This window comes from Chromobacterium sp. S0633 (assembly GCF_024158805.1).
GTDB lineage: Bacteria > Pseudomonadota > Gammaproteobacteria > Burkholderiales > Chromobacteriaceae > Chromobacterium.
The window spans coordinates 111294-168473 of record NZ_JAMZGH010000007.1; the positions used below are offsets into that span (position 1 = coordinate 111294).

The following is a 57180-nucleotide window of genomic DNA, read 5'->3' on the forward strand; positions in this document are numbered from 1 at the left end:
TTGTCCGCACTGGGTCTGGGGCAGTAGGGCGTCTATCCTTTCGACGAGTGTGATCACGGGCATGCTGTGGGATTCCGCTTCAAAAACCGCTAATTATCGACGCTAGGGGCCGCGGCTTCAACTCCCGGCGCGGACTAGGCTTCGGGAGGTCCTTGCCGGCGCGCGCGCTTGAAGCGGGGAATCCGGCGTCGCCGGGGGCGCGGCGCGCGATTTTCGTAAAAAACAAAGCGGCGGGGCTTGGAGCGGCGCGCGGGTGCGCTATGGTGAAAATACTCACTTTTCCGGACCGCCCGCCATGAAAATCGCTCACAAAGCCGGCCTGATTTCCGCGCTGGTGCTGGCCGTGACCTTGTCGACCCTGTCCTGGATGCAATACCTGAGCGTTGCGGACAGCATACGCGCGGGCAAAGAGCAGGAAGTGACCCAGACCAGCCAGGTGCTGGCCGAGCAGATCGCCAATTGGCTGAACGGCAAGCTGGCTCAGATCCAGCTGATGTCGGAGACCATAGACGCCGGTTTCAGCAACGAGCGCATTTTGGAGGTTTTCCAGCGGCCCATGCTCAAGAACGAGTTCAAGCTGGTGTTCGGCGGCTTGGACAGCGACGGCAAGAGAATCTCCAACGATCCGTCCTGGAATCCCCCGCCCACCTGGGACGCCCGCAAGCGGCCATGGTATCCGGTGGCCAAGGCGGCCGCCGGCGTCGGCCTGACCGATCCCTATCCCGACGCCGCGTCCGGCGAGATCCTGATTTCGGCGGTGGCCAAGCTGACCGACAAGGGCGCGTTCAAAGGCGCTTTCGGCGGCGACCTCAGCCTGAAGTCGGTTTCGGACGCGCTGAACACCGCCACCTTCAACGGCGCGGGCTACGCCTTCCTGTTGTCCGCCGACGGCAAAATCATCAGCCACCCGGACGCCAAGCTGAACGGCAAGAGCGTTGCGGAGTTGTTCGGCGGGAAAGCGCCGGCCCTGGACGGCAAGGTGCAGGAGGTGGAGGTCAACGAGCAGCGCCTGATGGTGGCGTTTCAGCCGCTGTCGCATCTGCAGCCGGCCAAGTGGCTGGTGGGCGTGGTGCTGGACGAGGGCAAGGTGATGGCCGAGGCCAAGCAGATAGGCTGGCGCGGCTTTTGGGGCGCGGTGATAGGCGTGCTGCTGAGCATGGTCATCCTCAGCACCCTGATGCAGCAGATCCTGCGGCGCCCCTTGCAGCAGCTCAAGCAGTCGCTGACCGAGCTCAACAGCGGCAACGGCGATCTGACGCGGCGCATAGACGAAAGCTCCCGCGACGAATTCGGGGAGGTGGCGAAGGAGTTGAACCGCTTCATCGCTTATCTGCAGCGGCTGATCGGCGATATCCGTCAGATTTCCACGCGCGTCCACCATGGCGCCGAGCAAAGCGCGGAAGAGGCGCAGCAGAGCAGCGGCGAGGCCAGCCGTCTGCAAAGAGAGCTGGAGCAACTGGTGGCGTCCATCGGCCAGATGGCGGAGGCGTCCGGCGAAATGACGTCCAACGCCGGCGCGGTGGCCGAGGCCGCACGGCAGGCGCACGAGGAGACCGGCAGCCGGATGGCGCTGGTGACGCAGTCCAGCCAGGCGATACGGCGTTTGGCCGACACCCTGGAGCAGACCTCGCTGTCCATGAACGAACTGGCCGAATTCAGCAAGAACATCGAATCCATCGTCAGAGTGATCACTGGGGTGGCCGAGCAGACCAATCTGCTGGCGCTGAACGCCGCGATCGAAGCGGCGCGGGCGGGGGAAATGGGACGCGGCTTCGCCGTGGTGGCGGACGAGGTGCGCAAGCTGGCTTCGCAAACCCAGGAGGCGACGCAGGAAATCCGCAGCATGATTGAGCAACTGCAGCGCGGCGTGAACGAGGCCCGGGACAAGATGGATGAAAGCCGCGATTGCGCCAGCAACACGGTGAAGGACGCCGAGCAGATCAGCGAGATGCTGACGCGCATCCGGGACGTGATCTCCGACATCAACGCCAAGAACAGCGACATCGCCGGCGCGGTGAGCCGCCAAAGCCAGATGACGCGGGACATCAACGACAGCGCGGGCAGCATTCAGCACATCGGCCAGCGTGTAAGCGACGCGGCGCAAGTGCAGTTGCGGCATTGCCAGGGCACCGCCGCCGACGTGGCCGAACAGGACGAGATGATCTCGCGCTTCCGGCTGGAGTAGCGCTGGGACGGATAGGCGGGAGGCATGAAAAAGCCGGAGCCGCATGGCGGCCCCGGCGCGGCGAATCCGGCGTTTATAGCGGCTGTTGCAGCTGTTGCAGGATTTGCGGGTTTTCCAGCGTGGACACGTCCTGGGTGATTTCCTCGCCCTTGGCGATGGAACGCAGCAGGCGGCGCATGATCTTGCCGGAGCGGGTCTTGGGCAGGTTCTCGCCGAAACGGATATCGTCCGGCTGGGCGATCTTGCCGATTTCGTGCGCCACCCAGTTTTTCAGCTCGGCCGCCACTTTCTTGGCTTCCTCGCCCTGAGGGCGAGCGCCCTTGAGCACCACGAAGGCCACCACCGCCTCGCCCTTGACCTCGTGCGGCTTGCCGACCACGGCGGCCTCCGCCACCAGCGGATTGGCCACCAGCGCGGATTCTATCTCCATGGTGCCCAGGCGGTGGCCGGACACGTTCAGCACGTCGTCGATGCGGCCCATGATCCAGAAATAGCCGTTCTCGTCGCGGTTGGCGGAGTCGCCGGCCAGATAGTATTGGCCGTTGAACTCTTCCGGGAAATAGGTTTTCTTGAAGCGTTCCGGATCGTTCCAGATGGTGCGCACCAGGCTGGGGAAGGGCTTCTTGATCACCAGGAAGCCGCCGCGGCCCGGGTCCACCTGAGCGCCGGACTCATCGACGATGTCGGCCATGATGCCCGGCAGCGGCAGCGTGCACGAGCCGGGTTTGGTGGCCACCGCGCCCGGCAGCGGCGAGATCTGGATGGAGCCGGTCTCGGTCTGCCACCAGGTGTCGACAATCGGGCAGCGGCCGCCGCCCACGGTTTCGTGATACCAGATCCAGGCCTCGGGGTTGATCGGCTCGCCCACGGTGCCGAGCAGGCGCAGGCTGGACAGATCGTGCTGCTTGGGCAGGTCCGCGCCCAGCTTGATCAGCGAGCGGATGGCGGTGGGCGCGGTATAGAAAATGCTGACCTTGTGCTGTTCTATCATGCGCCAGAAGCGGGAGGCGTCCGGATAAGTGGGCACGCCCTCGAAGATGACCTGGGTGGCGCCGTTGGCCAGCGGGCCGTAGCAGATATAGCTGTGGCCGGTGATCCAGCCCACGTCGGCGGTGCACCAGAACACGTCGTTGGGCTTGTAGTCGAACACCCAGCGGAAACTGTTGGCCGCGCCCAGCAGATAGCCGGCGCTGCTGTGCTGGATGCCCTTGGGTTTGCCGGTGGAGCCGGAGGTGTAGAGGATGAACAGCGGATCCTCGGCGTTCATCCACTCCGGTTCGCATTGTTCCGGCTGGCCGCTGACCAATTGATGCCACCACACGTCGCGGCCCTCGCTCCAGGCCACCTCGTTCTGGGTGCGCTGGTAGGCGACCACGTGTTTGACGCTGTCGCAGCCGTCCATCGCCAGCGCTTCGTCCACCGTGGCCTTCAGCGGCACGCTCTTGCCGCCGCGCAGGCCTTCGTTGGCGGTGATCACCAGCTTGGCGCCGGCGTCCTGGACGCGGTCGCGCACCGCGCCGGCGGAAAAGCCGCCGAACACCACGGAGTGGATGGCGCCGATGCGGGCGCAGGCCTGCATCGCCACGACGGCCTCGATCACCATCGGCATGTAAATCACCACGCGATCGCCCTTGCTCACGCCCAGGCTCTTCAGGCCGTTGGCGAACTGGCAGACGCGGCGGTGCAGCTCGGCGTAAGTGACGCGGGTGACCGCGCCGTCGTCGGCTTCGAAAATCAGCGCGATGCGGTTGGCGTTGACCGCCAGGTGGCGGTCCAGGCAGTTGTAGGAAACATTGAGCACGCCGTCGTCGAACCACTTGAAGAACGGCGCCTGGCTATCGTCCAGCACGCGGGTGAACGGTTTTTTCCAGGAGATCTGATCGCGCGCCAGATCGCCCCAGAACGACAGGTAATCGGCGTCCGCCTGCTCGCACAGCGTGTGGTACGCCTCGATGCCGGAGATCGTCGCCTTTTGGCGGAAATCGTCGGAAGGCGGAAAGCTGCGGGTTTCCTTGAGGACGGATTCTAGCGTGGACATAAACTTCTCCTGGATTAACGGTGTAGCGATGCCGCCGCTCCGGAACCGCTGGAGCGGCGCGGTGGGTTGTAAAGGCAGGCCGACATCCTCGGCCCGGCCTTATGTCATTGTCAATGTTTGGAGGCGCCGGACGCGCCGATGCCGGTCATCGCGCGCACGAACTGGGCTTCGAACTTGGCTTTTTCCTCGTCGGCCTGGCGGGACTTGTCCAGCACCGAGATCAGCCAGGTGGAAACGAAGGCCAGAGTCATCGAGAAGATGGCCGGGTTCTTGTACGGGAACACCGCGTGCTCGTGCTTGAGCACCTCCACCCAGACCGTCGGGCCCAGCACGATCAGCACTACCGCCGACAACAGGCCGATGAAGCCGCCGATCACCGCGCCGCGCGTGGTCAGCCCCTTCCAGAACATGGAGAGGAACAGCACCGGGAAGTTGGCCGAGGCGGCGATGGAGAAGGCCAGGCCCACCATGAAGGCGATGTTCTGCTTTTCGAACACCAGACCCAGCACGATGGCCACCACGCCCAACACCACGGTGGTGATCTTGGACACGCGGATCTCGTCGGCCTCGTTGGCCTTGCCCTTCTTGATCACGCTGGCGTACAGATCGTGCGACACCGCCGACGCGCCGGACAGCGCCAGGCCGGCCACCACCGCCAGGATGGTGGCGAAGGCCACCGCGGAGATGAAGCCCAGGAACATGTCGCCGCCCACGGCCTCGGCCAGGTGCACCGCCGCCATATTGTTGCCGCCGATCAGCTGGGTGACGGATTTGCCGTTCTTGACCACGGTTTCCATCATGCCCGGCTGGTTCAGCACCAGCATGATGGCGCCGAAGCCGATGATGAAGGTGAGGATGTAGAAATAGCCGATGAAGCCGGTGGCGAAGAACACCGATTTGCGCGCTTCCTTGGCGTCGGACACGGTGAAGAAGCGCATCAGGATGTGCGGCAGGCCGGCGGTGCCGAACATCAGCGCCAGGCCCAGTGAAATGGAGTCGATCGGATCGGCCTTGCCCGGCGCCATGATGGCGACGCCCTTGCTATGCGCGGCCACCGCTTTTTCAAACATGACTTCCGGGCTGAAACCCACGGTGGCCAGCACCATGATGGCCATGAAGGTGGCGCCGGAGAGCAGCAGCACCGCCTTGATGATTTGCACCCAGGTGGTGGCCAGCATGCCGCCGAACAGCACGTAGCACACCATCAGCACGCCCACCATCAACACCGCCGAGCTATAGCTCATGCCGAACAAGAGCTGGATCAGCTTGCCGGCGCCCACCATCTGCGCAATCAGGTAGATGGCGACCACCACCAGGGTGGAGGTGGCGGCGAAGCTGCGCACCGGCGTCTGTTGCAAGCGGTAGGAGGCGACGTCGGCGAAAGTGTATTTGCCCAGATTGCGCAGGCGTTCCGCCACCAGGAACAGGATGACGGGCCAGCCCACCAGGAAGCCCATCGAATAGATCAGGCCGTCGTAGCCTTTTTCGAACACCATCGCGGAAATGCCGAGGAAGGACGCGGCGGACATATAGTCGCCGGCGATGGCGAGACCATTCTGGAAACCGGTGATGCCGCCGCCGGCCGCGTAAAAGTCGCTGGCGGACTTGGTGCGGCGCGCGGCCCAATACGTGACGCCCAGAGTGAAGGCCACGAAGAGCAGGAACATGATGATGGCGTGCCAGTTGGTGGCCTGTTGCTTGACATCGCCCTCAATGGCCCCGGCCGCCATGGCCAAGGAGGGCAGCAGAAGGCCGGAGACGCAGGCCAGTTGCAAGACGCGTTGCTTCATTGTTTGGACTCCTCGACGATTTGCTGGTTGAGCAGATCGAACTCGGTGTTGGCGCGGCGCACATAGATGCCGGTCAGCGCGAAGGCCGAGACGATGATCAGCACGCCGATGGGAATGCCCACCGTCATGGTGGCGCCCGCGCTGACGGGATGGCCCAGCGTGGCCGGCGAGAACGCCAGCACCAGGATGAAGCCGTAGTAGATGACCAGCATGACTAGGGTGAGCTGCCAACCCAGGCTGGTTTTCTTGTGCACCAGTTCCTTGAATTTGGGGTTGGACTGCACTTTCTTGAGTATGTCCTCGTTCATTGCATCCTCCTTTGTGGTCGCGACTTGGGTTGTCGCTGCTGAAAACATAAGGGAGGTGACGGAGGCGAATCTAATCGCTTTTTTTGATGCGGAAAATTATTCAGGCCGATGATGCGGTGCAAAAAACAAATAAAATCAATAACTTGAATTAGAATTTTTGCTCTTAATTCGGTAGCGAAATAGGGCTGATCGAACCAAAAAATCCAGGCCCGGACTGGGCGTCGCCGTCGCGGCGCGCCTTGCCGCAAATGCTTGGTGGGGCCGGCGGCGGGGCATAAAGCGCTTGTTATTTAGCCGGCATTGCGCCGAAAATGGCTCGCACAAGAGAAAACCATCATCGGCCGGGCTTAGCTCAGGCCGCCGCATCCGCCGCAGACCCGCCATCATGCCGCCCATGCCTGCCGCGTACGGCGATCCGGCCCGCCGCCAAGCATCCAAGTCAGGGGAGAACATGGAAATCTATCAGTTGCGCACCTTTGTCACCGTCGCCCAGCAAGGGCACCTGACACAGGCCGCCGAATTGCTGCACCTGTCGCAGCCGGCGGTCACCGCGCAAATCAAGGCCCTGGAAGAAGAAGTGGGCATGCAATTGTTCGAACGCAGCGCGGGCGGGGTGTCGCTGACCCGGACCGGCCAGGAATTGTTGCCGCAAGCGCAGGCGATACTGGGCGCGGCCAGTGGCATCATCAACCACGCGCGGCAATTGAAGGGCCAGTTGTCAGGCAAGGCGCGGATAGGCGTCACCCTGACGCCGGACACCTTGAAGATCGGACCCTGGGTGGCGGGCCTGGTGGAGCGTTATCCCTTGCTGGACATCCAATTGCGCCACGGCGTCACCGTGGACGTGCTAAACCTGGTGCGCAAGAAAGAACTGGACGCCGGCTTCTATCTGGGCAAAAACCCCTATGTGAACGTCTCCACCGTCAAGCTGGCGGAATTGCCGTTCCGCATCGTCCTGCCCGCCGGCTGGGCGTCGCGTTTGGCCGGCGGCGGCTTGAGGGAATTGGGCAAATTGCCGTGGATAGGCATTTCGCAGTTTTCCAGTCTTTCCAAAATCACCGCGGAGTTGTGGCGAGAACTCAACATTTCGCCTAAGAAGGTAGCGGAGTGCGATCATCTCGACGCCATCCTTGAATTGGTGGCCTCCGGGGTGGGGGTGGCGCTGGCGCGGGAAGAGGCGGCGCAGGCCTGGCAAGACGCCGGCAGGTTGACAGTGCTGCCGGATGTGCGCAAATTGGCCGAGTTGCAATTCGTCTACCCGGCGGACCGGGCGGGCGATCCCGTGTTGGAAACCTTGTTGCAAGAATTGCTGCAGGTGTGGCGTTTGCCCGCCGTTGCGGCTTAGAACCTGCTTGTGATCCGCTGCGCGTCTTCAGGGCCGCGGCGCCTTCCTTGCAAGCAGGCGCTTAGGGCGGCTGCCGCGAGACGAGGCGGCCCGCCGGGTTTGATCGAGGAGTGGCAATGACCCGTAGTTGGTTGATCGGCGCGATGGAGAGTTACCGCAGCGCAGTGGAGCGCGGCCAGCAGCGCATGCTGGACGCCCAGCACGAGGCCTGTATCGTCTGGTGGTCGGCTTTTGCGCCGGCGTATCCGATGTCCCAGGGCGATTTGGAGCGCAGGCTGGACGACACCCTGTTGGTGGGCGCCAATCTGGTGCAGGCGCAAGCGGATACTCAGCGCGATTGGATGTTGCTGACCGAGCGTTGGCTGTCCGAGATGAACCGCGACGTGCAGGCCAGGCTGGACGCCGCCAGCGACGACGCGCCCTCGCTGCACCCGCTGTGTCGCGCCTGGCAGGTGGGCAGCCTGTCCGGCACCGCCTTGTCCAAGGTTTCCCGCCAAGTGGGACATTTCGCCGCCACCAGCCTGTCGTCCACGCCCTTGCGCGCCGCTTGCGACGCCAGGCGGGTGTGGAAGCGACAACGCTCCTGATTCTCTTTCCCATAACACTAGCGCACGCCATGCCTCGATATTCATCGAGGCATTTTGTTTTTATATCGAGTGGGGCGCTGTCTGATTTGAAGCCGGGACTGCATGGAGTGCGTGGCCTGGCTGTATTTGGTTTGATTTTTAATATTAATTAGAGTTTTATTTAAGAATTTAATTTTTTAATTTATAGGACGTTTTGTTGGTTTATTGCTTTGTTTTTCAATTGAAAATTTAGAGCGGGTTTTCAGGTATATTCAAGCGGTATCAGTGGTGGAACCTGTTCAAAGCTTTGCGAAGCGCGGCAGACATTGAAACGCTTCGTGAAATTTGGGCGGCGCCGATTTTCAAGGAGCGGGCGATGGCGGCGGAAATGCGCGGCGTATTTAAAACATACCGGATGGACCAAGTGGAAGTGCCGGCTTTGCACAATGTGGAATTGAAAGTGGCCGCCGCCCGATTCACTGTTTTGGCCGGGCCGTCCGGCAGCGGGAAAAGCACGATCTTGCATTTGCTGGGGGGCGTGGACAGTCCCGACCGCGGCGAGGTCGTCGTCGCCGGGCAGAGCATGGCGGCCTTGAGCGACGACGCGCTTAGCGATTTTCGCGCTCGCCACCTGGGCTTTGTGTTTCAAAGCTTCAATTTGCTGCCGGTGCTGTCCGCGCTGGAAAACGTGGAATATCCGCTGCGGCTGCAGGGCGCGCCGGCGGCGCGGCGCAAAGCGCGGGCGCTGGAGATGTTGGCGGCGGTGGGCTTGGCGGACAAGGCGGCGCACCGGCCCGGCCAGTTGTCCGGCGGCCAGCGCCAGCGGGTGGCGATTGCGCGCGCGCTGGTGCACGAGCCGGCGCTGGTGTTGGCCGACGAGCCCACCGCCAATCTGGACAGCGGCACCGGCGCCGCCATCCTGGCGCTGCTCAGGCAGTTGCAGCGCGAGCGCGGCGTGGCGGTGGTGTTCTCCTCGCATGATCCGCTGGTGATCGCGGCGGCGGACGAGCGTTATCGGGTCAGCGACGGCCGGGTCCGCGCGCTGGCTGCCGGGGAGGCGCCGGCATGAATGTTCTGCAACTGGCCTGGCGCAATCTATTGCGCAATCGCCGCCGCACCTGGGCAAGCGCTTTGACCATGGCGGTGGGCATGGCGGGCGTGCTGTTGTTCGGCGGCTATCAGCGCGCGGTCCAGTACGGGCTGGAAACGGCTTTTGTCCGCAAGCTCGGCCATTTGCAGGTGCAGCATCGCGATTATCTGCAATACGGCAGCGGCAACCCGGCTGCTTACGGCATCCGCGACTACCGGCGCATCCAGCGCGAGATCGAGTCGGACCCGGAACTGAAGGACATGTTGGCGGCCGTTACGCCGACCTTGACGCTAGGCGCCATCGCCGGCCATTACGCCAGCGGCACGTCGCGCACGGTGCTGGCGCAAGGCAGCGAGCCCGAAGGCCAGAACCGCTTGCTGCGCTGGGACGCGCGCGGTTTGCGCCAGGCGGCCAAGCCGATGGCCTTGACCGGCAGCGACGCCAACGCCGCGGTGCTGGGCGGCGGCGTTGCCAAGACTCTGGGGCTGTGCCTGTCCGACGGCGACCGGGCTTGCGCGGCGGCGGCGGCGGAAGGCGAGGGGCTGCCGCCGGACCTGGCGGCCTTGACCGGGCCGGCGCGCGCGGCGGACGGCAAGCGGATCGAACTGTTGACGGCCACCGCCGCCGGCGCACCCAACGTCGCCCGCTTGCGGGTGTTGGGCGTGGAGCGGCAAGGCGCCCGTGAATGGGACGACGTTTATGTGGGCCTGCATCTGTCGCAGGCGCAACGGCTGCTGTACGGCGAGGGAGAGCCGATGGCGACGGCGATCTTGCTGCAGCTGAAGAGCAGCGGGCAGATCGAGGCCGCGCGCCGGCGGCTGCAGCAGCTGTTTCAAGCCGGTTTGAGCGCGCAACCGCTGGCGGCCCACGATTTCGCCGCGCTGCAGCCGCTGTACGAGCGCATCGTCGACATGTTCGGCGCCATTTTCGGCTTCATGGCGGCGCTGATCGCCAGCGTGACGCTGTTCACCACTGGCAACACCATGAATATGGCGGTGATGGAGCGCACCCGTGAAATCGGCGCGCTGCGCTCCATCGGTTTGAGACGCGGCGGCGTCCAGCGGCTGTTCTTGTGCGAGGGCGCCCTGCTGGGCGTCATCGGCGGTTTGGGCGGCCTGCTGCTGTCGCTGGGCCTGGCCTGGCTGATCAACCGAGCCGGCCTGAGCTGGCTGCCTCCGGGCGTGGTGGATCCCAGCCCCATCCTGATCCGGGTCTGGGGCGAGACGCCGCTGCTGGCTTCGTGCATGGGCGGTTTGATGGCGGTGGCGCTGTTGTCGTCGTGGTGGCCGTCGCGCCGGGCGGCGCGCTGGAACATCGTCGACGCCTTGAGGCAGGCCTGAATCGGCATGGCGGATGAGGGAAGGGAGCGGAAAATGAAGCGCGCGCGCATATTGGGCTTGGTTTTGCTGGGCTGGCCGGGTTTGGCCTGGTCCGCGCCGGACGCGCAGCAGATACTGGCCTGGAGCGACGAGGTGCGCAATCCGGGCAAGTCTTTCAGCCTGAAGGTCGATCTGCTCAGCTATAAGCAAGGCAAGCCTAGCGAAGCCAGTTCGCTGGTGTTGTATTCGCGGGCCGATCCGCGGCGCGGCCAGTTTCGCAGCCTGTTGCGCTTTGTCAGCCCCAGCCGCGACGCGGGCAAGCTGACCTTGAAAAGCGGCAAGGATTTATGGGTGTTCGACCCGGCGAGCCAGGCCAGCGTGCCGATTTCGCCGCAGCAACGGCTGCTGGGCCAGGCGGCCAACGGCGACGTGGTGACGGTGAACTGGACCCTGGACTATCGGGCCACTCTCGCGGCGGAGGAAACGGTGATGGACGGCGACCGCCAGCCGCGCGCCAGCTACAAGCTGCGGCTGAGCGCGAGGCGGCCGGACGTGACTTACCACGCCATCGAGCTGTGGGTGGATCGCGACGGTTACCGCAGCCGCAAGGCGCAGTTCTACGCCGCCAGCGGCGAGTTGCTGAAAACGGCTTATTACCGCGGCTACCGCCAGGCCCTGGGCCGGGACCGCCCCACTGAGACCGTCATCATCGACGGCCTCAATCCGCAGTGGGTAACCGTGATGCGCAAGAGCGGCTTCGCTTGGCGCGAGGTGCCCGAGGCCTGGCTGCAGCGGGATTATCTGCCGCGGTTCCGGGTGGAGTGAGTGGCTGCGGCGGTCCGCTCAAATCCGCAACAAGGCGTCGCTGTCCTCCGCGTCCATGGTGTGCGGCTCGCCCACCAGCAGCGGATCGGCCGCTCGGGCGACGCGCGCGTCCTTGTCCGGGTAGTCCAGCCGGGACAGGAAGTAGCGGATGCAGTTGAGGCGGGCCCGCTTCTTGTCGTCGGATTTCACCACCGTCCACGGCGCGTCGCCGGTATGGGTGTGGAAGAAGGTCGCTTCCTTGGCCGCGGTGTAGTCGTCCCATTTGTCCAGCGACTGTATGTCTATGGGCGACAGTTTCCAGTGCTTCAAGGGATCGTCGCGGCGGGAGATGAAGCGGCGCAGCTGTTCCTCGCGGCTGACCGAGAACCAGAACTTGAACAGACGGATGCCGCTGTTGACCAGCATGCGCTCCAGTTGCGGCGTCTGGCGCATGAACTCCAGATATTCGTGCGGATGGCAAAAGCCCATCACGCGCTCCACGCCGGCGCGGTTGTACCAGGAGCGGTCGAAGAAGACGATCTCGCCGGCGGTGGGCAGGTGTTCGATGTAACGCTGGAAGTACCATTGGCCGCGCTCGCGGTCCGACGGCTTTTCCAGCGCCACCACGCGCGCGCCGCGCGGGTTCAGGTGTTCCATATAGCGTTTGATGGTGCCGCCTTTGCCGGCGGCGTCGCGGCCTTCGAACAGGATCACGATCTTCTGGCCGCTTTCCTTGACCCAGTTCTGCACTTTCAACAGTTCGATCTGCAGCGCCTGCTTCTGCAACTCGTACTCCGGGCGGCGCATCCGCGTGCGGTAGGGGTAGCTGGCCGGCAGTTCGGCGCTGACGCTGTCCTCCGCGCTGCCTTGCGGCGCGGCGGCCACTTGCAAGGCCACCGGCTGCTGACTGACGGTTTCGATGGCTTGCACCGATTCCTGGTGCGCGCGCTCCACATTGTTGCGGCGGTGGCTGGCGGTTCGGCGCGGCGGCTTGACGGCCGGCGGCTGGGCGTCGGCGTCCGCTTCCGCGGGCAGGGGGGCTTGGGGCTGGTTTGTGTTTTGTGTCATGCAAGCTCCTTTGCGAGGGATAAAACCATGCTACTCCCATGGAAAACCGGTGTCGATGCGCGCGCTTTGGCGCGGCTGGAACACCGTTGGAGTCCGCAATGGGCGTTTTGTCACAAGGCAAAGCTTTTCATGCCGATTTCATGCATATTCATGCCATTGTGTTTTGACGGCGGAGCGGACTATGTGGGCGGTTGAGGTGAACGGGGTGTCTAAAAGCTACTGGATGGAGCAGGTGAGGGTGCCGGCGCTGGCCGATGTCAGCCTCAAGATCGCCGCGGCGCGCTTCACCGTGCTGTCCGGCCAGTCCGGCAGCGGCAAGACCACGCTGCTGAATCTGATCGGCGGCATAGACCGCGCCGACGTTGGAGAAATCGAGGTGGCGGGACAGGCGCTGAACCGTTTGAGCGATGACGCGCTCAGCGATTTTCGCGCGCGCCACATCGGCTTCATCTTCCAGAACTTCAATCTGATGCCGGTCTTGTCGGCTTTCGAGAACGTCGAATACCCACTGCAATTGCAAGGCGTGCCGGCGCGGCAGCGGCGCGAGCGGGCGTTGGAGATGTTGGCGGCGGTGGGCTTGGCGGACAAGGCGGCGAACCGGCCCGGCCAGCTGTCCGGCGGGCAGCGCCAGCGGGTGGCGATTGCGCGCGCGCTGGTGCACGAGCCGGCCTTGGTGCTGGCCGACGAACCCACCGCCAATCTGGACAGCCAGACCGGAGCGTCCATCCTGGCCCTGTTGCGCCAATTGCAGCGAGAACGCCGAGTGGCGGTGGTGTTCTCCTCGCATGACCCGCAGGTGATCGCGGCGGCGGACGAGCGTTACCTGGTCAGCGACGGCCGGGTCGGCGTCTTGAACGCGGGGGAGGCCTTGGCGTGAACACCTTGAAACTGGCTTGGCGCAATCTGTTGCGCAACCGTCGCCGCACCTTGGCGACCTTGTCCACCATGATCATAGGCCTGGTGGCGGTGCTGCTCTTCGGCGGCTACAACCGCACGGTGCAATACGGCTTGCAAACCGGCATGGTGCGCGCCGGCGGCCATCTGCAGGTGCAGCACCGGGATTACTTCCTGTACGGCAGCGGCAATCCGGCCGCTTACGGCATCCGCGACTACCGCGCGGCGATGCGGCTGATCGAGAACGATCCGGTGCTGCGGCCCATGCTGACCGTGGTCACGCCCACGCTGAGCCTGGGCGGCATCGCCGGTCATTATTCCGCCGGCGCCTCGCGTACGGTGATTGCGCGCGGCAGCGAGGTGGACGCGCAGAACCGCTTGCGGCGCTGGGACGATTACGGCTTCAACGACAAGCGCAAGCCGGTGGCGCTGACCGGCACCGCGCCGAACGCGGCGGTGATAGGCACCGGGGTGGCGCGGGTGCTGCAACTGTGCGCGGCCTTCAAGCTCAAGGATTGCGCGCCGCCGCCGGCTCCGCCGGGCGGCAAGGACCTGCCGGCCGATCTGGAGGCCTTGGCCGCGGCGGCGCCGCCGGCCAGCGTCCGCGACGATCAGATCGAACTGCTGGCCGCCACCGCCGCCGGCGCGCCCAATGTGGCCCGTCTGCAAGTGGCCAAGGTGGAGAGCCAGGGCATCAAGGAGCTGGACGATATGTATGTCGGCCTGCATCTGCGCCAGGCGCAACAGCTGGTGTACGGCCAGGGCGAGCCGATGGCCACCGCCATCGTGTTGCAGCTGCGGCACACCGCGCAGATTCCGGAGGCCGAGGCGCGTTTGCGTCAGCTGTTCGCCACCAGCTTGCGCGGCCAGCCGCTGGCGGCGCACGACTTCGCCACGCTGCAGCCGCAATACGGCCAGATCACCGGCATGTTCGGCACCATTTTCGGCTTCCTGGCGGTGTTGATCGCCTGCGTGGCGCTGTTCACCATAGGCAACACCATGAATATGGTGGTGCTGGAGCGCACGGTGGAGATCGGTACGCTGCGGGCGATGGGCCTGCGCCGCCGCGGCATCCAGCGGCTGTTCCTGTGCGAAGGCTGGCTGCTGGGCCTGGGCGGCGGGGTGATGGGCATCGCGCTGGCGCTGTTGCTGGCCTGGCTGATCAATCACGCCGGGCTGACCTGGTTGCCGCCGGGACAGGTGGACCCCAGCCCCATCCTGGTGCGGGTATGGGGGGAGTGGCGGATGATGGCGGTGACCGCCGGCGGTTTGATGGCGATGGCGCTGCTGTCGTCGTGGTGGCCGGCGCGGCGGGCGGCGGCGGCCAATATCGTGGAGGCTTTGCGTCATGCGTGAAACGTTTGGAATCTCTACCGGCATGAAGACGACACGCTGGGCCGCGTTGAGCGTTGCCCTGTGGGCGGCGTCGGCGCTGGCGGCGCCGGACGCGCAGACCATCCTGGCCAATAGCGACGCGGTGCGCAATCCGGAACGCTCTTTCGGGCTGGTGGTGTCCCTGGTCAGCTATAAGGACGGCAAGCAGAACGAGGCCAGCGCGCTGGCGGTGTATTCGCGCGCCGATCAGAAAAGCGGCCAGTTCCGCAGCCTGCTGCGTTTCATCAATCCCAAGCGGGACGCCGGCAAGCTGATGCTCAAGAGCGGCAACGATCTGTGGTTTTTCGATCCGGCGAGCAAGGCCAGCGTGCCGATTTCGCCGCAGCAGCGGCTCTTGGGCCAGGCGGCCAACGGCGACGTGGTCACCGTCAATCTGGCGCTGGACTATCAGGCGGCGCTGGCCGGCGAGGAAACGATACAGGATGGGGACCGCCAGGCGCGGCTTTGCTACAAGTTGCGGCTGAGCGCGCGCAATCCCGGCGTCACCTACCACGCCATCGATCTGTGGGTGGACCGCGACGGCTACCGCAGCCGCAAGGCGCAGTTCTACGCCGAAAGCGGCGGTTTGCTGAAGACCGCGTATTACCGCGCTTACCAGCCGGTGCTGGGACGCGAGCGCCCAACCGAGACCGTGATCATAGACGGCCTCAATCCGCGCTGGATCACCGTGCTGCGCAATAGCCAGTTCGCCTGGCGCGAGGTGCCGGAAGCCTGGCTGCAGCGCGATTATCTGCCGCGCTTCCGGGCCGAATGACGATGCGGCGGCTGGCGTTTGGGCTGGCGCTGGTCTGCGCCGCCGCGCGGGGCGCAGACGCGTCGCTGGAGGAGGACGCGCTGCGGCTGGCCGATCAGACCCGGATGGAGGATGACAAGCCGCGGGATCTGAAGCTTCAGCTGGAGGCCGCCGCCTTGTCGCCGCGGCCGGGGGAGGACGGCCAGCGGCTGTCCTTCGATCTGCGCTGGGACGGCCGGCTGAGCCCGGCCTGGCGCGGCGTGCTGGCCAACCGGCTGGATTGGCGCTTCGCCGGCTCGCCGCGGCGGGACCACGGCGTCAACACCTTGAAGGAAGCGTATCTGAGCCGCGAGTTCGGCGTCGAGACGATGATGGACCTGGGGCGTATCAATACCCGCTACGGCGTGGCCGTCGGCTACAACCCCACCGATTTTCTCGGCGCGGGCACCGTGCGCTCGGTGGTGTCCGCGGACCCGGACAGCCTGCGGCAAAACCGCTTGGGCAACGCCATGTTGCGCTGGCAGAAGCTGTGGGACCGCGGCTCCTTGACCGCGATCTGGTCGCCCAAGCTGGGGTCGGGGCCGAATCCGGACGGCGCCAGCCTGGACTGGGGCGCCAGCAATCCCCGGCAGCGGCTGCTGTTGGCCGGCAGTTATCGCTTTGCGGAGAACCTCAATCCGCAATGGCTGCTGTTGCAGGAGCAAGGCCGTTCGCCTCAGCTGGGCTTCAATCTGTCGCGCGTGCTCGGCGACGCCACCGTGGTCTATCTGGAATGGGCCGGTGGCCGGCAGCGGACCGATTGGAGGCAAAGCCTGGGACGGCCGGACTCTGCCTGGCGCAATCGCCTGTCCGGCGGCTTGAGCTGGACCGGCGCCAACAAGCTGAGCCTGACGCTGGAGGGACAGCAGGACGGGGCGGCGCCGGACCGGGACGAATGGCGCGCGTTGCGCGCGAGGCCCGCGCTCTACGGCGCTTATCGGGCGGGGGTGGGCGCCGGCGGCGGCCTGCCTACCCGGCGCGCCGCCTTGCTGCGCGCGCATTGGCAGGATGCGCTGGTGGACGATCTGGACGTGACCGCGATGCGCAGCTTCGACCTGGTGGACCACAGCGGCATGAATTGGGCGGAGGCCCGCTATCACCTGGGGCCGGCGGATCTGGCCCTGCAGTGGCAACGCTTCGACGGCGCGCCGGACAGCCGTTACGGCGCCAGCCCGGCGCGGCGGGTCTGGCAAGTGCTGTTCGACTATTTCTTCTGAGCGCCTGTTCACGATCCGCCGCGCTGCGGCGAAGCCTTGCAAACCCCTTCGAAATTCCCGTGCCTCGTACGGCTATTCCATTTTCTCCGCCGCAGCGCCCTGTCTCGTCCCGGCTCGCGACCGCGCGGACAGCCCTGAGTCGGCGCGCGCGATGACCGCCGCGTCGAGGGAAGGCATGGCGAGCGGCGGGGAAAGCAACCATAGTGATGTGTGGGCGACGCGATGTCGCTAGGCGTCGATAGGATCCTGACGGAGGGGGACGGGCATGGGCATGAATACGGCGGCCGCTTTGCAAACGTATCTGCGTTCCTGGAATACGGCGGGCTGCCTGCACGGCGTGGCCGCCGTCTCGCTGGCCGACGGCGAACGGGTGGCGGTGGCCGGCGGCATGGCCGATCCCGGCCTGGGCGTGGCCAACGAGAAGGACACCGTGTTTCGCATCGGCTCGCTGAGCAAGAGCTTCACCGCGGCCGCCTTGCTGCAGCAGGTGGCCCAGGGGCGGCTGGAGCTGAGCGACAGCCTGGAGCGCTTCTTCCCCGATTTCCCCAATGCGGCGGGCATCAGCCTGCATCAATTGCTGAATCACAGCGCCGGCACCGCCAATTTCACCAGCGCGGCCGAGTATTGGCCGACGCGGATGCGGCTGGCGCACCGGCCGCAGGAACTGCTGGACTGGGCGCACGCCTTGCCGCCGGCCTGCCCGCCCGGCATCGCCCACGCTTACAGCAATACCGGCTATTTGTTGCTGGCGGCCATTGTGGAGCGGGTCGCGGATCAGGACTTCGCCAGCTATCGGCAGCAATACCTGTTCCGGCCGCTGGGCCTGGAGCGCACCTATGTCGACGACGGCCGCGTCATCCTGCCGCAAGCCGCGCGCGGCCTGCATCCGGGAGCGCCATGGCGCTACGCGGAACCTATGGACATGTCGGTGGCCTGGGGCGTTTACGATCTGGCCTCCAGCGCCGGCGATCTGTGCCGCTGGTTGGAGGCCCTGCAGCGGGGAGAGGCGTTGCCGGCCCGGCTGGCGGCCTTGATGCTGGACGTGGGGGCCTTGGAGTATGCCTACGGGTTTTACGGCGAGGACTGGACGCTGGCCGGCCGCCGGCAGCGGCTGGCCCAGCATTTTGGCGACGTCAACGGCTTCTTCGCCTTCATGAGCGTCTTGCCCGGCGGCGGCGGCGTGGTGGCGCTGACCAACGCCTTCGGCTCGCCGGTGGAGCGTTTGGGCAGGGATTTGGCGCGCATCGCCAGCGGAGAAACGCTGGAAGCGCTGCCGCCGCCGGGACGGCAGCAGCCGGACGAGCAGTTGTTCGTCCCCGGTCACTATGAGAACGGGGAAGGGGCGTGGCTGGAGTTGTTTTACAACGAGCACGGCTGCTATGCGCGCAGTCCGCGCCGTTACGACCTGCCCATCGCCTACCCGTTGACGGTGACGGCGCAGACGCCGCAACTGGCGCGCGCCGCGGTGCTGCCGGAGACCTTGTTGATAGAGGAAGGGACCTTGCAATGGTGCGACGCGGAGGGGGTGACCAGGCGTCTGCGGCGGCAGTAGGCGGTTTGTCCGGCGGGATGGCGTGGTCTATCGTGAGAACAGACAAAACCAAGCCAGCTTTCGAGTCGAGGCCGAGAATTGACGGACTTTAAACAAGGGGCGCGGGGGTGGCGTTTCCGGGCCTTTCTCGCTGTCTTTCCATGGCGCGCGTGCGGAATGGGGGTTCTGGTGCCCTTGCTGGCCCTGTCCGCGCAATGGCTGTTGTGGGACTGGGTCCGCCCTTACGCCTGGTTCCTGTTTTATCCCGCCGTCTTCCTCTCCGCCATGCTGGGCGGGCTGGCCGGCGGCCTGGTCGCCACCGCCTTGTCGGTGCCGTTGGTCTGGTATCTGTTCATCCCCCCGCAATGGAGCTTCGCCATCGCCCGGCCGGCGGATGCCGCCTCCATTGTCCTGTTCGCGCTGTGCGGCTTGATGTTGAGCCTGTTCAGCCAGCGCCTGATCAGCCGCCGTTCGCGCTGGGCGGAGAGCGAACTGACGCGTCAGCAGGCCTTGTTGCACGCCATCATCGACAACTCCACCGCGGTGATTTTCGTCAAGGACGTGGACGGCCGCTATTTATTGGTCAACCAGCGCTATCCCGAGTTGTTCCATATCAGCGCGGAGGCCATGCGCGGCTTGCGCGACGAGGATCTGTTCCCGCCGGAGGTGGTGGCCAGTTTGCGCAGCGCCGACTTGGAGGTGTTGAGCAGCGGGCAGGCGCGCGAATACGAGGAGACGGTGCCGCAGGACGATGGCCCGCACACCTATCTGGTGTACAAGTTTCCCCTGCGTGACGCCAAGGGGCGAGCCTACGCGGTGTGCGGCATCGCCTCCGACATCAGCGCGCGCAAGCGCGCCGAGGCGGAACAGAGGCAGCGGGAGGAGTGGCTGCGGGAAATGAGCGCCATCGCCCGGGTGGGCGGGTGGTGGTTCGATCCCGCCAGCGGGGACGGCGGCTGGACCTCGGAAGTGGCCCGCATTCACGATCTGCCGGCCGACGAGCCGATCAACACCCGCATTGGACTGAGTTTTTTCCACGGCGAAGACAGACAGCGCATCGAGGAGGCCGTGCGCCGGGTGGTGGCGGAAGCCGAACCCTATGATCTGGAGTTGCAACTGCTGAGCGCAAGCGGCCGGCGCAAATGGGTGCGCGTGTCCGGCAGACCGGTGCTGGCGGACGGCAAGGTGGTGTCGGTGCGCGGCGCGATGCAGGATGTGTCCGAGCGCAAGGCCATGGAAAACGCCTTGCTGGAGAGCGAGGAAAGGCTGTCGCTGTTCATCGAGCACGCGCCGGCGGCGCTGGCGATGTTCGATCGCGACATGCGTTATCTGGCCGCCAGCCGCCGCTGGCTCGACGATTACCGTTTGGACGGCGAGACGCTCATCGGCCGATCCCACTATGAGGTGTTTCCGGAAGTCCCCGCCGTCTGGCGGGAGGTGCATCGGCGGGCGCTGGCCGGGGAGGTGATACGCGAGGAGGAGGACCGCTTTCTGCGTCAGGACGGCGCGGCGCAGTGGCTGTGCTGGGAAGTGCGGCCATGGCATGCGCGCGACGGATCCATCGGCGGCATCGTGATCTTCACCGAGGACATCACCGTCCGCAAATCCATGGAAGAAGAGCGCCACCGGCTGGCGGAAGCGCTGGATCAATCGGCGCAGCCGGTGGTGATGACCGACGCGGCCAAGAACATCTTGTACGTCAACGCCGCGTTTGGCGAACTGATGGGGTATCCGATGGGCGATTTGCTGGGCTCGTCGATCTCCCGCTTCATCCCGGACGACCCGGCGAGGAGGGCGGAACGGGCGGCGCTGGAACGGCAGGTGGTGGAACAAGGGCGCTGGAGCGGCGAACTGGCCCGCGTCGCCCGCAACGGCGAAATCATCCCGGTGTACGCTTCCGTCACCGCCATGCACGATCTGTCCGGCGCGTTTTGCGGCTTTTTCGGCACCTATAACGATTTACGGCCGTTGCGTGAAAAAACCCAGGCGCTGGCCAGCGCCGAAGCGCGGTATCGCAGCGTGCTGGATCATGCGGCCGACGCGGTCTTGGTGGCGGACGCGGAAGGGCGTTATCAGTACGCCAATCTGCAAGCCTGTCAGCTATTGGGCTATGAGGAAGCGGAAATCCTGGCGATGCGGGTGGGCGATTTCAGCGTCGACTCCGCGGCGGGCGACGCGCAGTCCTTGTTCCGGCGCCTGCTGTCCGACGAGCAGCTGAGCGCCGAGATGCTGCTGCGGCGCAAGGACGGCGCCGAGGTGCCGGTGGAAGTGAACGCGATCCGCCTGCCGGACGGCGGGGTCTACGGCGCTTTCCGCGACATCACTCTGAGACGGCAGGCGGCGGAACGGATCCGTCAGCTGTCGATGGCGGTGGAACAGAGCCCGGAGAGCGTCGTCATCACCGATCTGGAGACGCGGATCGAATACGTCAACGAAGCCTTTGTCCGCAATACCGGTTACAGCCGGGAAGAAGTGATGGGGCGAACGCCCAATCTGCTCAAGTCCGGGCTGACCCCGGCGGAAACCTATGCCGAACTCTGGGAGGCGCTGCGGGCCGGCAAGCCGTGGAAAGGCGAGCTGTTCAACCGGCGCAAGGACGGCAGCGACTATGTGGACTTCGCCCATATCTCGCCTATCCGTCAGCCGGACGGCAGAATCAGCCATTATCTGTCCTTGCAGGAGGATATCAGCGAGAAAAAGCGCCTGGGCCTGGAGCTGGACCAGCATCGTCATCATCTGGAAGAGTTGGTGGCGATGCGCACCGCCGAGGTGCGCGCCACCAGCGCCAAACTGCAAACCACTCAGTTCGCCATGGACAGCGTGGGCATAGGCATACATTGGGTGGACGTCGCCAGCGGGCGGCTGATCTACGTCAACCGCTACGCGGCGCAATTGCTGGGCTACGACATCGAAGACATGCTGCGCCTGAACGTGTCCGACATCGTGCCCGACACCACGCCCGACCTTTACGCGCGCACCGTGGAGCGCCTGCGGCAACAGAGCCGGGCGCAGTTCGAAACCTGGCAAAGAACGCGGGATGGGCGGTTGGTGGCGGTGGAGATGATTTTGTACTACTTGCCGGACACGCCGGGCGCCTCGGACACAATCATCGGTTTCGTCACCGACATCACCCGGCGCAAGGAAACCGAGCAGGCCCTGGTGCGCGCCAAGGAGGACGCGGAAGCGGCCAATCTGGCCAAGAGCGCCTTCGTCGCCAATATGAGCCATGAAATCCGCACGCCCTTGAACGCCATCATCGGCTTCACCCACTTGCTGATGCGCACCCAGCCGCGGCCGGAGCAGCAGGCCAAGCTGGAAAAGGTGCTGGTGGCCAGCGGACATCTGCTCTCCATCATTAACGACATTCTGGACCTGTCCAAGATCGAGGCCGGCAAGTTGTCGCTGGAGCGGACCGACTTCTCCGTCGGGGCGTTGTTCGACCATGCGCGGTCGCTGATCGACGAAGCGGCGCAGGCCAAGGGCTTGCGCGTGGAGATCGATTACGCCGGCGTGCCGCCGTGTCTGCGCGGCGATCCCACCCGCCTGCGCCAGGCCTTGCTCAACTACGCCGGCAACGCGGTCAAATTCACCGAGCGGGGCACGATAGCCCTGCGCGCCCGGCTGCTGAGGAGCGAGGGCGAGCGCCTGCTGCTGCGCTTCGAGGTGCGCGACACCGGCATAGGCATTCCCGCCGACAAGCTGGCCGGCCTGTTCCAGGCGTTTCAGCAGGCGGACGATTCCACCACCCGCAAATACGGCGGCACCGGCCTGGGGTTGGCGATCACCCAGCGGCTGGCGGCCTTGATGGGCGGCGAAGTGGGGGTGGAAAGCCGGGAAGGACAGGGCAGCGTGTTTTGGCTGACCGCCTGGCTGACCCTGGGGCGGAGCGTGGCGGTCGAGCCCGCCGGCGTGGAGCCTGACGAGGTGGAGGCCGAACTGCGCTTGCGCGCGGACGCGCGGGTGCTGGTGGTGGAGGACGACGTCATCAATCAGGAAGTGGCGCTCTGGCTATTGGGCAGCGTCGGCCTGAGGGCCGAGCTGGCGAGGAACGGCCGCGAGGCCGTGGAGTGCGCCGCCGCGGGCGAATACGATCTGGTGCTGATGGACGTGCAGATGCCGGAGCTGGACGGCTTGGAGGCGACGCGCCGGATCCGGGCCATGCCGAGCTGGGAGCGGGTCCCGATTCTGGGCATGACCGCCAACGCCTTCGACGAGGATCGCCAGCGTTGCCTGGAGGTCGGCATGAACGACTTCGTGGCCAAGCCGGTGGACCCGGAACAGCTGTTCGGCTTGCTGCTGAAATGGCTGCCGTCGATGATTCCGCCCGAGAGGATCCGCGTCGATCCGACGCCGGAAAGCGGGCGCCGGGAACAGTTGATGAGGCTGCCCGGCGTGGACCTGGAGGCGGGCCTGCGCATCGTCGGGGACGACCTGGAGCGTTTTGAGCGCTTGCTGCGCAAATTCGCGGGCATGCACCGCGACGACTTGGCCAGGCTGCAGGGCCTGGCGCGGGCCGAGGAGGGCGAGGAGGCATGCCGTATCGCCCATTCGCTAAAAGGCGCCGCCGGCTCCTTGGGGCTGGTCCGCATCCAGACCGAGGCCGCCGCGCTGGAAGCCGTCTTGCGGCAAGGGCGGCTTGAGGAGGCTATGCCCGGCATGCAGGCGCTGGGCCTGGAGCTGGCGGCCTTGTGCGCGGCCCTGGACGCCTTGCCGGCAATGGCATAAGCGCGCCAGATTCTGGCCTTTTCATGCAACTTGGCGCAGCTTATTGAGTCAATCAATAGGATGAAGTCATTTTTTCCGATGGCCGGCGGCCATTCCGGTCGCCGGCCGGGCGCGAAGATCCGGCCTGGCGTTGGACGCGAGGCAGGCTGGCGCCGATGCGCCGAGGACGCGGAAGGTTTCTCTACATGAATATCCCTTTAGGCACTATCGAAGGCTTCTACGGCAAGCCGTGGAATTGGGCGCAGCGGGAGCTGCTGGTCACCACGCTGGCGGCGCACGGCTACCGTTTCTATCTGTACGCGCCGAAAGCGGACGCGTATCTGCGCCGCCAGTGGCAGCTGGACTACCCGGCTGAGCAGGAGGCTAGGCTGGCGGCGTTCGCCGCTCATTGCCGGCGGCAGGAGGTCGGTTTCGGAATGGGGCTGAGCCCGTACGAAGCGTATCTGGATTTCAACGACGAGGCCCGCCAGGCGCTGGCGCGCAAGCTGGAGCAACTGCAGCGCATCGGCGTCAGCCAACTGGCCATCCTGTTCGACGATATGCGCGGCGATCTGCCCGATTTGGCGGAGCGCCAGGCGGAGATCGTCGCCTGGGTGCGGCAGCGCTGCGCGGTGGAGCGTTTGTTGGTCTGCCCCAGCTATTATTCCAGCGATCCGGTGCTGGACCGGGTGTTCGGCCAGCGCCCGGCCGGCTATCTGCAGCAACTGGGCCAGTGGCTGGCGCCGGACATCGATATTTTCTGGACCGGCGAGGAGGTGTGCTCGCGCGAAATCTCGCCCGGACACCTGCTGCAAGTGGGCAAATGGCTGGGCCGCAAGCCGGTGTTGTGGGACAACTACCCGGTGAACGACGGCGCGCGGATGTCGCAATACCTGCACCTGCGCGGCTTCACCGGGCGGTCCGCGGCCAACGCCGAGCTGCTGGCGGCGCATGGGATCAATCCGGCGCAGCAAGCCGCGCTCAGCCTGATTCCCGCGCTGACGCTGGCGGACAGCTACCGCTTGGGGCCGCGCTATCAATACGGCGCCTCGATGCGCCGGGCGGCCCAGGTGGTGGCCGGCGAGGAACTGGCCGATATGCTGTGGCGGGATCTGCTGCTGCTGCAGGACGTGGGGCTGGATCAACTGGGCGAGCGCGCGGCGGAACTGCGCGCGCGTTACGCGGCGGTGGAGCACCCTTGCGCGCGCGAAGTGGTGGCCTGGCTGGATGGCGAGTATCGGATCAGCGAGCTTGAGGTGCAGACTCAGTAGGGAGGCTACTTGGCGTTACATGCCTTTACAACTGACTAACAGACGGGGGCGGGCCGGGACGCCTAGGATGAGCAGCAAGGAAACACCAAAGCCTGGCGTCGCGGCCGCACTGAGCAGACGGACGCCCCCCTGACCCGACTGGAGAATGTCATCATGAAAAAACTGAGCCTGATCGTACTGTCCGCCGCTTTCGCCCTGAGCTCCGCCGCCGGTTTCGCCGCCGAAGCCGCCAAGCCGGCTTCCGCCCCGGCCGCCAAAGCCGCGCCCGCCGCCAAGAAAGCGCAGCACAAGGCGGTGAAGAAGCACGCTTCCGCTCCGGCGCAGAAAGCCCAGGCGGCCAAGGCGGAAGCCTCCGCCCCGGCCAAGGCCGCCAAGAAGCCGGCACAGCACAAGAAGCACGTCGCCAAGAAAGCCCACAAACAAGCGGCTTCCGCTCCGGCTCAGAAAGCGCAAGCGGCCAAGGCGGAAGCTTCCGCTCCGGCCAAGGCCGCCAAGAAACCGGCGCAGCACAAGAAGCACGCCGCCAAAAAGACCCACAAGAAAGCCGCGGCTTCCGCAGCCAAGTAAGCTGAAAGAGGCCGCGCTCAGCGCGGCCCGAACGGGGACGAAGGGAGGCTCAGGCCTCCCTTTTTGCATGCGCGCGGCGTGGATCGGGCGCCGTCCGGCCGGGCGGAATCAGCCCGCCGGCGCGGTGGCGGGGGGCTGCACGGTGTTGAGCAGCGGGGCGCAGGGATCGGGCCGCTCGCGCCAGAAGCGGCGTTCCAGCTCCGCCGCCGGCAGCGGTTTGCTGAACAGATACCCTTGCAGGGTGTCGCAGAACATATACGTCAACGCGGTGGCTTGTTCGTCGGTTTCCACGCCTTCCGCCACCACCCGGAGCTGCAGCGAATGGGCCAGCGCGATGATGGCGCCGGTCAGCGTCATCGCGTCCTGATCGTTCAGCATCGCGCGGACGAAGGACTGGTCGATTTTCAGCTCCTGGGTGGGCAGCTTGGCCAGATAGGACAGCGAGGAATAACCGGTGCCGAAATCGTCGATGGAAATGCCCACTTGCATGTCGCGGATGCGGCGCAGCGTTTCGCCGCAGGTGTTCAGATTGTCCAGCACCACGGTTTCGGTGATTTCGATGTCTATGCCCGGCACGGCGGCGCCTTCGCTCAAGGCCTGTTGCAACTGTTCGGAGAAATCGGCCTGGCGCAGTTGCAGAGGGGAGACGTTGACCGCGATGCGCGGCGCCGGATAGCCGGCCTCCAGCCAGCGCAGATGGTCGCGCGCGGCCTGACGCAAGGCCCAGACGCCCACCTCCAGGATCAGGCCGGTTTCCTCCAGCAAGGGGATGAATTGCGCCGGCGACACCAGGCCGCGCTCCGGGCTCTGCCAGCGCAGCAGCGCCTCCACGCCGACGATCTGCCGCGACACCGCGTCCACTTTGGGCTGGTAGTGCAGCACGAACTCCTGGCGCTCCAGCGCCAGACGCAGCCGGTTTTCCAGCTCCAGCGTCACCGCGGCGCGTTCGCTCATTTCCTGACGGTAGAACAAATAGCGCTCATTGGTGCTTTGCGCCAGTTTGAGCGCGGCTTCCGCGTTCTCCAGCAGGCTTTCCGCGTCGGCGCCGTCTTCCGGGAAGATGGCGATGCCGAATTTGGCCGACACGCGCAACTGCTTGTCCAGGATGGCGATGGGCTGGGCGACGCAGTGTTCCTGCAACTGCATCACCTGACGCGCGATGTCCTCCTCGCTCTTGACCTCGGGGATGATCAGCGCGAAGCGGTCTATCTTGACGCAGGCCAGCAGCCGGGCCTCTTCGGTAAACGACTCCAGCCGCGCCGCCAGCAGGCGTAGCACCTGGTCGCCGGCCCAGCGGCCGTAGACGTCGTTGATGGATTTGAAGTGCTCGATGTCGAGGAAGATCACCGCCAGGCGGCGCTGTTCATGGTGGCTGGAGCTGATTTGCTGCGCCAGGCGCTCGTGGAACAGGCTGCGGTTAGCGAGGCCGGTCAGCTCATCGTAGTAGGACAGGAAGTGCAGCCTTTCCTCTTTTTCGATGTGATCCAGCGCGAAAGCGATGTCGCCGGCCAGTTCGGCCAGCAGCTGCATTTCCTCGTGGTCGAAGGCGTTGGCTTCGTTGGAGCACAGCGTCAGCGAGGCGGCGCGTTGTCCGGGCAGCGGCAGCGGCAGGCAGGCCAGCGAGCGGATGCCTTGCGCCAGCAATTGCTCGCGCGCCGCGTAGGGCAGCGGCGAGCCAAGCTGATTGCAGACGATGTTGCCGCCGCTGGCGATGGCGGCGGCGGACAGTTGCAGCAGCGCGTCGGCGTTGGGAGGCGGCTCGGTCTGTCCTTGCAGCGCGGCGATGCGGTGTTCGCCGTCGCTCCGGTCCAGCATGCTGATCCAGACCAGTTTGAACGCGCCGCTCTGGGTGGCGATGCGGCAGGCTTCGCGAAACAGTTCCTGGCGGTCGTGGCAGCGCACGATCAACATATTGATGCCGCTGAGGATGGCGTAAACGCGGTTGAGCCGTTCTATGCGTAGCCGCAGCATGGAGTGTTGCAAGGTGATGGCCAGTTGCTGGGCGAAGGCCCGGGCGATCTCCAGATGCTCGAAGCCATGCTGGGCAACCTCCTGGAAGGCCAGGTTCAAGGAGCCCAGCAACTGCCCTTCCGCCATCAGCGGCAGCCGCAGATAGGCGCGCACGCCGTGGCTGCGCAGCCATTTGACCAGCGCCGGCGGCTGCGCCAGCGTGGTGATGTCGTGCACGAAGCTGGGCTGTCCGCGCTTGAGCTGTTCCAGATCGCTCAAGCCATAGCTGGAGAAGGGGAAGCGGCTGTCGATCGGGATCTCGTCCTTGGCGTCGCACTCCAGCGCCAGGAAGATGGTTTCCTCGTGCCTCCAGTCGAACACCGTGGCCGACGCGCCCCAGAACGGCACCAGTTGCGCCAGCATGCGCAAGGCCTCCTGCGCGGTTTGCTGCGGGCTGGCGGCGGACAGCAGGGTCAGGCCCATGTCGCGCAGCGACTCCAGCTGCTGGCTGTGGCGTTTGAGCTCCTGTTCGGTTTTCAGCCGCAGGGTGATGTCGCGCATGATGGCGGTGTAATACTTCTGGCCTTCCACCTCCAGCTGGGACACCGAGGCTTCTGCGTAGAACTCGCTGCCGTCGGCGCGCAGCCCGCGCACGCCGCCGGCCGGCGCCAGGCTGCGGCTGACCGGGCCGTTCTGACCGAAGCCGTGGATCAGCTGAGCGTGGCCGGGCCGGAGCGCTTCCGGCACCAGCATATCTATCTGCCGGCCCAGCACCTGCTCGGCGCGATAGCCGAAAGCCTGTTCCGCTGCGGGGTTGAACAGGATAATGTTCAGATCGGCGTCGATGGTGACGATGGCGTCCATCGCGGTGTTGATGATGCCGGCGCGTTGCATCTCGCTGAGGCGGATCGCCGTGACATGCGTTTGCAACTGGTCCAGCATCAAGTTGAATTGGCGCGACACCGCGCGCAATTCTTGCGGCCCCAGTTCCGGGGCGCGCGCCTGCGCGTCGCCGTCGGCCACCGCTTGCGCGGTTTCGGCCAAGCGGCGCGCCGGCTGGGTCAGCGCGCGGCTGAAGCTTTGCGCCAGCAAGCCGCAGAGCAGCAAGGTGACGATGCCGCTGGCCGCGCTCCAGCGCAGGCGGCTGTAGTAGGGCGCGAGCACCACTTGTTCCGGCAGCGCGGCGATGATCAGCCAGTTGGCCTGGGAGAATTTGCGGTAGGAGTAAAGCCGCGACACCCCGTCGCGGCCGACACCCAGTTCGAAACCGGAGGCGTTGCCGCGGATGCGAGCGATGGTGCGGGCGACGTTGATCGAGGTTTTGCCGTGCCACAGCGCGGGATCGGGGTAACGCAACAGAAAAGCCGCTTGCGAGCTCAGCACCGCGATGGTCAGCTTGCGGTCCAGCGTTGAGGGCAAGACCTGGGCCTGCAGCGTCAGCAAGTCCATTTGCACGGTCAGCAGACCAATGGGCCGGCCTTGCTCGTCGCGCACCGGATAGCTGGGCATTATCACCCAGCGCTGGGTGGCGGGCTCCAGCAAGGGCTCGCTGAGCATCAGTCCGGGCGCCGCCAGCGCGCGCTGGAACCAGTCGGCCTTGGTCGGCGGCGTTCTGACCGCGGGATTGGACGCGTGGCTGCAGACTTGCAGGCCGGTGGCGCTGCTGAGCGTCAACTGGGTGGCGGAGGGAAAGCTCAGCGCGATGTCGCGGAACGCGACGGCGCATTCATCGAAGTCGAAGCGACGTATCGGCGTCCGCCTGCTCAACTGCGCCAGCACGCGTTCCAGTTCCGTGATCTTGCTCGCCAGCGCCTGGTCCACCTGGTCGGCCAGCACGCGGGTCTGATCCTGAGCGGCGTCGCGCATGTCGCGGGCCGATTCGAAGGCGCCGATGCCGATCAGCGCCGCGGCGGGCAGCAGGCAGGCCAGCGCGAACAGCAGCAACTGAGCGCGCAAGCCCAGTCCGCTGACGAAGGACAGAATGCGGTTCAGGCCTGCGCGCATGTGGCGGGTACTCTCCGGGGCTGGGGATACTCAAAAATTAGTTCCTGTCGCCGGAGGGGGCAAGTCGATGTTATGCCAAATGCGTCAAAAGGAGAGGGGGCGCGTGGGATTGCCCCCGTGAAAGACTTGCCACACAAGGTTTTGACGAGGATGCTCCGAAGAGGATAAGTACTTACACTTAGACGGCTTGATAGGGCTGCCGTCTATGTTCAGGGCTGTTGCAACGCGTGGAGAGCTTCCAAGGCCTAGGAGGCGAGAGAGTTCGAGGTTTTATGGCTTAGGGCGGCTCGCATGCACTCCTGGAACGCGCCCGCCGCCCCGCGTTTCGCCGAGATGGCGCAGACGCTTATCCTCCGTGAGCGCGCATCTGCGTATAATCCCTCCCTCGTGCCCCGGCTTTTGTCCGCGGGCATGCTTATTCATGGCATTCCGCCGGGACGCAAGTGGTCGCCGGGCTGCTGTTTTCTTGCTTCCTAAAATTCTGCAACACTGCTATTCCCAATGATTATTCTGAAAAACGTGGCTTTGCGTCGCGGAACCAAAGTCTTGCTGGACGGCGCGACAGTCAATATCAACCCCGGCGAAAAGGTCGGCCTGGTAGGGCGCAACGGCGCGGGCAAGTCTTCGCTGTTCGCGGTCTTGAACGGCAGCCTGCACGAAGACAGCGGCGATTTCTCCATCCCCAGCCAGTGGCGGATGGCGCAGGTGGCGCAGGACATGCCGGAAACCTCGCAGACCGCCACCGAGTTCGTGGTGGAAGGCGATACCGCCTTGCTGGCGGCGCGGCGCGAAGTGGCCGAAGCCGAGGCGGGCGAGGACTATATGCGCATGGCGCATGCCTACACCGCGCTGAACGACGCCGGCGAGCATGACGCTCCCGCGCGGGCGCAGGCGCTGATCCTGGGCCTGGGCTTTAGCGTGGCCGAGTTGCAGCGGCCGGTGAACAGCTTTTCCGGCGGCTGGCGCATGCGTTTGCAGCTGGCGCGCGCGCTGATGTGCCCGTCCGATCTATTGCTCTTGGACGAACCAACCAACCACCTCGACCTGGACGCCTTGGTCTGGCTGGAGGCCTGGCTCAAACAGTACGCCGGCACCATGGTGGTGATCAGCCATGACCGCGAATTCCTGGACGCGGTGACCAATGTCACTCTGCACATCGACCACGGCAAGCTGGTGCGCTATGGCGGCAACTACAGCAAGTTCGAGGACATGCGGGCGGAGCAGATGATTTTGCAGCAGGCCGTGCTGGCCAAGCAGCAGGAGAAGATGGCGCATCTGCAGAAGTTCATCGACCGCTTCAAGGCCAAGGCCAGCAAGGCCAAGCAGGCGCAAAGCCGCGTCAAGGCGTTGGAACGAATGGAGAAGATTGCGCCGGTGCTGACCGAGGCCGACTTCCAGTTCGAGTTCAAGGAGCCGAGCAGCCTGCCCAACCCGATGCTGACCATGTCTCAGGCCTCGTTCGGTTATCCGGCGGCGGAGGGAGCGGAGGAAGGCGCGCCGCCCGTCGTGATCGTCAACGGGGTGAACCGCTCCGTGCTGGCCGGGCAGCGCATCGGCATTCTGGGCGCCAACGGCCAGGGCAAGTCCACGCTGGTGAAGACGGTGGCCGAAGCGCTGACGGCCACCGGCGGCGAGATCATACGCGGCAAAGGCTTGAACATCGGCTACTTCTCGCAGCAAGAGCTGGACGTGTTGCGGCCGGAAGACGATCCGCTGCAGCATATGCTGCGCTTGGCGCGAGAAACGCCGGCGCAGTTGCGACCGCCATCCAACGACTGCCGCGAGCAGGGGCTGCGCAATTTCCTCGGCACCTTCAATTTCAGCGGCGACATGGTCAAGCAGGCGGTGGGCAGCATGAGCGGCGGAGAGAAAGCGCGGCTGGTGCTGTGCATGATCGTCTGGCTGCGCCCCAATCTATTGCTGCTGGACGAGCCGACCAACCATCTGGACCTAGCCACGCGCGAGGCCTTGAGCGTGGCGCTGAACGAGTTCGAGGGTTCGGTGATGCTGGTCAGCCACGACCGCGCGCTGCTGCGCGCGGTCTGCGACGAGTTCTGGATGGTGTCGCGCGGCGGCGTCAGCGATTTTGACGGCGATCTGGACGATTATCAGGTCTATCTGTTGGAAGAAGCCAAGCGCCGACGCGAAGAGGCGGCCGGCAAGCGTTAAACGGGGGCAGGCCCGCCCTCAGTCGGGAAAGTCATAAAAGGCAGTGTCGCCATGGATCGTGGCGGCGCTGCCTTTTTGGTTTGGGGGTCAGTTCAGCGGCAGACCTGGGCGGCCTCAAGGCTTGGGCGTGAAGCCCAGCGCCGCCGAGTTGATGCAATAGCGCTCGCCGCTGGGCTCGGGGCCGTCCGGAAACACATGGCCCAGGTGGGCGTCGCATTCGGAGCAGCGCACCTCGGTGCGAACCATGCCGTGCGAGGTGTCGACGATGCGGGCGATGCGCGCGCCGGCGGCTTCGGCCCAGAAGCTGGGCCAGCCACAGCCGGGGTCGTATTTGGCGTCGCTGTGGAATAGCAGGGTGCCGCAGCAGACGCAGTGGTAATCGCCGGTTTCGGTGCGGGTATAGTGTTCGCCGCTGAACGGGTGTTCGGTGCCGGCCTGGCGGGTGACGCGGTATTGTTCCGGCGTCAGCTGTCTTTGCCATTCCTGATCGGTTTTTTGCAGGGCCATGGTGTGCTCCTTTGCGGATGGTTTCAGTCTATTTTAGGGCCGGGCGCGGCTGCGGTACATCCGGCCTTGAGGTTTTGCTTGCCTGCGGCGCGGGTGGCGAGGGCGGTGACGGGCTCCTGTCCTGCCCTTTAGTCGTGCCGGCGGCCCGCGGATGACAGCAACCGCATGGGGAGGTCGGGAGAACATGTCCTGTTTTATTTTTAATATATTAATTTAATTGGAAAGTACTTCTGAATAGCGCCTCTGTTTTCAAGCGTTCGGCGATTTTTCGTCTTTCCTCCAGGACGGTGTACTGTATTTGATACAAAAATCATTATCTGTTGTAAATTTTTGTTGTTTTTATTGGGGCGGGCCATCAGAGTGGCGGCAGTGTCCGGCGCCGGCCGATCCGGCCGTGGGAAAGGATCGGGAGGGCATCTTGGCATGCCGTGACGTGTGTGGATCAAGCGATTTATAAGCGCCTGTCCAAAGCCCTGCGAGCAAGACGAGGCAAGGTCTTGCGGCTGAAGACAAGGAATAAACAGGCGCTGGAGGGGCACTCTGAAGATGGATTCGCCGTGTTGCGCCCAGGGGGCGCAGCGGACTTTGAACAGGCTATTAAGGGGACTTCATGTTGAAGCTTGGAAACGGATTGATGACGCTGGCGAGCGGTGTTCTCGGCGTGTCATGGCTGCTGTGTCCTGAAGTGAGCGCGGCGGCCGCCACCGGCATCGTGGCGGTGAATAGCGGGCAGTGCTTGAATGTCGGCGGCGGTTCGACCAGCTCCGGAGCCGGCATCATTCAATGGCCTTGCTCGGCGGGGAGCAATGAGCAATGGACTTTCGTGCCCTTGGCAAACGGCTTCTACCACATCGTCTCGCAGAAATCGCAGATGTGTTTGAATGTGCCGGCTTCAAGCCGAAACCAGGGCGTTCAGCTGATTCAATGGCCATGCCAAAGCGTGGCGGTGGCCAATGATCAGTGGAAAATCCAGCCGGTGGATGTCGGCACTTACCATATCGTGTCGGCATCCAGCGGCCAGTGCGTGAACATCTTTTCCGGCGTTGCGACGCAGGGAACCAAGGTGGTGCAATGGCCGTGCCAGGGCAAGGCGCAGGTGAACGACCAGTTCATGTTCGATTATCCCGGCGCCAAAAGCGCGGCGCTTCCCTCCGCCTGGAGCGGTGTGATTCCTCTGCCGGTCACCCCGGTGGGCGTCGCCAATCTGCCGGACAACAAGTTGATGATGTGGTCCGCGGATTTTCCCGACGCCTTCAGCGGGGACAGCGGCAACGGCAATAGCAAGACCTATACCGCGCTGTTCGACGCGGCGAAGAACGCGCCGCTGCCGTTGACGGTGGTGACCACCGGCGCGAATCTGTTCTGCCCCGGCACGTCGATGTTGCCCAACGGCAATCTGCTGATCAACGGCGGCTCCAGCAGCCCTAAAACGCAAATATACGATTGGGCGGCCAAGCGCTGGAGCGCCAGCGGCAATATGAACATTCCGCGGGGCTATGAGGCCAATACCGTGTTGTCGGACGGCCGGGTGCTGACTTTGGGCGGTTCCTGGAGCGGCGGCTACAACAGCAAGAGCCGGCCCAACCGCAGCGGGGAGGTGTGGGGCAACGGTCATTGGACCGTGCTTTCCGGCGTGCCGGAAAACAATGTGATCGGCCCCGATCCGCAGGACGCCAACGGCAGCGTGTACCGCGGCGACAACCATTTATGGCTGTTCGCCGGCAGCGGCGGGACGGTGTTCCATGCCGGCCCCAGCGCTCAGATGAACTGGATAGGCACCAGCGGAGCCGGCAGCATCGTTTCGGCGGGGACGCGCGGCAATGATCCTTACAGCATCAACGGCAATGCGGTGATGTTTGACGCCGGCCTGATTCTGAAGCTGGGCGGCGCGCCGGCTTATCAGCAGAACACGGGCACCACCTATGCGAGCAACTCGGCCCATCTGATCGATATCCGCGGCGGGCCCAAGGCCCAGGTGAAGGTGAAGTCGCTGCCCGGAATGAGCTATCGCCGCGCATTCGCCAATGCGGTGGCCTTGCCCGACGGCGACGTGGTGGTTGTGGGCGGACAGACGATACCGCAGCCGTTCACGGACTCCTATGCGGTGCTGACGCCGGAGCTGTGGAGTTCGGCGAAACAGGTGTTCCAGCCCTTGAAGCCCATGCAGGTGCCGCGGACCTACCATAGCACGGCGATCCTGTTGCAGGATGGGCGGGTGTTTGTCGGCGGCGGCGGCTTGTGCGGCGCCGGCTGCCCGCAAAATCACTTGAACGCGGAGATCCTGACCCCTCCTTATTTGTTGAACGCGGACGGCAGCCCGGCGGCTCGGCCGGTGATTAGCGCCGCGCCGGCGCAGGCGCGGCCGGGGAGCGTGATCGAAGTCAAAACGCAGCAGGCGGCGAGCCAGTTCGCCTTGATGAGGCTGTCCGCGGTGACGCATTCGGTCAACAACGATCAGCGTCGGATCGCTTTGTCGGTGTCGCAACTCGCGCCGATGGCGGGGGAAATGCGTTATTCCCTGCAGATTCCCGCGGATAGCGGCGCGGTTTTGCCGGGCTACTACATGTTGTTCGCGATGAGTCCGCAAGGGGTGCCCAGTGTCGCTCGCATCATCGCCATCAATTAAACGCGGCTTGGGCGCGCTCGCCTGCGGGCTTGCCCTGTGGGGGACGCCGTGCGCGGCCGGCGGCGAGGAGGCTGTGGACGGCGGCCGGCTGTTCTACGGCCAGACCGCCTTGGTCGGCCAGCTGTATGTCCATAACCGCCCCTTGGACAGCGAGTACGCGCGTTGCGCCAACTGTCATCGCCTGCAGGATCAGGCGCGGGCGGATGGCCGGTTTGCACCGGATTTGGGCGCGCGCTTCTTGACGGAGGCCAGCGCCAGGCGCGGGGGGCCGGAGCGGGCGTATACCGAACCGAGCTTTTGCGAGATGTTGCGTAGCGGGAAGGACCCGACCGATATCCTGATCGGCACGGATATGCCGCGCTACCGGCTGAGCGCGGCGGAATGCCGGGCTTTATGGCTTTTTCTACAGGGGCATTAGCATGCAAGGCAAGGGCGGCGCGCCGTTGAATCCGGGACGGCGGAGGTTTGCGATGGGCTTGGCGGGCCTGGCGCCTTTATGGCTGGCGGGGCCGGCCGCATTGGCCAAAACCGCGTGGGCCGGAAATCTGGCTCTGGCGCACGGAGAGATTTCTCCGCCGCTGCCGCTGCCGGACTTCATGCTGAATGACAGCGATGGTCAACGGCGCAGCTTTCACGCCTTGTCGCAGCGGCGCGTGACGGCGGTTCAGCTGATTTTCACCGCCTGCTCCAATGTCTGCCCGATCCAGGGCGCGACGTTTCGGCAAGTGCAGGATTTGCTGCCGGAATCAAAGCGGGCGCGGATACAGTTATTGTCGTTGAGTCTTGACCCATTGAACGATTCGCCGGAACAGTTGCGGCGGTGGCTGGCCCGGTTTCGGCCTAAACCAGGCTGGCGGGCGGCCCGCCCCGAGCTGGCCGACCTGGATCTGATGCTGGCCACGTTCAATCAGCGTCAGACGGATTTGAGCGCGCACCACACGGAGGTCTTGCTGGTGGATTCGAAGAGCCGCTTGGTGTGGCGCTCAACGGAGTTGCCGTCGGCGGAAACCATCGCGCGCACTCTGCTGGCCTTGGCGTAGTTGGCGGCCGGCCGCGCCCCGCTTGGGGGCGCGGCCGTCTTGCTATTGAATTTCGTCCAGCGCGGCGGCCAGGTGGGATTCGTCGGCCCATTGTTCAAGCCGCCATTGCCCGTCGCTATAGCTCAGCCAGTTCAAGGCCGCGTTGGGGATAGGGAAGTCGCGGGCTTCGGACATCGGCTTGCCGGTGGCCAGCCGGTACATCATTTCCAGCACGCCGCCGTGGGTGACCACCAGCAGGGTCTGGCCCAGATGGCGGCGGGCGATGCCGGTGAAGCCGTCGCGGATGCGGCCCATGAAGGCGTTGAGGCTTTCCCCGCCCTTGAGATCGTAGTCCGGATCGCGGGATTTGAGTTGCAGATAGTCGTCGCGGATGCTGTGCTCCGCCTCGGCGTAGGTCAGGCCCTGAAACACGCCCATATGGCGCTCGCGCAATTCGGCGCTGAAGGTGGGCGTCAGATTCAATCGCGCCTGCAGCGGCGCGGCGGTCTGGCGGGTGCGGGTCAGGTCGCTGACGTAGAGGGCGTCGAAGGCGTAGCGCCCCGGCCATAGCGCGCGGCTGAGGCTTGTCGCCTGTTCCTGGCCGGTGGGGTTGAGGGGGATGTCGGTGTGGCCTTGCAGTCGATATTCGCGGTTCCAGTCGGTTTCGCCATGGCGGACGATGCAAAAACGGGTGGTGTGCTGCATTCCTGTCTTTCTGATTTTCTAACTGCCGAATTGCGGCGGGGCGGAGTTATAGAATGCCCACGCCGGAAATGTCGCGCGCCAGGTTGGCGGCGTAGTTGTCGGTCATGCCGCCGACGAAGTCCAATACTTTCATATAGGCCTGATACAGGCTGTCGTCACTGCGGATGTGCTGTTCCAGCAAGCCCATGGCCAGGTGCTCGCGCGGGCTCAGGCGCTCGGCGCCCTTGCTGACGTAGGCGTGGGCGGCGGGGATCAGCGCGTCCAGGATGCCGGCCATGCACGGGTAGGAGGCGAGTTCGGTCACCAGCTTGGTGCGGTGGCGGTAGACCCGGGTGCTGGCCAGTTCCTTGGCGTGGATCAGCGCGTCCTGCACTTGGGCGCCGCATAGGTTGATCAAGTCCTTGGCCGGGAATTCGCCGCGCAGCAGGCTGTCGTGGTGCAGCATGAATTTCTCGGCCACTTCGCTGACGCAGCGGCCGATGGCGATGCCGCGCAGGGTGCCGCATTTCTGACGCACGTCCTGCATGTCCCAGATGCGTTCGTATTCGGTGAAGCCGGAGAACAGGGTTTCGAACTCTTTGAAGTCCAGGATGCCGATCTCCACCGCGTCTTCCAGGTCCAGAATGGCGTAGCAGATGTCGTCGGCGGCCTCCATCAGGTAGGACAGCGGGTGGCGGCTCCATTGCATCACGCCCTTGGGCAGCAGGCCCAGCTCCGAGGCCACGCGCTGGAAATAGGGCAGTTCGGTGCGGTAGATGTTGAATTTGTCGCGCGCCTGGGCGGCTTCGGCGTCCGATGTCCACGGGTATTTGATCAGCGCGCCCAGGGCGGCGGCGGTCAGGCGCATGCCGCCTTCGCCGGTGTACATTTCCAGCGTGGCCAGCATGCGCAGGCCGTGGGCGTTGCCTTCGTAGGTCTGCACGTCGCGGATTTCCTCCGGCGCCAGACCGTGCAGCCAGTGGGCGTTGCGTTCGGCGCGGAACCAGTCGCGCAATGCGTATTCGCCGGTGTGGCCGAAGGGCGGATTGCCGATGTCGTGAGCCAGGCAGGCCACTTGCACCACGGCGCCGATATCGTGCGGCGTGTAGTTGTCCGGCAGCAGATGGGCGTGCTGCATCATCATGCCAACGCGGTTGCCCAGGCTGCGGCCGACGCTGGCCACCTCCACGCTGTGGGTCAAGCGGTTGTGGGTGTGGTCGTGGCGCGCCAGCGGGTGTACCTGGGTTTTGCGGCCCAGCCGGCGGAAGGCGCTGGAGAACACCACGCGGTCGTGGTCGATGTGGAAGTCGGTGCGCAAGCCCGGGCTGCCTTCTTCGGTGGCCGGGGTGCGGGTTTCCTTGACGTGGCCCTGAATGACTTTGAAGCGTTTGGTGGAGAGGAGTCGTTCCCAATTCATGCGTGCGGAGGAGGTCATGGCGTGGCCCGTGGTGCTGTTGTATTGATGATATGGGCGCGGCGGGCAAAACAAAAGAGCCAGCGCGGGGCTGGCTCTTGGAATGGGGTCGCGGGTTTAGCGTTTGCCGGTCTGATTGCCGACCACGCCGCCCACCGCGGCGCCGCCCACGGTGCCGATGGCGTCGCCGCCGGTGAGCACGGAGCCGAGCACGGCGCCGGCGGCCGCGCCGATGGCGGTGTTTTGCTGACGCTTGGACATATTGGCGCAACCGGACAGCAGGCTGACGGCGATCAGGCTGGCGGCAATGGCTTTAACGGCGGATTTGCTGGTCATCGAAGTCATGGAAGTCTCCAAAAACATAAAGTAGGTCTTGTGTAGTTTGAGACGCTTGGAATGCCATCTGGTTCCTGTTTCTGCGCGCCTTTTCGTAACCATACGTACAGCATTCTATATGCTGTATTGATGATTTCCAGTACGCGGCGCGATATTAAGTAAACTAATTTGTTTACTTATTGCGATGGCGAGATTAGCATGGGCCATCGTCCCATTGGTATGCGTCATGAATGTTTCCCATCCCAAACTGATTTTGCTGACTGTCTGTCTGGTGGCGCTGATGAGCACGGCCGGCGTGGCCATGCCTTATCCCATCCTGGCGCCCATCTTCGTGAACTCCGTGCCGGATGCGTTCAACCACTTCCTGGGGCTGCCGCCCAAGCTGCTGTTGGGCGTGGCCCTGGCCGCCAATCCGCTGGGCATTTTGCTGGGCAGCACCTTGATTGGAGCGTTGTCGGACCGGCTGGGACGGCGGCGGGTGCTGACCGGAACCTTGTTGCTGACCTTTCTGGGCTATTTGCTGACGGCGTACGCCTTGTGGAGCCGCTGGTATCTATTGTTCGTGCTGGCGCGTTTCGTTACCGGCCTGACCGAGGGCAATGTGGCGGTGGCGCGCGCCATCGTGGCGGATCTGCATCCGCAGTTGGACCGCGCGCGTTCCTTCGCCATTCTCAACGCGGTGCTGTACACCGGCTGGCTAGTGGGGCCGCTGATCGGCGGTTTGACCTTGCCGCTGGGCGAGGCGGTGCCTTTCCTGCTGGCGGCCGGCGCCATCCTGCTGTGCCTGGGGGTGCTGCTGGCCTTCCTGCCGGAAACCGGCGAGCGCATGCACCAGGAGCAGTCCTTGCTGCAGGTGATGCGCGGCCAGCACTCTTTTCGTCTGCTGTCGGCGGACCCTTTGCTGGCGCGGCTGTTCTGGATGCAGCTGGCCTTCGCCGTCGGGGTCAACGCTTTTTACGAGTTCTACCCCTTGTGGCTGGTGGAGTACGCGCAGCTGGACAGCCGCGGCATCGCGGTGGTGACGGCGCTGATGTGCGTGCTGATGACCTCGGCCAGCGCCTTGCTGGGCAAACTTGGGCATAAACGGGCGCCGCTGGAGCTGGCGCGCATCAATGCGGCCTGGGTGGCCCTGGGCCTGCTGGGTTTGAGTTTGCTGGCGGATCTGCCTTGGCCGGGCATAGGCTTGATTGTGTTGTTGGGCGTGCCGCTGGCGATTTACAACGCCATCCTGCCCAGCTGGTGTTCGGAGCGCTTCGCCAGCCTGGGGCAGGGCAGCGTGATGGGTTTGCTGACCACGATCTTCTGCGTGGCCAATGTGTTGGTGGCCTTGCTGGGCAGCGTGCTGACCATTCTGGACACCCGTCTGGTGCTGGTTCTGGGCGCTTTGACGTGCGGCCTGGCCGCCGCCTGGCTGCAAGGCGTGATCCGCGAGGCGGAGGAGGTCCGGTGACCGCGGCGATGAATAGCGCGGATCGGCTGCTGTATCTGCTGAAAACGCGGGGGCCTCAGACGGCGCAGACGCTGGCGGCGGAATTGGGACTGACCAGCATGGGCGCGCGCAAGCATTTGCTTGCGCTGGAGGAGAAGGGGCTGGCGCGGATGGAGGCCCAGGCTCAGGGCGTGGGCCGGCCGGCCCAGCTCTGGCGCTTGACCGAGAGCGGCCATGGCCGTTTTCCGGACCGGCACGCGGATTTGACCTTGCAGTTGCTGGAGCAGGTGAGGGAGCTGTTTGGCGAGTCCGGCCTGGAGAGTTTGATTCAACGGCGAGAGGCGCAGTCGGAGGAGGAATATCGGCTGGCGATGTCCGGCGCGGACGGGCTGGGGGAGCGGGTGGCCGCGTTGGCGCGGCTACGCAGCCAGGAAGGCTATATGGCGGAGGCGCGCCTGGACGGCGACGGCTGGTTGTTGCTGGAAAACCATTGCCCGATCTGCGCGGCGGCGCGCCAATGTCAGGGCCTGTGCCGCTCCGAGCTGGCGCTGTTCGCCCGGGTGTTGGGGCCGGGCGCGGAAGTGCGGCGGCTGGAGCATGCGCTGGAAGACGGCGGGCGGCGCTGCGTGTACCGCATCCATCCCTTGGCGGAGTGAGGCGGCGCGGTGCTTGCTTTTTGAATTCATGGACTTGCGAGATCTGATTGTATTTCGCAATGCGGATTTACCGGGATAGTTTTATCAGGTACATTCCGGCGTTTTTCCACGTGGTTGGCGCTTGCCCCGACGCTGGGCGGCGCCTGTTCGGTTGTCGCTCCCCGTCCTGGGCGAGGCCCTTGCTCAGGACCGTCATGCATTTCACCATTTTCGACACGCCCGTGATCCGGCCGCTGTTCCGCTGCTTGTCCATCGCCATGCTCAAGCTGAGCGGCTGGAAGCTGCGAGGAGAGTTTCCCAAGCTGGACAAATACGTGCTGATCGGCGCGCCGCATACCAGCAATTGGGACTTTCCGCTGACGCTGGCCGTGTGCTTCGCCGCGCGGGCCAAGATCTACTGGATGGGCAAGCACACGCTGTTCGCCGGGCCGATGGGGCCGGTGATGCGCTGGCTGGGCGGCATTCCGGTCAAGCGGCATCAGAATAATTCCCTGGTGCAGCAGATGGTGGAAGTTTACCGGCGTTCGGACCGGCTGGTGGTGGCGATTCCGCCCGAGGGCACGCGCAAGGCGGTGTCCGAATGGAAGACCGGCTTTTATCACATCGCCTGCGGCGCGGAGGTGCCGGTGGCCTTGGCGTACCTGGATTACAGCCGCAAGGAGGCCGGTTTCGGCCCCATATTCACGCCCAGCGGCGATATCGACGCCGATATGCCGCGCATCCGCGCCTTTTACCGCGACAAGGTGGGCAAGCGTCGGAGCTGAGCCCGACTCCCGGAACCGCTTCAATGTCTGCCGCGCTGCAGCGGGGTGGATGGAACGGGGCCTTGAAAACCGTTTCGAAAGGCTCATGCGCCATGAGTCCATTCCGCTTTCTCAGTGGCTTTCGCCTTGTCTCGCTTTTGCTCGCGAGACTTTGAACGGGCTCTCAGGGCGCAGCGGCCTGGGCGACGGCGCTGACCGGCAGAAACTGCAGGAAGGGGCCGGCGATCAGCGATTGACCGAAGTCTATGGCGCTGCGGCGCAGTTTCTCGTCCGACAATTCCGCCAGCAAATCCAGCCTGGCCATCATTTTGCCGAACTCCCGCTCGAAGGACAGATTGCGCACGCTGCCGATTTCATTGGATAGCAAGACCGGCGCGCCGCTGATCTGGCGGTTGTTCAGCATCCAGGCCGCCACTTCCAGATTGTGCGAGGCGTTGGCCAGCTGCTGCGCGTCCAGCCCATGCACCAGGAACAGTTCGGTGCGTCCGCCGTAGGCGTCCACCAGCATGGAGCCCATGCCGTAAATCAAGGCGCCGGCCCGGTCGCCGCCAAAGCCGGGGTCGAAGGCCGCGCTCATCGCCGCGATCGAGCGCTGGCCGCTCAAGGCCGGCAGCGGGGCGTTGTTGCGGATGGAGCTCATGACCTGGCGCATCGCGGCCGGGTAGTCGGCCGCGCCGGTCTTGCGCCATTCTCTGGGATTGCGCTTGTACAGTTTTTCCAGCAGGGTTTGCAAGCTGGCGAGATTGTCGCGCATGGCCAGGTTGGCCATGCGATTGGCGCTGCTCTGCCCCAGCTCGTTGCCGCGAAAGTCGTCGCCGGCGACGGGCTTCTGCACCGGGGTGAAAGCGCAAGCGCTCAACAATAGCGCGACGAGCGGCAGCAAGGGCCTGAGCGACATGGGGGCTGAACTCCAAGAAGGTGGAATGCCCGTGGTGTACCACGCCCGCGACGGGCTTGGCAATGCGCGGCGAGCCCGCGCTTACGGCGTTTTGCCGGCGAACAGCGCTTTCCAGCCGTCCAGGCCCAGCTGTTTCAGCGTTTCGATATTCTTTTCATAGATGGCTTCCGCCTGCGGGAAGGCTTCCACCGCGCGGCCGATGCTGGCTTCGCGCAGCAGGTGCAGCGTGGGGTAGGGCGCGCGATTGGTGTAGTTCTCGATATCGTTGATGCCGGTGCCATCGAACTGGAACTTGGGGTGGAAGCTGGCCACTTGCAGCTCGCCGTCCAGTCCCATGTCTTCGACGATGGCGTCGGCGATGTCGAGGAAGTCGTTGAAATCCAGGAAGCGTTGCAGCGCGCGAGGGTGGATCAGCAAGGTGGTGTCGATCTCGTCCGGGCTGCTGTCGGCCAGCAGGCGCAGTTCGGAGGCGAGCTCTTGCGCCAACTGATCCGGCTGGGCGGCATCGCTGACCACGTAGCGCACCTGGTTCTTCACGTAGACGCTCTTGGCGAACGGACAGAGATTGAGCCCTATCACCGCTTTTTCCAGCCAGTCGCGGGTGGCGGCGATGATGTGTGCGTGATCGTCGGAGACGGACATGGGAATTCCTTGCGTTGAAGCGTAAATGCAAAAAACCCGGCGCGAGGCCGGGTTTTCATCAAGCTGTACTAATCGCGATGATTAGATGGGCTGGATGTTGGAGGCTTGTTTGCCTTTCGGGCCGTCTACGACGTCAAAGCTAACGCGCTGGTTTTCAGCCAGGGTGCGGAAGCCTTTGGCATTGATCTGGGAGAAGTGAGCGAACACGTCGTCGCCGCCTTCATCCGGGGTGATAAAGCCAAAACCTTTGGAGTCGTTGAACCACTTAACGGTACCGGTTGCCATTTTGTTAATTCCTCAAAACGAGCAGTTGAAATAAAAGGCACGAAGTTCAAGGGAAATGGCGACTGAGGTACGGACTTAATGCCACTACGACAACAACACATCCACAACTTGAGCATCCTGCGGCAGGAATAGTGCCTATAGTTCCGGGACATGGCAAGCGTTTTCTGCATGGCCGAAAGGGTTTTTATCCTGTTTTTTCAGTATCCCCTGGCATTTCTACCGGGTTTTCTCCATTTGGGCTCAGGCGCCGAAGTAACCGTCCCGCTCCGCGCGGTCCAATTCCACGCGCAACCAGTCCGCCGCCAGCGGACAGCCGTCCTCCACTTTGCCCACCGCCATGCTCAGCACTTGTTGCTTGCCGACGCCGTTTTCGCGCCAGCTTTGGCCGCCGGATTGCAGATTGAGCAAGATGGGCATCAATCGGTCTATCGCGCGGGCGAAACGCGCTTCCGCGCTTTGGCGGGCCTCGAACTCCTGCCACAAGGCCAGCAGCTCCGCGGCCATGGGCTGGGGCAGCAGGCCCAGGATGCGGCGCATCGCGGCCAGTTCCTCGGCTTCGCGCTCGGCGGCGCCGTCCGCGGCGTAGACGATGGTGTCGCCGGTGTCGATTTCGCCCAGGTCGTGAATCAGCAACATGCGCACCACCTTGTCGATGTCCACCGGCTCGGCGGCGAAGTCGCGCAGATTGAGGGCGAACAGCGCGATTTGCCAGCTGTGTTCCGCGGAGTTCTCGTAGCGGTCGACATGGGCGGCCTTGGTTTTGCGCAACACCGTTTTGAGTTTATCCACTTCAATAATGAAGGCGATGTGTTGTTGCAGCGTTTGCAGTGGGTTTTGCATGGGAATATCGGACATAAAGAGCGGACGATGCGCCGGGGGCGCAAATTATGCGCGGCGCGTGGCGGTTTGGAAAGGCCGCTGTCGCACGCTTTGCCGCATGCTGCATATACTGGAATGAAGGGCGATTGAAAATGGGAGGGGGCATGGGTAAGCAGGAGCTGACGCTGGAGATTGTGGAGCCGGAGGCGTTTCACGATTTCATGGAGGTGATGAGCGATTACGCGCCGCAGGTGGAGCACTTGGTTTGCCAGCTGGGTTTCGGCGACACCGACGCCGCTCAGATCGATCAGCTGTTTCGCTTGCTGCACAGCATCAAGGGCGACGCCAGCATGTGCCAGGTGCGCTTCGTGGTGCCTTTCGTCCACGCCTTGGAAAGCCTGTTGGAGCGGCTGCGCAGCGGCGAGGTGGTCTACGAGGACTCGATAGGCGATGTGATGCTGTTGGTGATGGACCGCTTGGGTCTGGCGCTGGAGGCGCTGGATAACCACGAACTGCTGGACGATCTGCAGCTGCCTTTGCTGATGCGGGCCTTGAACCAGGTGGCGGAGTGCCCGGTAGGCGAGCTGCTGCAGCGTTGTCAGCAATTGGTGGAGCAGATCACAGGCATTCCCTTGCACGTGATCGAGTCGGATGCGCCGGCGGACGCTGCCGCGCAGCTGAGCCAGGGCGATCTGGCTTTTTTCCGGCTATTGGCGCTGCAGTTCGAGCAGCGTCTGCCACAGTTCCAGGGCCGCACCGAGCGCAATCTGGAATTGGCGCTGGAGGCCAGCCGTCAGGCGCCGGGGATGGTGGACGACAGGCAACTGGAAGCGGCGGTGTATATGCACGATATCGGCATGATGCTGTTGCCGGAGTCGTTCTGGTTGAAAGTGGGGCGGATGAGCGAGGCCGAGCGCCTCCAGATGGCGGAGCATCCGGGTTGGGCGGCGGGCCTCTTGGAGAGGATGCCGGCCTGGGCCGACGCGGCGCGCATGGTGGCCCAGCATCACGAGATGCCGGACGGCCGCGGTTATCCGCAGGGCTTGCGCGGCGACGAAATTTGCAGCGGCGCGCGCATCCTGGCCCTGGTGGACGCGTTCGAGGCGGTGACCTTGAAGCACGCGCATCGGGGCTTGCGGCATTCGATGATGCGCGCCATCGCCGAGATCAACGCCTCGGAGCGTCAGTTCGATCCCTACTGGCTGGCGCGCTTCAATCAGGTGATCCGCATGCGGCTGGCGGCCTGCGCCAGACGGCCGCCGGGAGAGTAGCCGGTGTCAGACGCCGTGTTGTTTGAACCATTGCAGCATGCGCCGCCAGGCGTCGGCGGCGGCGGCGGCGTTGTAAGTCGGGCGGTAGTCGGCGTTGAAGCCGTGGTCGGCCTCCGGGTAGACCACGATTTCGGAGGGCTTGCCGGCGGCGCGCAGCGCGGCCTTCATCTTGTCCACCGATTCCAGCGGAATGCCCTTGTCCAGGCCGCCGTAAAGCCCGAGCACCGGCGCATGCAGCTGGGCGACGACGTCCAGCGGCTGGCGCGGGGTGTTGGCGCCGGCCTCGCCCTGCAGCCGGCCGTACCAGGCGGCGCCGGCCTTGAGCGCCGGATTGTGCGCCGCGTACAGCCACGTCTGGCGTCCGCCCCAGCAAAAGCCGGTGACGGCCGCGCGCTTGACGTCGCCGCCGTGGCCGCCGGCCCAGGCCAGCGTGGCGTCCAGATCGGCCAGCACCTGGCTGTCGGGCACCTTGCTGACCAGGCCGCTGAGCAGTTCGCCGATGCTGGCGACCTTGCTCGGGTCGCCCTGGCGGAAATAGAGCTCCGGCGCCACCGCCAGATAGCCGGCCTTGGCCAGCCGCCGGCACAGATCGCGGATATGCTCGTGCACGCCGAAGATTTCCTGCACCACCAGCACCACCGGCAAGGGCCCGCCGGCCGCGACGGGCTTGGCCATGTAGCCCGGCATGACGGCCGGGCCGGTCGGGATTTCCACCGCGCCGGCGCTGAGGCCGTCGCCGTCGGTGAGAATGGCGCTGGCGGCGATGGGCTGCACCGCCAGCGCGAAGCCCACGCCCACCGCGCTGTTCAAGAAGTCCCTGCGCGAAGCGTCGACGCGTCGATTGCTTGTCATAACGGCATTCTCCAACGAGGCAAGAGGATTGAAGCGACTAGATTAATGTCATCGGCATTGCATGGCAAGCCGGCGCGAGAGCGGGACCGCGGGGGCTTCCTTAGGCCGATGGAATGCGGCATTATTCACAGCCATTGAAGCATGACTTAACGAAACGTAAATAGATTATGCCGGACTCCTCCAAAGTGAAGTTGCCCACCAGCTTCTTGCGCATCGGCCAGCAATTGCCGGTCGACGTATACGCCAAGAACGGCCTGCTGCTGCTGAAAAAAGGCCATTACGTGCTGACGCCGGAGCAGCGCGAGCGGCTGGTGACGCTGGCGCACGGCGACAGCGAGGAGGTGGCGGCGCGCTTGGAGCGCGAACAGCTGGAGCGCGCGGCGCAGCGCGAAAAAGAGGCCGCGGCCCAGGTGCAGCCCAACCCCATCATGGAACTGGGCTTCCAGACCCGCCGCGCCGAGGGCCTGCTCTTGCACGGCTTGGCGGTGCCGGGCCTGGCCGGGCGGCTGGCGGACATGGCGGACGCGTTGATTCGGCTGGCCAGCAAACAGCCGGACGGGGTGCTGGCCAGCGTGTTGCTGACGCCCTATCGCGACATCGGCAGCGCCCACAGCGTGCACGTGGCGGCCATCATGGCGGTGCTGGGCCGGCGGCTGGGCATGGAGGAGGCGCGCTTGCAGGCGGTGGTGGGCGCGGCGCTGAGCATGAATCTGGCGATCACCGGCCTGCTCAATCAATTGTCGCGGCAGCCGACGCCGCCGGACGCCGCGCAGCGCGACGATCTCTACGCCCATCCCATCGTAGGCTCCGCCATTTTGCGCGAGGCCGGGGTGGTGGACGAGCACTGGCATCTTCTGGTGCAGACCCATCAGGAGCAGCGCGGCGGCGACGGTTACCCGCAGGGGCTGCGCGGCGAGGACATCCACCCGGACGCGGCCCTGCTGCACATGGTGGACGTGTTGTGTTCCTGCATCCATCAGCCTCAGCCGGCCTTGCCGGCGCTGGTGATAGGCAGCTTGTACCGCGGCGAGCTGGGCGATTTCGATCCGCAGCACGCGGCCTTGCTGATCAAGGAGCTGGGCGTGTATCCGCCCGGCAGCTTCGTCAAACTGGCCAGCAACGAGATAGGTGTGGTCACCCATCGCAGCGACAAGGCCAATGCGCCGCGCGTGGCGGCCTTGCGCAAGCTGGACGGCGCGCCGTACGCGGACGCGCTGCTGCGCGACACCCGACAGAACGCCTACCGGGTGCTGGAGGCCGTACCGCTCGCGGCGGCGACGGTGAAGCCGGCCTATCTGGCCAAGCTGTGGCAGAAGTGAGCGGGTTCGGGACCGGCTCGCGATCTACCGTGCGCGGACGGGCATAATACGGTGAGTGTGGCTTAAGAAAGGCTCATACATAGTATGAGCCTTTCGCTTTCTCGGCGGCCATGCCGGGTTTTGAGCTGGCTTCAAGGGTTTGAACGGAAGCTCAGAGCCGTGCTTGCCCCAGCGGCCGCAGCTGAACGCCGGACACGTCCTTGATCTTCCAGATGCGGCGGATGTGGGCGAGATCGCGCTCGGACTCATCGCGCAACCGCGCTTCCGGCAAGAAGCTCATGTCCACGTCCACATTGCCCAGATAAACCGTCTCGCCGCGCTTCAGCTCAAACGGCGCGGCCAGGCGGAAGCTGCGCATCTTGCGGCTGACGCCCCAGGCCCCGTCCTCCAGCCAGTTGGCCCAGACTTGCTCCACCCGATACTGGCCCGGCTCCAGCGTGAACAGCATCAGTTTGCCCTCCGCCATGGATGTGCCCTGCTCGCCGAACACGGTGTCGGTCAGCAGGCTGGCGCTGTCGGCCGCCACGACGCGGCCGGCGGCGTTGGCGATGTTCAGCCCCAGCGTCGCACTGTCCGGATTGGCGGATTTGCCGGTCAGCGACAGAATGGCGTAGCCGCGCTCGGCCGGCGGTTCCAGGGAGCCGCGCAGGCGTTCGGCCATGCCGGCGCAAGCGGAGAGCAGAAAAGCGCAGAGAGCGAGGACGAAGATTCGTGTCGGCATGGTTCTTCCTATCGTCCGCCGGAAGCGGCGGCTTGGCTGGAATTGTCCGCTGTTTGCGCTTGCGGCTTCAAGCCCAGCACCAAGAGCGCGCTGAGCAGCAGCGAGCCGCTGAGCCAGAAGTAAGCCAGGGTGTGGCTGCCGGTGGCGGCCTCGATCAAGCCCAGCGCGTAAGGGCCGATGAAGCCGCCGACATTGCCCACGGAGTTGATCAGGCCGATGGCGCCCGCCGCCAGCGTGCCGGTCAGAAACGTGGTGGGGATGGACCACCACACGCCCATCGGGCTGTAGACGCCGATGGCGACGACGGTGACCGAGAGCAGCGCCACGGCGATACTGTCGCTCAAAGCGCCGATCAGGAAGCCGGCGGCGGCGAACATGAGCGGCAGCGCCACATGCCAGCGCTTTTCCCCGCGGCGGGACGAGGAATGGCCCAGCCACAGCATGGCGGCCAGCGCCGCCAGCATGGGCACGGCGGAGGCGAGGCCGATGGCCAGCGGCGACCAGCCGGAGGCGTTCTTGATCACCGTGGGCATCCAGAAACTAAAGCCCCAGAAACCGGTAATCCATAGAAAATAGATCAGGCACAGCCGCAACACCGCCGGCTGCGCCAGCGCCTGGCGCAGCGTGGCCGGCTGTTGTTCACGCGTGGCGGCCGCTTCCGCCTTCAGCGTATCGATCAGATAGCGCTTTTCCTCCGCGCTCAGCCAGGCGGCCTGGGCCGGATCGTCCCGCAGCCACAGCAGTATGGCGAAGCCGTAAAGCACGGTGACGCCGCCTTCCAGCAGGAACAGGCTTTGCCAGCCCTTGAGGCCGAAGGGCTGCAGGCCCACCATCCAGCCGGCCAGCGGCGCGCCGACGATGGCGGAGACCAGCAGCGAACACAGAGTGATGGAAATGGCGCGGGCGCGGGTGTCCGCGACGAACCAGCGCGGGATCACCGAGGCGTAGATCACCGGGTAGAAGCTGGCCTCGCACACGCCCAGCAAGAAGCGCAGGACATAGAACTGCCACTCGTTCTGCACCAGGCCCAGCAGCATGCTGACCGCGCCCCAGGAGAACAGGATGCGGGCGATCCAGCGGCTGGGGCTCCAACGCTCGGCCAGGATGGCGCCGGGCACTTCGAACAGGACGTAGCCGGCGAAGAAGATGCCGGCGGCCAGGCCGTAGACCTTGGCGTTGAAGCCGAGGTCGGCGTTCATGGTCAGGGCGGCGTAACTGACGTTGACCCGGTCAAGAAAGGCCAGAACCGAGGCGATGAACAGCGGAGCGAGAATGCGCAGATAAGTTTTGCGCAGGACGGAGGTCTTGACGGTGTCGGAAGCCATGCGGCGCTTTCGCTTGAGGGTGGGATGCCGTCAAGATGCGCAGAAAGCGCCGCGCAGTCAATCCAGATGCGGTTCGAAGAATTCCAGCAAGCGTGACGGCAGCCAGTCCAGCGTGCCGGGGAAGGCGCCGGAGGCGAAGCCTACGTGGCCGCCGTGGCGGGGGAACTCCAAGGTGACGCTGGCGGCCACGTCGGTCTGGCGCGGCAGCGCCTGTTCCGGCAGGAAGGGGTCGTTGCGCGCGTTCAGCACCAGGGTGGGGCGGGCGATCTGGCCCAGCCGCGGTTTGGCGCTGGCGCTGCGCCAGTAATTGAGCGCGGTGCCGAAGCCGTGGATGGGCGCGGTGACCAGGTCGTCGAACTCGATGAAGGTGCGCGCGCGGCTGAGCTTGCCGCCGTCGAACAGGCCGGGATGGCGCTGCAGCGATTCCAAGGCCTTGGGTTTGAGCGTGCCCATGAACATGCGGGTGTACAGCAGTTTGCCCAGGCCGCGGTCCAGCCGGGTGCTGGCCGCCACCAGGTCCAGCGGCGCGGACACCGCCGCCGCCGCGCGCGGCAGCGCCTGCGCGCCTTCGTCCGCCAGATAGTTGAGCAGCATGCTGCCGCCCAGGGACACCGCGGCGGCGGCCAAAACGGGGAAGCGTTGCGCCAGCCGGCTCAGAATCCAGCGCACCTCGGCACCGTCGCCGGCGTGATAGGCGCGCGGCAAGGGATTGTCCACGCCGCCGCAGCCGCGAAAATGCGGCACCACGCCGTTCCAACCGCGCCGCTGCACCGCTTGCATCAGCGCGCGCGCGTAGTGGCTGTCGCTGCTGCCTTCCAGGCCGTGAAACAGCACCACCAGCGGCGCGCCGGGCCGTCCGGGCACGAAGTCCAGCGCGATGCGCGCGCCGTCCGGCGTGTCCCACAGTTCGCGGCGGTAGTCGGGGCGGCGGGTCTTGATCGCCAGCGCCGGCCAGATGGTTTGGGCGTGGCCGCCGCGCAGCCAGGCGGGAGACTGGTAAGCCATGGCTCAGTCCGGCTTTTTCTGCGCCGATTTGGGGCGGAAGGCCTTGACCACCGTCTCATGGGTTTCGATATAGGGGCCGTCCAGCAAGTCTATGCAATAGGGCACGGCGGCGAAAATGCCGGGCACTTCCACCTGGCCGTCGGCGCCGCGCAGGCCTTCCAGCGTTTCCTTGATCGCCTTGGGCTGGCCGGGCAGGTTGAGGATCAGCGCCTGCTTGCGGATCGCGCCCACCTGGCGGGACAGGATGGCGGTGGGCACGAAGCGCAGGCTGATCTGGCGCATCTGCTCGCCGAAGCCGGGCATTTCGCGGTCCGCCACCGCCAGCGTGGCTTCCGGCGTGACGTCGCGCGCCGCCGGGCCGGTGCCGCCGGTGGTCAGCACCAGCTGGCAGCCTTCCTCGTCCACCAGCGCCTTGAGCGCGGCTTCGATTTGCGGCTGCTCGTCCGGGATCAGCCGGGAGACGATGGCGAAGGGGCTGGCCAGCGCGGCGGCCAGCCAGTCCCGCAGCGCCGGGATGCCCTTGTCCTCGTACACGCCGCTGCTGGCGCGGTCGGAGATCGAGACCAGACCTACTTTCAGCATCACTCGTCGTCCTCTTGGTCCTGCTGGTGCAGGCGCGGCTTGCCCGGTTCGGGGATCACGTCCTTGACGGCCTGATAGAGCAGGCGGAAGGACTTGGGCGGTTTGTTGTCCTGTTTTTCCTTGCGCGCGTTGCGGATCAGCGTGCGCAGCTGTTGCGGATCGGCGGCCGGGAAGTCGGTGACGAAGTTGGCCAGCATCTTGTCGTCTTCCATCAGCCGTTCGCGCCAGCGCTCCAGCAGGTGCTGCCAGGCGATGTGCTCGGACGATTCGCCCTTGAGAATTTGCAGGTATTGCTGGATCGGTTCCGGGTCCACGTCGCGCATCAGCTTGCCGATGTATTGCAGCTGGCGGCGAAGCGCGCCGTGCGCGGTAAAGCGTTTATAGTCCAGAATAGCGGTGAGCAAGTCTTCCGGCAGCTGCATTTTTTTCAGCGTGTCCTTGGACAGCTCCACCAGTTCGCGGCCCAGGTCCTGCAGCGCATCCATATCGCGCTTGCGCTGGGATTTGCTGACGTAGCCGTCGTCCGGGCTGTCGTTCTGGTAATGGGTCATCGTTGGCAATTCTCAATCGGTTTTCTCAAGGCTGGTATGATACCGGAAAAGGCCTCCGGCCGTTTCGACCATTGCGAAAGACACTATGGCAGACAAAACATTCAGTTTCAGCCAAGCCGCGCTGGAGGACATCGCCTCCCGCGTGATCGAACTGGCCAAGGCCGAGGGCGCCAGCGCCGCCGAGGCCGACGTTTCCGAAGGCCTGGGCCAGACGGTGAGCGTGCGCCTGTCCGAGGTGGAAACCATCGAGTACAACCAGGACAAGGGCGTGGGTGTGACCGTCTACCTGGGGCAGAAGAAGGGCCATGCCAGCACCTCCGATTTTTCCGAAGAGGCTTTGGCGGACACCGTGCGCGCGGCGCGGGACATCGCGCGCTACACCGCCGAGGACCCTTGCGCCGGCCTGGCCGATTCCCAATTGATGGCCACCGAGTTTCCCGATCTCAGCTTGTACCACCCGTGGGCGCTGCCGGTGGAGGAAGCCATCGAGCTGGCCAAAGCCTGCGAGGCCGCCGCGTTGGCGGCCGATCCGCGCATCCGCAATTCCGAGGGCGGCACCGCGTCCTCGCAGTCCAGCCATTTCGCCTACGCCAACAGCCACGGCTTCATCGGCGGCTACGCCAGCAGCCGCCACAGCATTTCCGCGGCGGTGGTGGCCGAGGACGGCGGCGCGATGCAGCGCGATTACTGGTATTCGTCGGCGCGGCGGCGCGAGGACTTGGACGCGCCGGAGGCCATCGGCGCCAAGGCCGGCCAGCGCGCGGCGCGGCGGCTGGGCGCGCGCAAGGTGAAGACCGGCCAGTATCCGGTGGTGTTCGAAGCGCCGATCGCCGCCTCGCTGCTCAGCCATCTGGTGGCCGCCATCAGCGGCGGCAGCCTGTACCGCAAATCGTCCTTCCTGCTGGATTCTCTGGGCAAGCCGGTGATGTCGGCCAACATCACCGTGGACGAAGATCCCTTCTTGCTGCGCGGCATGGCCAGCGGCGCCTTCGACAACGAGGGCGTGGCCACGGTGGCGCGCCGTCTGGTGGACAAGGGCGTGCTGCAGGGTTATATGCTGGGCAGCTATTCGGCGCGCAAGCTGGGCATGCAGACCACCGGCAACGCCGGCGGTGCGCATAATCTGGTCGTGCATTCCACCGGCGAAAGCCTGGAGGAGTTGCTGCAGGCCATGGGCACCGGCCTGCTGGTGACCGAGCTGCTGGGCCAGGGCGTCAACACCGTCACCGGCGATTACTCGCGCGGCGCGGCCGGCTTCTGGGTGGAGCGCGGCGTGATCGTGCACCCGGTGGAGGAAATCACCATCGCCGGCAATCTGCGCGAGATGTTCATGCAGATCGACGCGGTGGGCAACGACGTGCTGGAGCGCGGCGGCCGACAGATGGGCTCGGTGCTGTTGCGCAGCATGATGGTGGCCGGCGAAGCTTGAGGCCTGAGGCCGGCGATGGCGGATCTGTTCGCGCCGGAAGAGGGCGGCTGGCTGGAGCGCCTGTCGCTCGGCGCCGCCTTATTGCACCGCCGCGCCAGCGATATCGACGCGGCGCTGCTGGCGGAAGTGGAAGCCGTGCTGCGGCAAGCGCCGCCGCGCGGCATGCAGACGCCGGGAGGGCGGGCGATGTCGGTGGCCACTTCCAGCTGCGGCGCTTGCGGCTGGGTATCCGACGCGCGCGGCTACCGCTACGCCGAGCGCGATCCGGACAGCGGCCAGCCGTGGCCGGCGATGCCGGCCTTGTTGCGCGTCTTGGCCGAACAGGCCGCCGCCGAGGCCGGCTTCCCGGATTTCGCGCCGGATGCCTGCCTGATCAACTGCTATGCGCCGGGCGCCAAGATGTCCTTGCACCAGGACAAGGACGAGCGCGATTTCGGCGCGCCCATCGTATCCGTGTCGCTGGGTCTGCCGGCGATCTTCCTGTTCGGCGGTCTTAGCCGCGCCGAGCGTCCCGGCCGCATCGAGTTGCGCCACGGCGACGTGCTGGTGTGGGGCGGGCCGGACCGCATGCGTTTCCACGGGGTGCTGCCGGTGGCGGAGGGTGAACATCCTTTGCTGGGGCGCCGCCGCATCAATCTGACTTTTCGCAAGGCGCGCTGATCCATGGCTGAACCGGCCGATTTTGTTTCGCTGTCTTTATCCCTGTCTTTGCCCGCGGATTTTCGCCGGGACGACTTCATGGCCTTCCACCGCCGCGACGCTCAGGAGCTGTCCGAGCGGGTGACGGCGCTGAGCCTGAGCAAGGGCTTGCTGTGGCGCGGCGAGCCGGCCTGTCTGAGCATGACGTTCGCCGCGGACGCGGTGCGGGTGGGGCTGGACGCGGACGTTTCGCCGCAGGCCGGCGACGCGGCGGCCTTGACCGCCATGGCGCGCCGCATGCTGGGCTTGGCGCAGCCGGTGGCGGATTTCGAGCGCGCGCATCGCGGCCATCCGCAGCTGGCCGGCCTGATCGCCGCGCGTCCCGGCTTGCGCGTGCCGCAGACCACCACGCCGTTCGAGGCGCTGGTCTGGGCCGTCACCGGTCAGCAGATCAGCGTCCACGCCGCCATCTCGCTGCGGCGTCGGCTGATGCAGTTGGTCGGCAAGCGCCACAGCGGCGGTCTGCTGTGCCATCCGTCGCCGGAGCAATTGGCGGAGCTGGAGGCGGACCAACTGGGCCAGGCCGGCTTCTCCCGCGCCAAGACCCGGACCTTGCTGGAACTGAGCCGGCAGACGGCCGACGGCGGCTTGCCCTTGCAGGGCTGGCTGGACGGCGGCGCGCCGGAGGAGATCGCCGCGCGCTTGCTGGCCTTGCCCGGCATCGGCCCGTGGACGGTCAGCTACGCGCTGTTGCGCGGCTATGGCTGGCTGGACGGCTCCTTGCACGGGGACGTGGCGGTTCGGCGCGGCCTGCAGCGCTTGCTGGAGCGGGCCGAGGCGGTGTCGCCGCGCGAAACCGAGCAATGGCTGCAAGGCTTCGCGCCGTGGCGCGCGCTGGTGGGCGCGCATTTATGGGCCATGCAGACGGCGGCTGCTTATTGAGCCTGTACGACCGATTTCCTCCGCGCGAAGTTGGTGCTGGCCGCGGCGTTTGACTATGCCTAAATAGAACAAGAAGCCGTGCGGCGTCGGGCATGCCGATCCGCCGCCAATATAGCCACGCGAGGTGCGGGATGGGGAGGCAATCCGATATCGGGCTGGTCTTGTCGGGCGGCGGCGCGCGCGCGGCTTACCAGGTGGGGGTGTTGCTGGGAATTGCCCGGCTGCTGCCGGACGCGCGCGTCAATCCCTTTCCCATTATTTGCGGCACGTCCGCCGGGGCGATCAATGCGGTGGCGCTGGCCTCCGGCGCCGGTAATTTCCATCTGGCGGTGTCCACGCTGGCGCAGATGTGGAAGCAATTGCACATCCAGGATGTCTACGACGCCAGTTCCGGCTATTTTCTGAAGACTTTTCTGCATTTCGGCCTGTCCATCCTGTCCGGCGGCCGTCTGTGGCGCAATCCCAAGAGCTTTCTGGACAACGCCCCGCTGCGCGAGCTGCTGACCAAGGTGATGGTGTTCGAGGGCATAGACCATTCCGTGCGTCACGGCGCGCTCAAGGCGCTGGCGCTGACGGCTTCTTGCTACACCACCGGGATGTCGGTCACTTTTTTCCAGGGCGCGGACAGCCTGGAGGAGTGGGAGCGCTATCAGCGGCTGGGGCTGCGCGAACGCATCAATATCGAACACATGATGGCCACCTCGGCCATTCCGCTGATTTTCCCCTCGGTCTGCCTGGGCGAGAAGTTTTACTGCGACGGCGCGGTGCGGCAGCTGTCCCCCTTGTCGCCGGCCTTGCACCTGGGCGCGGAAAAGCTGTTTGTCGTCGGCCTGGCCAGCAAGCGGCCGGACACCATAGAACGCCGCCACAGCGGTTTCTATCCGTCGCCGGCGCAGATTTTCGGCCATCTGCTCAATAGCGTGTTCATAGACAGCATGTCGGTGGACATGGAACGGCTGACCCGGGTCAATCACACCGTGTCGCTGCTGCAAAGCCATGAGGATCTGGCGCGGCAGACCCAGTTGCGCAAGGTGGACATCTTCATGCTCAACCCCAGCAAATCGCTGGAGGGCATCGCCTACAAGCACACCCGGCTGTTTCCGCCCTTGCTGCGCTTCCTGCTGAAGGGCACCGGCGCCACCCGTCACCGCGGCACCGCCCTGGCCACTTATCTATTGTTCGAGCCGGGCTACACTCGCGAGCTGATCACGCTGGGCTATAAGGACGCCTTGCATCAGAAAGAGGCGATACGCCGCTTTCTGGAACTTTAAGCCGCGGGGCGGTTCTGACTCCTCCATGTTGTATGGCACAATCATGCGCCATGACGTAATACCGCCAAACATTGAGGAAGATATGGGCTTGAGCAACCGACAAGGTTTTCTGCTGATCGCCGCCGCCTGCGCCGGCGCGATGGGTTTTGCATTGTTCGCGCAATACCAGCTGGGCCTGGAGCCGTGCCCGCTGTGCATTTTCCAGCGCATCGGCGTGATCGCCGCGGGCGTGATCGCCTTGCTGGCGGCGCTGGTCAATCCAGGCCGTTGCGGCGCCAGGGCCTGGGGCGGTTTGACGATTCTGGCCGCCTTGGCGGGCCTGTCGGTGTCGCTGCGCCAATTGTGGCTGCAACATCTGCCGGCGGACCAGGTTCCGGCCTGCGGTCCCGGCCTGGAGTTCCTGATGGAGTCCTCGCCGTTGACGGAGGTGATTTCCAAGGTGTTCAAAGGCAGCGGCGAGTGCGCCACCGTGGAGTGGACCTTCCTGGGGATGGCGATGCCGTTCTGGGTGGCGGTCTTCTTCGTCGGCGTGATCGGCTTCGCCGGCTGGTTGATGGCGCGCAAGTCCGCCTGACGCCGGATTGCCGCGCAGCGAAGGCCGCCTTGGGCGGCCTTTTTCTTTGGGTCATGATCTTATTGCATGCTTAAGATGTAAATAATAATGACGGCATCGGAAACCGCGCGGCGGGCAGGCGCGCCTGTGCTTTTATCGCCACAGCTGAAATTTATTTAAGATGTTGATTTTAAATGGATGTGTGGTTTTCCGGCCTTGGGGAGGGGGCCGGCGACTACCGCCAATCTCTTTGTAGCGCCCGCTGCGGCAGCTTAGGGGCGCGCGCCGCGACCGGCGAGCGCACTACAAGGGGGTAAGGAGATGAAACGCAGCTATCTGGCGGTTGCCGCGGCGGGCATGGGCTTGGGCATGGGCGCTTGGGCGGAGGAGGCCGTCCCGCTGGAGCGGGTGACGGTGACCGGCTCCAATATCAAGCGCATCGGCAAGGAAAAGGCTTTGGCGGTGGAGGTGATCAAGAAAGAGGATATCGACAAGACCGGCGCGTCCACCGTGATCCAGTTGCTGGACCGGCTGCCGTCGGTGGGCAGCCTGCTGGCCGGCACCAACTCCAACAGCTTTGCCGCCGGCGCAGCCACCGCCGGCCTGCGCGGCATGAGCTCCAAGTACGTGCTGGTCTTGCTGAACGGCCGTCGCTTGCCCAATTACGCGATGTTCATCAGCGGCACCGACGCCTTTGTCGATCTGAACACCTTGCCGCTGTCGGTGATTGAATCGGTGGAGATTCTGCGGGACGGCGCATCGGCCATTTACGGCTCCGACGCGGTGGCCGGCGTGATCAACTTCAAGACCCGGCGCAACTTCCGGGGCGCCGAGGCGGCGCTGCGCGGCGGCGGCAATCTGGATGGAGACGGCATCGAGCAGGGGCTGAATCTGAGCGGCGGCTTCGGGGATCTGGAACAGGACGGCCAGAACCTGCTGCTGTCTTTCGACGTTTACCACCGCGAGCCGGTGTTCAGCCGCAACCACGACGCCACTCGCAGCAACGATTACCGTTTTCAGGGCGGGCCGGATCTGCGCAGCGGCGCGCAATGGGGCTATTGGAACGACCGCACGCCCAACGCCGACAGAAGCAACGCGCTGGCCAAGCCCTTGCCCGGCTGCCCGCCGTGGCGGCTGACCACCCGGCCCAGCGGAGCCGCGCTGTGCGTGTCCGACGTGGATGAGATGGGCGCTCAGTTGGCGCCGCGCACCAGTCGTTACGGCTTGATGGCCCATTACACCCGGCGTTTGAGCGGCGACGCGGAGTTCTTCGCTGAGCTGGGGCTGAACCGCACCGAGACGCCGCTGGACGGCGCTTATTCCTTTGTGCAGACCATTGTGTCGCCCAATTGGGCGATTTATCCGCGGGACGGCGGCCTGGCGTCGGTGTATCCGGACTTCAAACCCACCGACAATCTGCAAATCACCCGCAATCTGTCGGAGAACGGCCGGCGGCTCAACGAGATCACCAGCGACACGTATCGCGCGGTGCTGGGCGGGCGCGCCTTGTGGCGCGACTGGGATCTGGAGAGCTCGCTGAACCTGGGTTTGAACAAAGTGGAGGCGAGGCAGAACAATGTGGTGTTGAACGACGCTTTCCTCGCCATGTTGCGGAACGGCGCCGACGGCGGGCCGCTCTATAACCCGTTTTCGC

General features: G+C 65.0%; 49 protein-coding genes (2 of these 49 running past the window's edge). 29 read left to right on the forward strand and 20 right to left on the reverse strand.

Annotated features, from left to right (window positions below):
* A protein-coding gene (rsxB, locus tag NK214_RS07470; protein WP_253314133.1) for an electron transport complex subunit RsxB crosses the window boundary here: on the reverse strand, positions 1–63 show its start. The gene continues 633 nt to the left of window position 1, outside the view; only the first 63 of its 696 coding nucleotides appear in the window; it begins with the start codon at positions 61–63; the stop codon falls past the left edge of the window.
* A gap of 232 nt (positions 64–295) precedes the next feature.
* Here rsxB and NK214_RS07475 point away from each other — a divergent pair, with 232 nt between their 5' ends.
* Positions 296–2185: a methyl-accepting chemotaxis protein gene (locus NK214_RS07475; protein WP_253314134.1), complete on the forward strand. Its 1890-nt coding sequence runs from the start codon at positions 296–298 to the stop codon at positions 2183–2185.
* A gap of 73 nt (positions 2186–2258) precedes the next feature.
* On the opposite strand, the gene acs is transcribed toward NK214_RS07475, so the two are convergent.
* The 3 genes from acs to NK214_RS07490 form a co-directional block, all read right to left on the reverse strand.
* Complete coding sequence (gene acs / locus NK214_RS07480) at positions 2259–4223, reverse strand: acetate--CoA ligase (RefSeq protein WP_107800217.1); 1965 nt, start codon at positions 4221–4223, stop codon at positions 2259–2261.
* A gap of 110 nt (positions 4224–4333) precedes the next feature.
* Positions 4334–6013 (reverse strand): cation acetate symporter, encoded by a 1680-nt coding sequence (locus NK214_RS07485; RefSeq protein ID WP_107800216.1) that lies wholly within the window; start codon positions 6011–6013, stop codon positions 4334–4336.
* Entirely contained in the window at positions 6010–6321 is a 312-nt protein-coding gene (locus tag NK214_RS07490; protein ID WP_107800215.1) for a DUF485 domain-containing protein, read from the reverse strand. Before NK214_RS07490 ends, NK214_RS07485 begins: the two co-directional genes overlap by 4 nt.
* Before the next feature lie 451 nt (positions 6322–6772).
* On the opposite strand from NK214_RS07490, the gene NK214_RS07495 reads away from it, so the two are divergent.
* The 5 genes from NK214_RS07495 to NK214_RS07515 all read left to right on the forward strand — a co-directional run bounded on the left by NK214_RS07495 (position 6773) and on the right by NK214_RS07515 (position 11466).
* The gene (locus tag NK214_RS07495) at positions 6773–7666 is read left to right on the forward strand and encodes a LysR family transcriptional regulator (protein ID WP_107800214.1); all 894 of its coding nucleotides are present in this window, start codon (positions 6773–6775) and stop codon (positions 7664–7666) included.
* A 116-nt stretch (positions 7667–7782) separates the two neighbouring features.
* Entirely contained in the window at positions 7783–8253 is a 471-nt protein-coding gene (locus NK214_RS07500) for a hypothetical protein (RefSeq protein ID WP_146176693.1), read from the forward strand.
* A gap of 355 nt (positions 8254–8608) precedes the next feature.
* Positions 8609–9301: an ABC transporter ATP-binding protein gene (locus NK214_RS07505; protein ID WP_253314135.1), complete on the forward strand. Its 693-nt coding sequence runs from the start codon at positions 8609–8611 to the stop codon at positions 9299–9301.
* Entirely contained in the window at positions 9298–10662 is a 1365-nt protein-coding gene (locus NK214_RS07510; RefSeq protein WP_253314136.1) for an ABC transporter permease, read from the forward strand. The genes NK214_RS07505 and NK214_RS07510 overlap by 4 nt, the downstream gene beginning before the upstream one ends.
* Positions 10663–10695: 33 nt before the next feature.
* Positions 10696–11466 carry an outer membrane lipoprotein-sorting protein gene (locus NK214_RS07515; protein WP_253314137.1) on the forward strand — a complete coding sequence of 257 codons (771 nt, stop codon included), beginning with the start codon at positions 10696–10698 and terminating at the stop codon, positions 11464–11466.
* Positions 11467–11484: 18 nt separating this feature from the next.
* Here the strand turns inward: NK214_RS07515 and ppk2 are convergent, their stop codons facing one another.
* On the reverse strand, positions 11485–12336 hold the full coding sequence (gene ppk2, locus NK214_RS07520; protein WP_199226031.1) for a polyphosphate kinase 2: 852 nt from the start codon (positions 12334–12336) through the stop codon (positions 11485–11487).
* A 382-nt stretch (positions 12337–12718) separates the two neighbouring features.
* Between ppk2 and NK214_RS07525 the strand changes: the two genes are divergently transcribed.
* From NK214_RS07525 to NK214_RS07560, 8 genes are all read left to right on the forward strand, one after another.
* Positions 12719–13390: an ATP-binding cassette domain-containing protein gene (locus NK214_RS07525; RefSeq protein ID WP_253314138.1), complete on the forward strand. Its 672-nt coding sequence runs from the start codon at positions 12719–12721 to the stop codon at positions 13388–13390.
* Positions 13387–14763, forward strand: coding sequence for an FtsX-like permease family protein (locus NK214_RS07530; RefSeq protein ID WP_253314139.1), 1377 nt, complete (start codon positions 13387–13389; stop codon positions 14761–14763). The genes NK214_RS07525 and NK214_RS07530 overlap by 4 nt, the downstream gene beginning before the upstream one ends.
* Before the next feature lie 22 nt (positions 14764–14785).
* Positions 14786–15556 carry an outer membrane lipoprotein-sorting protein gene (locus tag NK214_RS07535; protein WP_227107654.1) on the forward strand — a complete coding sequence of 257 codons (771 nt, stop codon included), beginning with the start codon at positions 14786–14788 and terminating at the stop codon, positions 15554–15556.
* Positions 15557–15558: 2 nt separating this feature from the next.
* The gene (locus tag NK214_RS07540; protein ID WP_227107656.1) at positions 15559–16791 is read left to right on the forward strand and encodes a hypothetical protein; all 1233 of its coding nucleotides are present in this window, start codon (positions 15559–15561) and stop codon (positions 16789–16791) included.
* Between the two features lie 265 nt (positions 16792–17056).
* Complete coding sequence (locus NK214_RS07545; protein WP_253314140.1) at positions 17057–18343, forward strand: serine hydrolase; 1287 nt, start codon at positions 17057–17059, stop codon at positions 18341–18343.
* 156 nt (positions 18344–18499) lie between these two features.
* Positions 18500–23047 carry a PAS domain S-box protein gene (locus NK214_RS07550; protein WP_253314141.1) on the forward strand — a complete coding sequence of 1516 codons (4548 nt, stop codon included), beginning with the start codon at positions 18500–18502 and terminating at the stop codon, positions 23045–23047.
* A 185-nt stretch (positions 23048–23232) separates the two neighbouring features.
* Entirely contained in the window at positions 23233–24297 is a 1065-nt protein-coding gene (locus NK214_RS07555; protein ID WP_227107658.1) for a beta-N-acetylglucosaminidase domain-containing protein, read from the forward strand.
* A 153-nt stretch (positions 24298–24450) separates the two neighbouring features.
* The gene (locus tag NK214_RS07560; RefSeq protein WP_227107660.1) at positions 24451–24864 is read left to right on the forward strand and encodes a hypothetical protein; all 414 of its coding nucleotides are present in this window, start codon (positions 24451–24453) and stop codon (positions 24862–24864) included.
* Between the two features lie 108 nt (positions 24865–24972).
* On the opposite strand, the gene NK214_RS07565 is transcribed toward NK214_RS07560, so the two are convergent.
* Positions 24973–28818, reverse strand: a complete 3846-nt coding sequence (locus NK214_RS07565) for an EAL domain-containing protein (RefSeq protein ID WP_253314142.1) — start codon at positions 28816–28818, stop codon at positions 24973–24975.
* Positions 28819–29319: 501 nt separating this feature from the next.
* Between NK214_RS07565 and NK214_RS07570 the strand changes: the two genes are divergently transcribed.
* Positions 29320–30987, forward strand: coding sequence for an ABC-F family ATP-binding cassette domain-containing protein (locus tag NK214_RS07570; protein ID WP_107799716.1), 1668 nt, complete (start codon positions 29320–29322; stop codon positions 30985–30987).
* Between the two features lie 114 nt (positions 30988–31101).
* On the opposite strand, the gene msrB is transcribed toward NK214_RS07570, so the two are convergent.
* The gene (gene msrB, locus NK214_RS07575; protein ID WP_253314143.1) at positions 31102–31494 is read right to left on the reverse strand and encodes a peptide-methionine (R)-S-oxide reductase MsrB; all 393 of its coding nucleotides are present in this window, start codon (positions 31492–31494) and stop codon (positions 31102–31104) included.
* Between the two features lie 610 nt (positions 31495–32104).
* Here msrB and NK214_RS07580 point away from each other — a divergent pair.
* From NK214_RS07580 to NK214_RS07590, 3 genes are read left to right on the forward strand one after another with little or no spacing between them, the layout of a single operon-like run.
* Positions 32105–34120: an RICIN domain-containing protein gene (locus tag NK214_RS07580; RefSeq protein ID WP_253314144.1), complete on the forward strand. Its 2016-nt coding sequence runs from the start codon at positions 32105–32107 to the stop codon at positions 34118–34120.
* 7 nt (positions 34121–34127) lie between these two features.
* Positions 34128–34538, forward strand: coding sequence for a hypothetical protein (locus tag NK214_RS07585; protein WP_107799713.1), 411 nt, complete (start codon positions 34128–34130; stop codon positions 34536–34538).
* 58 nt (positions 34539–34596) lie between these two features.
* Entirely contained in the window at positions 34597–35160 is a 564-nt protein-coding gene (locus NK214_RS07590; protein ID WP_253314145.1) for an SCO family protein, read from the forward strand.
* Positions 35161–35202: 42 nt separating this feature from the next.
* On the opposite strand, the gene NK214_RS07595 is transcribed toward NK214_RS07590, so the two are convergent.
* The 3 genes from NK214_RS07595 to NK214_RS07605 all read right to left on the reverse strand — a co-directional run bounded on the left by NK214_RS07595 (position 35203) and on the right by NK214_RS07605 (position 37582).
* On the reverse strand, positions 35203–35844 hold the full coding sequence (locus tag NK214_RS07595; protein WP_227107671.1) for a histidine phosphatase family protein: 642 nt from the start codon (positions 35842–35844) through the stop codon (positions 35203–35205).
* A gap of 46 nt (positions 35845–35890) precedes the next feature.
* On the reverse strand, positions 35891–37258 hold the full coding sequence (locus NK214_RS07600) for a deoxyguanosinetriphosphate triphosphohydrolase (RefSeq protein ID WP_227107673.1): 1368 nt from the start codon (positions 37256–37258) through the stop codon (positions 35891–35893).
* A gap of 96 nt (positions 37259–37354) precedes the next feature.
* A complete protein-coding gene (locus NK214_RS07605; RefSeq protein WP_081545093.1) occupies positions 37355–37582 on the reverse strand; it encodes a glycine zipper 2TM domain-containing protein in 228 nt (75 codons plus the stop codon).
* Positions 37583–37799: 217 nt separating this feature from the next.
* Between NK214_RS07605 and NK214_RS07610 the strand changes: the two genes are divergently transcribed.
* From NK214_RS07610 to NK214_RS07620, 3 genes are all read left to right on the forward strand, one after another.
* Positions 37800–39023, forward strand: a complete 1224-nt coding sequence (locus NK214_RS07610; RefSeq protein WP_253314146.1) for an MFS transporter — start codon at positions 37800–37802, stop codon at positions 39021–39023.
* Positions 39024–39031: 8 nt separating this feature from the next.
* Complete coding sequence (locus tag NK214_RS07615; RefSeq protein ID WP_235087769.1) at positions 39032–39658, forward strand: metalloregulator ArsR/SmtB family transcription factor; 627 nt, start codon at positions 39032–39034, stop codon at positions 39656–39658.
* A 194-nt stretch (positions 39659–39852) separates the two neighbouring features.
* On the forward strand, positions 39853–40422 hold the full coding sequence (locus NK214_RS07620) for a lysophospholipid acyltransferase family protein (RefSeq protein WP_107799707.1): 570 nt from the start codon (positions 39853–39855) through the stop codon (positions 40420–40422).
* Positions 40423–40585: 163 nt separating this feature from the next.
* On the opposite strand, the gene NK214_RS07625 is transcribed toward NK214_RS07620, so the two are convergent.
* The 4 genes from NK214_RS07625 to NK214_RS07640 all read right to left on the reverse strand — a co-directional run bounded on the left by NK214_RS07625 (position 40586) and on the right by NK214_RS07640 (position 43087).
* Positions 40586–41320 (reverse strand): hypothetical protein, encoded by a 735-nt coding sequence (locus NK214_RS07625; RefSeq protein WP_235087771.1) that lies wholly within the window; start codon positions 41318–41320, stop codon positions 40586–40588.
* An 81-nt stretch (positions 41321–41401) separates the two neighbouring features.
* Positions 41402–41962 carry a DUF1415 domain-containing protein gene (locus NK214_RS07630; RefSeq protein ID WP_253314147.1) on the reverse strand — a complete coding sequence of 187 codons (561 nt, stop codon included), beginning with the start codon at positions 41960–41962 and terminating at the stop codon, positions 41402–41404.
* 81 nt (positions 41963–42043) lie between these two features.
* A complete protein-coding gene (locus tag NK214_RS07635; protein WP_019101682.1) occupies positions 42044–42247 on the reverse strand; it encodes a cold-shock protein in 204 nt (67 codons plus the stop codon).
* A 240-nt stretch (positions 42248–42487) separates the two neighbouring features.
* Positions 42488–43087: an HD family hydrolase gene (locus tag NK214_RS07640; protein ID WP_235087776.1), complete on the reverse strand. Its 600-nt coding sequence runs from the start codon at positions 43085–43087 to the stop codon at positions 42488–42490.
* A 143-nt stretch (positions 43088–43230) separates the two neighbouring features.
* Between NK214_RS07640 and NK214_RS07645 the strand changes: the two genes are divergently transcribed.
* The gene (locus NK214_RS07645; protein WP_158274297.1) at positions 43231–44337 is read left to right on the forward strand and encodes an HD-GYP domain-containing protein; all 1107 of its coding nucleotides are present in this window, start codon (positions 43231–43233) and stop codon (positions 44335–44337) included.
* A gap of 6 nt (positions 44338–44343) precedes the next feature.
* Here NK214_RS07645 and NK214_RS07650 read toward each other — a convergent pair whose 3' ends face one another.
* Positions 44344–45189 (reverse strand): dienelactone hydrolase family protein, encoded by an 846-nt coding sequence (locus tag NK214_RS07650; protein WP_107799702.1) that lies wholly within the window; start codon positions 45187–45189, stop codon positions 44344–44346.
* Positions 45190–45356: 167 nt separating this feature from the next.
* Here NK214_RS07650 and NK214_RS07655 point away from each other — a divergent pair, with 167 nt between their 5' ends.
* Positions 45357–46508 carry an HD-GYP domain-containing protein gene (locus NK214_RS07655; protein WP_107799701.1) on the forward strand — a complete coding sequence of 384 codons (1152 nt, stop codon included), beginning with the start codon at positions 45357–45359 and terminating at the stop codon, positions 46506–46508.
* A gap of 151 nt (positions 46509–46659) precedes the next feature.
* On the opposite strand, the gene NK214_RS07660 is transcribed toward NK214_RS07655, so the two are convergent.
* Genes NK214_RS07660 through yjgA form a run of 5 tightly spaced genes read right to left on the reverse strand, consistent with a single transcriptional unit; the run spans position 46660 to position 50692 of the window.
* Positions 46660–47229: a hypothetical protein gene (locus NK214_RS07660; protein WP_253314148.1), complete on the reverse strand. Its 570-nt coding sequence runs from the start codon at positions 47227–47229 to the stop codon at positions 46660–46662.
* 8 nt (positions 47230–47237) lie between these two features.
* The gene (locus NK214_RS07665) at positions 47238–48554 is read right to left on the reverse strand and encodes an MFS transporter (protein WP_253314149.1); all 1317 of its coding nucleotides are present in this window, start codon (positions 48552–48554) and stop codon (positions 47238–47240) included.
* Between the two features lie 57 nt (positions 48555–48611).
* Positions 48612–49559 (reverse strand): YheT family hydrolase, encoded by a 948-nt coding sequence (locus NK214_RS07670; RefSeq protein ID WP_107799698.1) that lies wholly within the window; start codon positions 49557–49559, stop codon positions 48612–48614.
* Between the two features lie 3 nt (positions 49560–49562).
* Positions 49563–50141 (reverse strand): molybdopterin adenylyltransferase, encoded by a 579-nt coding sequence (gene mog / locus NK214_RS07675; protein WP_235087781.1) that lies wholly within the window; start codon positions 50139–50141, stop codon positions 49563–49565.
* The gene (gene yjgA, locus NK214_RS07680) at positions 50141–50692 is read right to left on the reverse strand and encodes a ribosome biogenesis factor YjgA (RefSeq protein WP_081545106.1); all 552 of its coding nucleotides are present in this window, start codon (positions 50690–50692) and stop codon (positions 50141–50143) included. Before yjgA ends, mog begins: the two co-directional genes overlap by 1 nt.
* 85 nt (positions 50693–50777) lie before the next feature.
* Between yjgA and pmbA the strand changes: the two genes are divergently transcribed.
* From pmbA to NK214_RS07710, 6 genes are all read left to right on the forward strand, one after another.
* Positions 50778–52121: a metalloprotease PmbA gene (gene pmbA, locus NK214_RS07685; protein ID WP_107799696.1), complete on the forward strand. Its 1344-nt coding sequence runs from the start codon at positions 50778–50780 to the stop codon at positions 52119–52121.
* Positions 52122–52136: 15 nt separating this feature from the next.
* Entirely contained in the window at positions 52137–52781 is a 645-nt protein-coding gene (gene alkB / locus NK214_RS07690) for a DNA oxidative demethylase AlkB (RefSeq protein WP_253314150.1), read from the forward strand.
* Positions 52782–52784: 3 nt separating this feature from the next.
* Entirely contained in the window at positions 52785–53702 is a 918-nt protein-coding gene (locus NK214_RS07695) for a DNA-3-methyladenine glycosylase (protein ID WP_107799694.1), read from the forward strand.
* Between the two features lie 131 nt (positions 53703–53833).
* The gene (locus NK214_RS07700; RefSeq protein ID WP_107799693.1) at positions 53834–54973 is read left to right on the forward strand and encodes a patatin-like phospholipase family protein; all 1140 of its coding nucleotides are present in this window, start codon (positions 53834–53836) and stop codon (positions 54971–54973) included.
* Between the two features lie 82 nt (positions 54974–55055).
* Positions 55056–55547: a disulfide bond formation protein B gene (locus NK214_RS07705; protein ID WP_107799692.1), complete on the forward strand. Its 492-nt coding sequence runs from the start codon at positions 55056–55058 to the stop codon at positions 55545–55547.
* Positions 55548–55847: 300 nt separating this feature from the next.
* Positions 55848–57180, forward strand: partial view of a TonB-dependent siderophore receptor gene (locus NK214_RS07710; protein ID WP_253314151.1) — the 5' portion only. It continues 1310 nt past the right edge of the window; the window shows 1333 of its 2643 coding nt (coding positions 1–1333); its start codon is at positions 55848–55850; its stop codon lies off the right edge, out of view.

Bases quoted from the DNA above. Each gene is read 5' to 3' on its own strand.
- NK214_RS07475 (WP_253314134.1), top strand. From the start codon at position 296: ATGAAAATCGCTCACAAAGCCGGCCTGATTTCCGCGCTGGTGCTGGCC.
- acs (WP_107800217.1), bottom strand. From the start codon at position 4,223: ATGTCCACGCTAGAATCCGTCCTCAAGGAAACCCGCAGCTTTCCGCCT.
- NK214_RS07485 (WP_107800216.1), bottom strand. From the start codon at position 6,013: ATGAAGCAACGCGTCTTGCAACTGGCCTGCGTCTCCGGCCTTCTGCTG.
- NK214_RS07490 (WP_107800215.1), bottom strand. From the start codon at position 6,321: ATGAACGAGGACATACTCAAGAAAGTGCAGTCCAACCCCAAATTCAAG.
- NK214_RS07495 (WP_107800214.1), top strand. From the start codon at position 6,773: ATGGAAATCTATCAGTTGCGCACCTTTGTCACCGTCGCCCAGCAAGGG.
- NK214_RS07500 (WP_146176693.1), top strand. From the start codon at position 7,783: ATGACCCGTAGTTGGTTGATCGGCGCGATGGAGAGTTACCGCAGCGCA.
- NK214_RS07505 (WP_253314135.1), top strand. From the start codon at position 8,609: ATGGCGGCGGAAATGCGCGGCGTATTTAAAACATACCGGATGGACCAA.
- NK214_RS07510 (WP_253314136.1), top strand. From the start codon at position 9,298: ATGAATGTTCTGCAACTGGCCTGGCGCAATCTATTGCGCAATCGCCGC.
- NK214_RS07515 (WP_253314137.1), top strand. From the start codon at position 10,696: ATGAAGCGCGCGCGCATATTGGGCTTGGTTTTGCTGGGCTGGCCGGGT.
- NK214_RS07535 (WP_227107654.1), top strand. From the start codon at position 14,786: ATGAAGACGACACGCTGGGCCGCGTTGAGCGTTGCCCTGTGGGCGGCG.
- NK214_RS07540 (WP_227107656.1), top strand. From the start codon at position 15,559: ATGCGGCGGCTGGCGTTTGGGCTGGCGCTGGTCTGCGCCGCCGCGCGG.
- NK214_RS07545 (WP_253314140.1), top strand. From the start codon at position 17,057: ATGGGCATGAATACGGCGGCCGCTTTGCAAACGTATCTGCGTTCCTGG.
- NK214_RS07550 (WP_253314141.1), top strand. From the start codon at position 18,500: ATGGGGGTTCTGGTGCCCTTGCTGGCCCTGTCCGCGCAATGGCTGTTG.
- NK214_RS07555 (WP_227107658.1), top strand. From the start codon at position 23,233: ATGAATATCCCTTTAGGCACTATCGAAGGCTTCTACGGCAAGCCGTGG.
- NK214_RS07560 (WP_227107660.1), top strand. From the start codon at position 24,451: ATGAAAAAACTGAGCCTGATCGTACTGTCCGCCGCTTTCGCCCTGAGC.
- NK214_RS07565 (WP_253314142.1), bottom strand. From the start codon at position 28,818: ATGCGCGCAGGCCTGAACCGCATTCTGTCCTTCGTCAGCGGACTGGGC.
- NK214_RS07570 (WP_107799716.1), top strand. From the start codon at position 29,320: ATGATTATTCTGAAAAACGTGGCTTTGCGTCGCGGAACCAAAGTCTTG.
- msrB (WP_253314143.1), bottom strand. From the start codon at position 31,494: ATGGCCCTGCAAAAAACCGATCAGGAATGGCAAAGACAGCTGACGCCG.
- NK214_RS07580 (WP_253314144.1), top strand. From the start codon at position 32,105: ATGTTGAAGCTTGGAAACGGATTGATGACGCTGGCGAGCGGTGTTCTC.
- NK214_RS07595 (WP_227107671.1), bottom strand. From the start codon at position 35,844: ATGCAGCACACCACCCGTTTTTGCATCGTCCGCCATGGCGAAACCGAC.
- NK214_RS07600 (WP_227107673.1), bottom strand. From the start codon at position 37,258: ATGACCTCCTCCGCACGCATGAATTGGGAACGACTCCTCTCCACCAAA.
- NK214_RS07605 (WP_081545093.1), bottom strand. From the start codon at position 37,582: ATGACTTCGATGACCAGCAAATCCGCCGTTAAAGCCATTGCCGCCAGC.
- NK214_RS07610 (WP_253314146.1), top strand. From the start codon at position 37,800: ATGAATGTTTCCCATCCCAAACTGATTTTGCTGACTGTCTGTCTGGTG.
- NK214_RS07615 (WP_235087769.1), top strand. From the start codon at position 39,032: ATGAATAGCGCGGATCGGCTGCTGTATCTGCTGAAAACGCGGGGGCCT.
- NK214_RS07620 (WP_107799707.1), top strand. From the start codon at position 39,853: ATGCATTTCACCATTTTCGACACGCCCGTGATCCGGCCGCTGTTCCGC.
- NK214_RS07625 (WP_235087771.1), bottom strand. From the start codon at position 41,320: ATGTCGCTCAGGCCCTTGCTGCCGCTCGTCGCGCTATTGTTGAGCGCT.
- NK214_RS07630 (WP_253314147.1), bottom strand. From the start codon at position 41,962: ATGTCCGTCTCCGACGATCACGCACACATCATCGCCGCCACCCGCGAC.
- NK214_RS07635 (WP_019101682.1), bottom strand. From the start codon at position 42,247: ATGGCAACCGGTACCGTTAAGTGGTTCAACGACTCCAAAGGTTTTGGC.
- NK214_RS07640 (WP_235087776.1), bottom strand. From the start codon at position 43,087: ATGCAAAACCCACTGCAAACGCTGCAACAACACATCGCCTTCATTATT.
- NK214_RS07645 (WP_158274297.1), top strand. From the start codon at position 43,231: ATGGGTAAGCAGGAGCTGACGCTGGAGATTGTGGAGCCGGAGGCGTTT.
- NK214_RS07650 (WP_107799702.1), bottom strand. From the start codon at position 45,189: ATGACAAGCAATCGACGCGTCGACGCTTCGCGCAGGGACTTCTTGAAC.
- NK214_RS07655 (WP_107799701.1), top strand. From the start codon at position 45,357: ATGCCGGACTCCTCCAAAGTGAAGTTGCCCACCAGCTTCTTGCGCATC.
- NK214_RS07660 (WP_253314148.1), bottom strand. From the start codon at position 47,229: ATGCCGACACGAATCTTCGTCCTCGCTCTCTGCGCTTTTCTGCTCTCC.
- NK214_RS07665 (WP_253314149.1), bottom strand. From the start codon at position 48,554: ATGGCTTCCGACACCGTCAAGACCTCCGTCCTGCGCAAAACTTATCTG.
- NK214_RS07670 (WP_107799698.1), bottom strand. From the start codon at position 49,559: ATGGCTTACCAGTCTCCCGCCTGGCTGCGCGGCGGCCACGCCCAAACC.
- mog (WP_235087781.1), bottom strand. From the start codon at position 50,141: ATGCTGAAAGTAGGTCTGGTCTCGATCTCCGACCGCGCCAGCAGCGGC.
- yjgA (WP_081545106.1), bottom strand. From the start codon at position 50,692: ATGACCCATTACCAGAACGACAGCCCGGACGACGGCTACGTCAGCAAA.
- pmbA (WP_107799696.1), top strand. From the start codon at position 50,778: ATGGCAGACAAAACATTCAGTTTCAGCCAAGCCGCGCTGGAGGACATC.
- alkB (WP_253314150.1), top strand. From the start codon at position 52,137: ATGGCGGATCTGTTCGCGCCGGAAGAGGGCGGCTGGCTGGAGCGCCTG.
- NK214_RS07695 (WP_107799694.1), top strand. From the start codon at position 52,785: ATGGCTGAACCGGCCGATTTTGTTTCGCTGTCTTTATCCCTGTCTTTG.
- NK214_RS07700 (WP_107799693.1), top strand. From the start codon at position 53,834: ATGGGGAGGCAATCCGATATCGGGCTGGTCTTGTCGGGCGGCGGCGCG.
- NK214_RS07705 (WP_107799692.1), top strand. From the start codon at position 55,056: ATGGGCTTGAGCAACCGACAAGGTTTTCTGCTGATCGCCGCCGCCTGC.